The organism is Streptomyces alfalfae (genome assembly GCF_004127445.1).
In the GTDB taxonomy this organism is placed as follows: domain Bacteria; phylum Actinomycetota; class Actinomycetes; order Streptomycetales; family Streptomycetaceae; genus Streptomyces; species Streptomyces alfalfae.
Genome location: NZ_QEXM01000022.1, coordinates 57,672 through 115,146 on the forward strand (window position 1 = coordinate 57,672; position 57,475 = coordinate 115,146).

48 protein-coding genes, 2 tRNA genes and 1 riboswitch (2 of these 51 only partly in view) are annotated in these 57,475 nt (G+C 72.2%); of the genes, 19 read left to right on the forward strand and 31 right to left on the reverse strand.

The window, feature by feature from the left end; translation table 11 throughout:
• A protein-coding gene (locus DCW30_RS08615; protein ID WP_062774293.1) for a Bax inhibitor-1/YccA family protein crosses the window boundary here: on the reverse strand, positions 1-662 show its 5' portion. The gene continues 268 nt to the left of window position 1, outside the view; the window shows 662 of its 930 coding nt (coding positions 1-662); its start codon is at positions 660-662; the stop codon falls past the left edge of the window.
• 284 nt (positions 663-946) lie between these two features.
• Positions 947-1,029, reverse strand: a tRNA-Leu gene (locus DCW30_RS08620).
• A gap of 384 nt (positions 1,030-1,413) precedes the next feature.
• On the opposite strand from DCW30_RS08620, the gene DCW30_RS08625 reads away from it, so the two are divergent.
• Together DCW30_RS08625 and DCW30_RS08630 are read left to right on the forward strand one after the other, a co-directional pair.
• Entirely contained in the window at positions 1,414-2,184 is a 771-nt protein-coding gene (locus DCW30_RS08625) for an ABC transporter ATP-binding protein (RefSeq protein ID WP_076685768.1), read from the forward strand.
• A 176-nt stretch (positions 2,185-2,360) separates the two neighbouring features.
• Entirely contained in the window at positions 2,361-4,892 is a 2,532-nt protein-coding gene (locus tag DCW30_RS08630; RefSeq protein ID WP_076685767.1) for an ABC transporter permease, read from the forward strand.
• Positions 4,893-4,979: 87 nt separating this feature from the next.
• Here the strand turns inward: DCW30_RS08630 and DCW30_RS08635 are convergent, their stop codons facing one another.
• Positions 4,980-6,278, reverse strand: a complete 1,299-nt coding sequence (locus DCW30_RS08635; protein ID WP_076685766.1) for an SAM-dependent methyltransferase — start codon at positions 6,276-6,278, stop codon at positions 4,980-4,982.
• A gap of 224 nt (positions 6,279-6,502) precedes the next feature.
• On the reverse strand, positions 6,503-7,906 hold the full coding sequence (locus tag DCW30_RS08640; RefSeq protein WP_076685765.1) for an NAD(P)/FAD-dependent oxidoreductase: 1,404 nt from the start codon (positions 7,904-7,906) through the stop codon (positions 6,503-6,505).
• A 568-nt stretch (positions 7,907-8,474) separates the two neighbouring features.
• Here DCW30_RS08640 and DCW30_RS08645 point away from each other — a divergent pair.
• Positions 8,475-8,747: a type II toxin-antitoxin system Phd/YefM family antitoxin gene (locus DCW30_RS08645; protein WP_076685764.1), complete on the forward strand. Its 273-nt coding sequence runs from the start codon at positions 8,475-8,477 to the stop codon at positions 8,745-8,747.
• Complete coding sequence (locus DCW30_RS08650) at positions 8,744-9,013, forward strand: type II toxin-antitoxin system RelE family toxin (protein WP_076685763.1); 270 nt, start codon at positions 8,744-8,746, stop codon at positions 9,011-9,013. The genes DCW30_RS08645 and DCW30_RS08650 overlap by 4 nt, the downstream gene beginning before the upstream one ends.
• A gap of 25 nt (positions 9,014-9,038) precedes the next feature.
• Here the strand turns inward: DCW30_RS08650 and DCW30_RS08655 are convergent, their stop codons facing one another.
• The 12 genes from DCW30_RS08655 to DCW30_RS08710 all read right to left on the reverse strand — a co-directional run bounded on the left by DCW30_RS08655 (position 9,039) and on the right by DCW30_RS08710 (position 22,733).
• Positions 9,039-9,992, reverse strand: a complete 954-nt coding sequence (locus DCW30_RS08655) for a Ppx/GppA phosphatase family protein (protein ID WP_076685762.1) — start codon at positions 9,990-9,992, stop codon at positions 9,039-9,041.
• The gene (locus DCW30_RS08660; protein WP_076685761.1) at positions 9,989-10,537 is read right to left on the reverse strand and encodes a DUF501 domain-containing protein; all 549 of its coding nucleotides are present in this window, start codon (positions 10,535-10,537) and stop codon (positions 9,989-9,991) included. Before DCW30_RS08660 ends, DCW30_RS08655 begins: the two co-directional genes overlap by 4 nt.
• Positions 10,538-10,621: 84 nt before the next feature.
• Entirely contained in the window at positions 10,622-11,101 is a 480-nt protein-coding gene (locus tag DCW30_RS08665) for an FtsB family cell division protein (protein WP_062774284.1), read from the reverse strand.
• 107 nt (positions 11,102-11,208) lie between these two features.
• Positions 11,209-12,489, reverse strand: a complete 1,281-nt coding sequence (gene eno / locus DCW30_RS08670) for a phosphopyruvate hydratase (RefSeq protein WP_103557637.1) — start codon at positions 12,487-12,489, stop codon at positions 11,209-11,211.
• Positions 12,490-12,796: 307 nt separating this feature from the next.
• Positions 12,797-13,534, reverse strand: coding sequence for a LysM peptidoglycan-binding domain-containing protein (locus DCW30_RS08675; protein ID WP_062774282.1), 738 nt, complete (start codon positions 13,532-13,534; stop codon positions 12,797-12,799).
• A 4-nt stretch (positions 13,535-13,538) separates the two neighbouring features.
• A riboswitch (cyclic di-AMP (ydaO/yuaA leader) is annotated at positions 13,539-13,688 on the reverse strand.
• 194 nt (positions 13,689-13,882) lie between these two features.
• Positions 13,883-14,956 (reverse strand): LysM peptidoglycan-binding domain-containing protein, encoded by a 1,074-nt coding sequence (locus DCW30_RS08680; RefSeq protein ID WP_076685760.1) that lies wholly within the window; start codon positions 14,954-14,956, stop codon positions 13,883-13,885.
• 118 nt (positions 14,957-15,074) lie between these two features.
• Positions 15,075-16,382, reverse strand: a complete 1,308-nt coding sequence (locus tag DCW30_RS08685) for a cytochrome P450 family protein (RefSeq protein WP_076685759.1) — start codon at positions 16,380-16,382, stop codon at positions 15,075-15,077.
• Entirely contained in the window at positions 16,379-17,368 is a 990-nt protein-coding gene (locus DCW30_RS08690; protein WP_076685758.1) for a nucleoside triphosphate pyrophosphohydrolase, read from the reverse strand. Before DCW30_RS08690 ends, DCW30_RS08685 begins: the two co-directional genes overlap by 4 nt.
• Before the next feature lie 60 nt (positions 17,369-17,428).
• Positions 17,429-18,103: a SurA N-terminal domain-containing protein gene (locus DCW30_RS08695; protein WP_076685757.1), complete on the reverse strand. Its 675-nt coding sequence runs from the start codon at positions 18,101-18,103 to the stop codon at positions 17,429-17,431.
• A 196-nt stretch (positions 18,104-18,299) separates the two neighbouring features.
• Positions 18,300-19,823 (reverse strand): serine/threonine-protein kinase, encoded by a 1,524-nt coding sequence (locus tag DCW30_RS08700; protein ID WP_076689225.1) that lies wholly within the window; start codon positions 19,821-19,823, stop codon positions 18,300-18,302.
• Between the two features lie 44 nt (positions 19,824-19,867).
• Positions 19,868-20,470, reverse strand: coding sequence for a hypothetical protein (locus DCW30_RS08705; protein ID WP_076685756.1), 603 nt, complete (start codon positions 20,468-20,470; stop codon positions 19,868-19,870).
• A 151-nt stretch (positions 20,471-20,621) separates the two neighbouring features.
• Positions 20,622-22,733: an N-6 DNA methylase gene (locus DCW30_RS08710; RefSeq protein WP_076685755.1), complete on the reverse strand. Its 2,112-nt coding sequence runs from the start codon at positions 22,731-22,733 to the stop codon at positions 20,622-20,624.
• 159 nt (positions 22,734-22,892) lie between these two features.
• Here DCW30_RS08710 and DCW30_RS08715 point away from each other — a divergent pair, with 159 nt between their 5' ends.
• Entirely contained in the window at positions 22,893-23,684 is a 792-nt protein-coding gene (locus DCW30_RS08715; protein ID WP_309028843.1) for a hypothetical protein, read from the forward strand.
• A 46-nt stretch (positions 23,685-23,730) separates the two neighbouring features.
• On the opposite strand, the gene DCW30_RS08720 is transcribed toward DCW30_RS08715, so the two are convergent.
• From DCW30_RS08720 to DCW30_RS08730, 3 genes are all read right to left on the reverse strand, one after another.
• Positions 23,731-24,480, reverse strand: a complete 750-nt coding sequence (locus DCW30_RS08720) for a GNAT family N-acetyltransferase (RefSeq protein WP_062774257.1) — start codon at positions 24,478-24,480, stop codon at positions 23,731-23,733.
• A gap of 66 nt (positions 24,481-24,546) precedes the next feature.
• Positions 24,547-25,266, reverse strand: coding sequence for an HNH endonuclease family protein (locus DCW30_RS08725; protein WP_076685754.1), 720 nt, complete (start codon positions 25,264-25,266; stop codon positions 24,547-24,549).
• Complete coding sequence (locus DCW30_RS08730; RefSeq protein ID WP_079250104.1) at positions 25,263-25,967, reverse strand: MOSC domain-containing protein; 705 nt, start codon at positions 25,965-25,967, stop codon at positions 25,263-25,265. Before DCW30_RS08730 ends, DCW30_RS08725 begins: the two co-directional genes overlap by 4 nt.
• A 144-nt stretch (positions 25,968-26,111) precedes the next feature.
• Here DCW30_RS08730 and DCW30_RS08735 point away from each other — a divergent pair, with 144 nt between their 5' ends.
• On the forward strand, positions 26,112-26,534 hold the full coding sequence (locus DCW30_RS08735) for a nuclear transport factor 2 family protein (protein ID WP_076685753.1): 423 nt from the start codon (positions 26,112-26,114) through the stop codon (positions 26,532-26,534).
• A 22-nt stretch (positions 26,535-26,556) separates the two neighbouring features.
• Here the strand turns inward: DCW30_RS08735 and mfd are convergent, their stop codons facing one another.
• Positions 26,557-30,111: a transcription-repair coupling factor gene (gene mfd, locus DCW30_RS08740; protein WP_076685752.1), complete on the reverse strand. Its 3,555-nt coding sequence runs from the start codon at positions 30,109-30,111 to the stop codon at positions 26,557-26,559.
• Positions 30,112-30,398: 287 nt separating this feature from the next.
• Here mfd and DCW30_RS08745 point away from each other — a divergent pair, with 287 nt between their 5' ends.
• Positions 30,399-31,853: a DUF2079 domain-containing protein gene (locus DCW30_RS08745; protein WP_076685751.1), complete on the forward strand. Its 1,455-nt coding sequence runs from the start codon at positions 30,399-30,401 to the stop codon at positions 31,851-31,853.
• An 80-nt stretch (positions 31,854-31,933) separates the two neighbouring features.
• Here the strand turns inward: DCW30_RS08745 and DCW30_RS08750 are convergent, their stop codons facing one another.
• On the reverse strand, positions 31,934-34,513 hold the full coding sequence (locus DCW30_RS08750) for an ABC transporter permease (protein ID WP_076685750.1): 2,580 nt from the start codon (positions 34,511-34,513) through the stop codon (positions 31,934-31,936).
• Positions 34,510-35,298, reverse strand: coding sequence for an ABC transporter ATP-binding protein (locus DCW30_RS08755; protein WP_062774238.1), 789 nt, complete (start codon positions 35,296-35,298; stop codon positions 34,510-34,512). The genes DCW30_RS08750 and DCW30_RS08755 overlap by 4 nt, the downstream gene beginning before the upstream one ends.
• A 366-nt stretch (positions 35,299-35,664) precedes the next feature.
• Here DCW30_RS08755 and DCW30_RS08760 point away from each other — a divergent pair, with 366 nt between their 5' ends.
• Entirely contained in the window at positions 35,665-37,221 is a 1,557-nt protein-coding gene (locus DCW30_RS08760) for an MDR family MFS transporter (RefSeq protein ID WP_076685749.1), read from the forward strand.
• A 24-nt stretch (positions 37,222-37,245) separates the two neighbouring features.
• Here the strand turns inward: DCW30_RS08760 and DCW30_RS08765 are convergent, their stop codons facing one another.
• The 4 genes from DCW30_RS08765 to DCW30_RS08775 form a co-directional block, all read right to left on the reverse strand.
• Complete coding sequence (locus DCW30_RS08765) at positions 37,246-38,139, reverse strand: cellulose-binding protein (protein ID WP_076685748.1); 894 nt, start codon at positions 38,137-38,139, stop codon at positions 37,246-37,248.
• Positions 38,140-38,387: 248 nt separating this feature from the next.
• A complete protein-coding gene (locus tag DCW30_RS38210; protein ID WP_422125971.1) occupies positions 38,388-39,290 on the reverse strand; it encodes an SUKH-4 family immunity protein in 903 nt (300 codons plus the stop codon).
• Positions 39,291-39,296: 6 nt separating this feature from the next.
• Positions 39,297-41,291 (reverse strand): hypothetical protein, encoded by a 1,995-nt coding sequence (locus DCW30_RS37015; RefSeq protein WP_422125969.1) that lies wholly within the window; start codon positions 41,289-41,291, stop codon positions 39,297-39,299.
• 7 nt (positions 41,292-41,298) lie between these two features.
• On the reverse strand, positions 41,299-42,285 hold the full coding sequence (locus DCW30_RS08775) for an SMI1/KNR4 family protein (protein WP_076685746.1): 987 nt from the start codon (positions 42,283-42,285) through the stop codon (positions 41,299-41,301).
• Between the two features lie 353 nt (positions 42,286-42,638).
• On the opposite strand from DCW30_RS08775, the gene DCW30_RS08780 reads away from it, so the two are divergent.
• Together DCW30_RS08780 and DCW30_RS08785 are read left to right on the forward strand one after the other, a co-directional pair.
• On the forward strand, positions 42,639-43,286 hold the full coding sequence (locus DCW30_RS08780; protein ID WP_237283422.1) for a YwqJ-related putative deaminase: 648 nt from the start codon (positions 42,639-42,641) through the stop codon (positions 43,284-43,286).
• A gap of 86 nt (positions 43,287-43,372) precedes the next feature.
• Positions 43,373-43,900, forward strand: coding sequence for an SUKH-3 domain-containing protein (locus DCW30_RS08785; RefSeq protein ID WP_076685745.1), 528 nt, complete (start codon positions 43,373-43,375; stop codon positions 43,898-43,900).
• 70 nt (positions 43,901-43,970) lie between these two features.
• Here the strand turns inward: DCW30_RS08785 and DCW30_RS08790 are convergent, their stop codons facing one another.
• Positions 43,971-45,311, reverse strand: coding sequence for a sensor histidine kinase (locus tag DCW30_RS08790; RefSeq protein ID WP_076685744.1), 1,341 nt, complete (start codon positions 45,309-45,311; stop codon positions 43,971-43,973).
• A 167-nt stretch (positions 45,312-45,478) separates the two neighbouring features.
• Between DCW30_RS08790 and DCW30_RS08795 the strand changes: the two genes are divergently transcribed.
• The 6 genes from DCW30_RS08795 to pth all read left to right on the forward strand — a co-directional run bounded on the left by DCW30_RS08795 (position 45,479) and on the right by pth (position 50,563).
• A complete protein-coding gene (locus DCW30_RS08795) occupies positions 45,479-46,339 on the forward strand; it encodes a terminase gpP N-terminus-related DNA-binding protein (protein WP_076685743.1) in 861 nt (286 codons plus the stop codon).
• 22 nt (positions 46,340-46,361) lie between these two features.
• Positions 46,362-46,433 (forward strand) — tRNA-Gln (locus DCW30_RS08800).
• Between the two features lie 130 nt (positions 46,434-46,563).
• Positions 46,564-48,012, forward strand: a complete 1,449-nt coding sequence (glmU, locus tag DCW30_RS08805; protein ID WP_076685742.1) for a bifunctional UDP-N-acetylglucosamine diphosphorylase/glucosamine-1-phosphate N-acetyltransferase GlmU — start codon at positions 46,564-46,566, stop codon at positions 48,010-48,012.
• 116 nt (positions 48,013-48,128) lie between these two features.
• Positions 48,129-49,103 carry a ribose-phosphate diphosphokinase gene (locus tag DCW30_RS08810; RefSeq protein ID WP_062781571.1) on the forward strand — a complete coding sequence of 325 codons (975 nt, stop codon included), beginning with the start codon at positions 48,129-48,131 and terminating at the stop codon, positions 49,101-49,103.
• Positions 49,104-49,294: 191 nt separating this feature from the next.
• Entirely contained in the window at positions 49,295-49,888 is a 594-nt protein-coding gene (locus DCW30_RS08815) for a 50S ribosomal protein L25/general stress protein Ctc (protein ID WP_062781569.1), read from the forward strand.
• A gap of 72 nt (positions 49,889-49,960) precedes the next feature.
• Positions 49,961-50,563, forward strand: coding sequence for an aminoacyl-tRNA hydrolase (gene pth, locus DCW30_RS08820; RefSeq protein ID WP_076685741.1), 603 nt, complete (start codon positions 49,961-49,963; stop codon positions 50,561-50,563).
• Positions 50,564-50,632: 69 nt separating this feature from the next.
• Here the strand turns inward: pth and ppc are convergent, their stop codons facing one another.
• A complete protein-coding gene (gene ppc, locus DCW30_RS08825) occupies positions 50,633-53,377 on the reverse strand; it encodes a phosphoenolpyruvate carboxylase (protein ID WP_062781565.1) in 2,745 nt (914 codons plus the stop codon).
• Between the two features lie 303 nt (positions 53,378-53,680).
• Between ppc and DCW30_RS08830 the strand changes: the two genes are divergently transcribed.
• Together DCW30_RS08830 and DCW30_RS08835 are read left to right on the forward strand one after the other, a co-directional pair.
• Entirely contained in the window at positions 53,681-54,712 is a 1,032-nt protein-coding gene (locus tag DCW30_RS08830) for an acyl-CoA desaturase (RefSeq protein ID WP_076685740.1), read from the forward strand.
• Positions 54,709-55,395 carry a TetR/AcrR family transcriptional regulator gene (locus DCW30_RS08835; RefSeq protein ID WP_076685739.1) on the forward strand — a complete coding sequence of 229 codons (687 nt, stop codon included), beginning with the start codon at positions 54,709-54,711 and terminating at the stop codon, positions 55,393-55,395. The genes DCW30_RS08830 and DCW30_RS08835 overlap by 4 nt, the downstream gene beginning before the upstream one ends.
• Before the next feature lie 4 nt (positions 55,396-55,399).
• On the opposite strand, the gene DCW30_RS08840 is transcribed toward DCW30_RS08835, so the two are convergent.
• Together DCW30_RS08840 and DCW30_RS08845 are read right to left on the reverse strand one after the other, a co-directional pair.
• On the reverse strand, positions 55,400-55,759 hold the full coding sequence (locus DCW30_RS08840) for a VOC family protein (RefSeq protein WP_076685738.1): 360 nt from the start codon (positions 55,757-55,759) through the stop codon (positions 55,400-55,402).
• Positions 55,753-56,583 (reverse strand): trans-aconitate 2-methyltransferase, encoded by an 831-nt coding sequence (locus DCW30_RS08845; RefSeq protein ID WP_076685737.1) that lies wholly within the window; start codon positions 56,581-56,583, stop codon positions 55,753-55,755. Before DCW30_RS08845 ends, DCW30_RS08840 begins: the two co-directional genes overlap by 7 nt.
• Before the next feature lie 102 nt (positions 56,584-56,685).
• Here DCW30_RS08845 and tamR point away from each other — a divergent pair, with 102 nt between their 5' ends.
• The gene (gene tamR / locus DCW30_RS08850) at positions 56,686-57,183 is read left to right on the forward strand and encodes a MarR family transcriptional regulator TamR (RefSeq protein ID WP_062781554.1); all 498 of its coding nucleotides are present in this window, start codon (positions 56,686-56,688) and stop codon (positions 57,181-57,183) included.
• Here tamR and DCW30_RS08855 read toward each other — a convergent pair.
• Positions 57,142-57,475 carry the 3' end of a response regulator transcription factor gene (locus DCW30_RS08855; protein WP_076685736.1) on the reverse strand. The gene runs 479 nt beyond the window's last position, so the window shows 334 of its 813 coding nt (coding positions 480-813); its start codon lies beyond the right edge, outside the window — the gene reads right to left on this strand; its stop codon occupies positions 57,142-57,144. The genes tamR and DCW30_RS08855 overlap by 42 nt on opposite strands.

Sequence of the window (57,475 nt, forward strand, 5' to 3'; positions counted from 1 at the left end):
AGCAGGAGGAAGCCCATCGCCGCGGCCATCACGAAGCCGTAGAAGCGGCGGTTGACGCGGATCCAGCCCGCCTTGTACGCCACGAGGACGCCGATGAAGACGGCCATCGTGCCGAGGACGGCCTGCATGGCCGCGCCGCTCGCGATGCGGTTGTCGACGACGCTGGAGACGACGCCGAGGAAGACGCCCTCCAGGGCGGCGTACGTCAGGATCAGCGCGGGCGAGGCCTTGCGCTTGAAGGCCTGGACGAGGCCGAGGACCATCGCGATCAGACCGGCGCCGATGGCGATGCCGTACGACTTGCTGATGTTGGCGTCGTCCACCGGCAGGAGCGCCCAGGCGAGCGCGGCCGTGACGACGAGCGTGCCGAGCGTGGTCGCCGTACGCAGGACGACGTCGTCCATCGTCATGCGGCCGGCGGACGTCATCGGCGCGGGGGCACCGTGCTGGACGTCCTGCTGGGCATACGGGTTCGTGGCGTAGGGGTTGCCCGCGGGGGCCTGCTGGCCCGCGTACGGGTTGCCCTGCGCGTACGGGTTGCCCTGCTGGGCGGTCTGGGTCGCGGCTGCGGGTCCCCCGGCCTGCGGCTGCGCGCCGAAGCCGGCGTAGCCGTTGTCGCGGCTGAACCCCCGTCGCGAGAAGACCGGGTTACTGCTCCTCATTTCACTCCTCCATGGCCACCGAGTGTGGCTTTGCCTCAAGAGTAATGCGTAGGCAAAGGGATGACCCTAGTGCTTGGGGAGGATCTTTCCCTCTCTGAGACCGAGAACGCGCGGGACGGCCCGTACTGTTCCCGGATCGGAACCGTTGCCCCGAACGAGTGGCGGACGAGCAGGGCCGAGGGAGTGTCCGGGAGCGCCCGGGATCGTCACGAGGCGCTCACGGAGCGTGCGCGGGGGCCGGAGGGTGGCTCGCGCCCGGGGCGCGTGGCCGGTCGTCGCGGAGGTGCCCGGAGCCGGACTCGAACCGGCACGCCCCCGAGGGGCAGCGAGGTTTAAGCTCGCCGTGTCTGCATTCCACCATCCGGGCAGGCCGTAGGCCCCGCATCAAGGCTTCGACCCTATCGGGAGGCGTCCCCCGAACAGCGGAAGAAGAGCCCGATGTTGTCTTATTTTATTGACGTCTGAGGGTGCATCAGCCGCGGGCACGGCCCATCGGTACATGCCGGAGGCGTTTCCGCGGTCTCGGCCGGTCTCATGGGCCTCTGCACGGAATGACGGAATTTCACCCTCCTGCCGTTCCCGCTCCCGGCGGCGGACTCAGGGACCTCTCTCATCCCCAGGTATGACACGCCGCGCTCAAGTCCGACTGGAGAGGGTTCCCGGAACCGGAACAGCGGCTGACTACACGGCGCTGATCGGACAGGACGATGGAGTACGTCCCCACTCGTCGTCCCGACAGGAGCACCGCCCCGTGACCACCACCCCCTTCGCCGCCCGCGCCACCGCCGTGGCCGCGCGCGCCACGGATCTCTCCAAGGTGTACGGACAGGGTGAGACCCAGGTGGTCGCCCTGGACCACGTCTCCGTCGACTTCGGGCAGGGCGAGTTCACCGCGATCATGGGCCCCTCGGGCTCCGGCAAGTCCACCCTGATGCACTGCGTGGCGGGCCTGGACAGCTTCAGCTCCGGCTCGGTGCGGCTCGGCGAGACCGAGCTCTCCATGCTCAAGGACAAGCAGCTCACCAAGCTCCGCCGGGACAAGATCGGCTTCATCTTCCAGGCCTTCAACCTGCTGCCGACCCTGACGGCCCTGGAGAACATCACGCTCCCCATGGACATCGCGGGCCGCAAGCCCGACAAGCAGTGGCTGGAGCAGGTCATCGACATGGTCGGGCTCTCCGGCCGGCTCGGTCACCGGCCCACGGAGCTCTCCGGCGGTCAGCAGCAGCGGGTCGCCGTGGCGCGGGCCCTCGCCTCGCAGCCGGAGATCATCTTCGGTGACGAGCCGACCGGCAACCTCGACTCCCGCTCGGGCGCCGAGGTCCTCGGCTTCCTCCGCAACTCGGTGCGGGACCTCGGGCAGACCGTCGTCATGGTCACGCACGACCCCGTGGCGGCCTCCTACGCGGACCGCGTGATCTTCCTCGCGGACGGGCGGATCGTGGACGAGATGCTCAAGCCGACCGCCGACGGCGTGCTCGACCGGATGAAGCACTTCGACGCCAAGGGCCGCACGAGCTAGCGCCCCCTGGCCCCGCGCGGCCCTTCCCGGCCGCCGTCGCGTCCGGACCTCGCTCCGGGCCCCGGGCCCGCCGTGACTCGTCGCGCAGTTCCCCGCGCCCCTGAAGCTCCCCTCCGCGGGCGTCCTCGGGGCGCCCCTCCGCTCGCTCCGCCCCCCCCTCACCAGGACTGACTCCCATGTTCCGTACCGCCCTGCGCAATGTGCTCGCGCACAAGGCCAGGCTGCTGATGACCGTGCTCGCCGTCATGCTCGGCGTCGCCTTCGTCTCCGGCACCCTGGTCTTCACCGACACCTTCGGCAACGCCTACAAGAACAAGTCGGCGAAGAGCTTCGACCACGTCTCCGTCGCCGTCCAGGGCGAGGGCTCCTCCTCGTACGACGGCGGGGGCGACGACGGCGAGGCCAAGAGGCCGCCACGGCTGACCGACGCCTTCCTGGAGAAGGCGCGGGACCTGCCCGGCGCCGAGTCCGCCATCGGGTCCGTCTCCGGCTTCACCGCGGTCGCCGACAAGGACGGCAAGCTCGTCGGCGGCGAGTGGGGCACCACCGGGTCCAACTTCTACCCCGCCGAGAACGGCAAGGACCCCCGGTACGACTTCACCGAGGGCGCGGCCCCGAAGTCCGCGGCCGACATCGCGCTGGACTCCCGCACCGCCGACCGCACCGGCTACGAGGTCGGCGACACCGTCCGCTACTCCACCGACGGCCCCGTGCGGACCGCGAAGGTCAGCGGCGTCTTCGACACCGAGGACGGCAGCGTCCTCGCGGGCGGCAGCCTCGTGGTGTTCGACAACGACACCGCGCGGAAGGTCCTCGGCAAGACCGAGTACGACGAGATCGACCTGAAGGCCGCCGCGGGCACCTCCGAGACGGCGCTGAAGAGCGCGGTCGAGAAGATCCTGCCGAAGAGCACGGACGCCGTCACCGGCACCCAGCTCTCCGACGACCAGGCCGACATGATCGAGGAGTCGACCAGCTCGATGAGCCAGGTCCTGCTGATCTTCGCGGGCATCGCGCTCTTCGTCGGCATCTTCATCATCGCCAACACCTTCACCATGCTGGTCGCCCAGCGCACCAAGGAGCTGGCCCTCATGCGGGCCGTCGGCGCCTCGCGGCGCCAGGTGACGCGCTCGGTGCTCATCGAGGCGTTCCTGGTCGGCCTGGTGGCCGCCGTGACCGGCTTCGTGCTCGGCATCGGCGTGGCCGTGGGCCTGGAGTCCCTGATGAACTCCGCGGGCGCCTCCCTGCCCGACGGGCCCCTCGTCGTCGCCCCGACCACGATCGTCGTCGCCCTGCTGATCGGCGTGGTCGTGACCATGCTCGCCGCCTGGCTGCCGGGCCGCCGCGCCGCGAAGATCCCCCCGGTCGCCGCGATGAACAGCGTCCACGCGACGCCGACCACGCGTGGCCTCGTCGTGCGCAACACCATCGGTTCGATCATCGTCGCCCTCGGCGTGGTCCTGCTCCTCAACGACGACAACTACGTGATGGCCGGCGGCGCCGCGGTGATCCTCGTCGGCGTCATCATCCTCACGCCGCTGCTCTCGCGGCCGTTCATCGCCGCCTCGGCCCCGCTCCTGAAGCCGTTCGGCGTCACGGGCAAGCTGGCCCGCCTCAACTCGGTGCGCAACCCGCGCCGTACGGCATCCACCGCGGCGGCCCTGATGATCGGCCTGACCCTCATCACCGCGATGACCGTGGTCGCCACCTCCATGAGCGAGGCCATCAACAAGATGGCCGCGGGCTCCCTGAAGGCCGACTACACCGTCTCCATGGCCAACTACCAGCCGCTGGCCCCCGAGATCGGCGAGAAGCTCGACAAGCTCCCCGAGGTCGCGGCGAGCAGCCCGCTGCGCACCGCCTACGGCGAGGTCGACGGCTCGTACAGCCAGATCTCCGGCGTCGACGCGGAGGCCTTCGGCGAGCTGGTGAGCCTGGACTTCACCAGCGGCTCGCTGGCCGGTCTCCAGGGCGACTCCGTCCTCGTGGACCGCCACACCGCCGACGAGCAGCACCTGAAGACGGGCGACACCGTCGCGGTGCGGTTCGAGGAGGACGACAAGACGGCGAAGCTGCGGATCGCCGGCGTCTACGAGCAGAACGAGATGATCACCGGGCTGTTCACGCCGCTCTCCGTCGTGGACCCGCACCTGTCCAAGATCACCGACGAGCAGGTCCTGGTGAAGATGGAGGACGGCACCTCCGCCAAGGCCGAGGACGCCATCGTCAAGGCCCTCGGCGACAACCCGGCCATCAAGATCCAGGACAAGGACGCCATCAGCAACGAGATCGGCGGTGCGATCAACATGATGCTGAACATGCTCTACGGCCTCCTGGCGATGGCCATCCTGATCGCGGTGCTCGGCGTCGTCAACACCCTGGCCATGTCGGTCTTCGAGCGGAAGCACGAGATCGGCATGCTGCGGGCCATCGGCCTCGACCGCGCGAAGGTCAAGCAGATGGTGCGCCTGGAGTCGATCGTGATCTCCCTGTTCGGCGCGGTGCTCGGCGTCGGCCTCGGCGTCTTCATGGGCTGGGCCGTCGGCAACAGCGTCGCCGACTCGGTGGCCACGTACACGATGGAGGTCCCGGTCGGCCGGATCGCGCTCTTCCTGGCCATCGCGGCCCTGGTCGGCGTCCTCGCGGCCGTGTGGCCGGCCCGCAGCGCGGCCCGGCTCAACCCGCTGATGGCCATCAAGGCCGAGTAGCCGCGAGGGGGACGGCGGGACGAGAAAGGGGCCCCGGGCGGACGATCACGCGATCGCCGCCCGGGGCCCCTTCCGTGTACGCCCGCGCTACGCGCGCCAGTCGCGGGTCCGCAGCGGCGTCCCCGAGGCGCCGCTCGGCGGGGTCCGCACCGCGAGGACCTGGTTGACCCCGATGCGGTTGCGCTCGAAGGCGAGGGCGGAGGCCGCCATGTAGAGCCGCCAGACGCGGGCCCGCCCCGGCGAGGTCAGCCGCCGGCCCTCGGCCCACCTCGCCTCCAGGTTGCCGACCCAGGCGCGCAGGGTGAGGGCGTAGTGCTCGCGGATGGCCTCCACGTCGCGCACCTCGAACCCGGCGTCCTCCAGGAGCCCGACGGTGGTCCCGATGGGCGCCAGCTCCCCGCCGGGGAAGACGTAGGCGTCGATGAACTCGTCCACGGAGTACGCCGACTCGTCGGCCCGCGGGCGGCGCGCGATCTGGTGGTTGAGCAGCCGGCCGCCCGGTTCGAGCAGGGCGTGCAGGTTCCGCGCGTACTCCAGGTAGCGCACGGAGCCGACGTGTTCGGCCATGCCGATGGAGGAGATCGCGTCGTAGGGGCCGTCGCGCACGTCGCGGTAGTCCTGGACGCGGATCTCGACGCGGTCCATGAGGCCCTCCTCGGCGATCCGCTTCCTGGCGTACACGGCCTGCTCCTGGGAGAGCGTGACGCCGACGACGCTGACGCCGTGCTCGCGGGCCGCGTGGATCGCCATGGAGCCCCAGCCGCAGCCGACGTCGAGCAGGCGCATGCCGGGCTTCAGGCCGAGCTTGGCGCAGACGAGTTCCAGCTTGTCGCGCTGGGCGTCCTCCAGGGTGGACCGCGGCGACTCCCAGTAGGCGCACGAGTAGACCATCGAGGGGCCGAGGACCAGCTCGTAGAAGTCGTTGCCGACGTCGTAGTGGTGGCTGATGGCCTTCCGGTCGCTGCCCTTGGTGTGCAGGTGCAGCCTGCCGTGTCCGCGCATCTCCTCCGGGGGCGGCGCGGGCGGCAGGAAGGGCGCGGAGAGGGCGAACAGCGAGCGGACCGCGGACCGGACGGCGGGGTCGCGCAGGGACTGGCGCAGGTTCCTCGCGCCCTCGCCGCGCTCCCAGATGAACTCGGCCATCCGGTCAAGGACGGTGTAGAGGTCGCCGTCGACGTCGAGGTCACCGGCCACCCAGGCGCGGGCGAGGCCGAGTTCGCCCGGTTTCCACAGCAGGTGGCGCAGGGCGCGGCGGTTGCGCACGACGAGGACGGGGGCGCCCGGCGGGCCCGCCTCCGATCCGTCCCAGGCGCGGATACGCACCGGCAGCGGGGCTCCCATGAGCTGCTCGGCGAGGTTCTTCAGCCGCAGCGCGGCGTCCTGCATGGCGCACACCTCCGTGGAAAGGGCGTCCCTCGCGGGGACGTATCCCGGAACGGTCCAACACCACGTAAACACCGAAGGGCACGGTACGCAGTCCCGCGTTCGCGTCATGGAACGGCAAAAAAGATGCCCAGGGCACCTATCTTTCGGGGCGGGGCACGCCGAAGGGGGCCGCCCGCACCACGGATGGCGGACGGCCCCCTTCGGGGTGGATCAGTGACGCCGGGTCAGGACGCCTTGGCCTTCTCCTCGGCCTTGGCCGCCGGGGCGGGCTCGGCCGCGGCCTGCGGCTTCGGGGCCGGCTTGGCGGCCTCGTAGAACTCCTCGCGCGGGGCTTCCAGAGCACCGAGGGAGACGACCTCGCGCTTGAGGAACATACCGAGCGTCCAGTCCGCGAAGACGCGGATCTTGCGGTTGAACGTCGGCATCGCCATGCCGTGGTACGCGCGGTGCATGTACCAGGCGAGACGGCCCTTGAGCTTGATCTTCATCTTGCCCATGACGATCATCGCGACGCCCTTGTGCAGGCCGAGACCGGCGACCGCACCCTTGTTGGCGTGGCTGTACTCCTTCTGCGGGAAGCCCCGCATGCCGGAGATGACGTTGTCGCCGAGGACCTTCGCCTGACGCAGCGCGTGCTGGGCGTTGGGCGGGCACCAGGCGTTCTCGTTGCCCGCCTTGCGGCCGACCACGTCCGGGACCTGGGCGTTGTCGCCCGCGGCCCAGATGTAGTCGGTGCCCTGCACCTGGAGCGTGGTCTGGGTGTCCACGTGGCCGCGGGGGCCGAGCGGCAGACCGAAGCGGGTGAGCGCCGGGTTCGGCTTGACGCCGGCGGTCCACACGATGGTGCTGGAGTCGACCTCCAGGCCGTTCTTCAGGACCACGTGGCCGTCGACGCAGGAGTCCATGGACGTCGAGAGGTAGACCTCGACACCGCGGCTCTCCAGGTGCTCCTTGCCGTACTGGCCGAGCTTCGGGCCCACCTCGGGGAGGATCTTGTCGGCGGCGTCGACCAGCACGAAGCGCATGTCCTCGCGCTTCACGTTGTTGTAGTACTTGGCCGCGTCGCGGGCCATGTCCTCGACCTCGCCGATGGTCTCCGCGCCCGCGAAGCCACCGCCGACGAAGACGAAGGTCAGCGCCTTGCGGCGGACCTCCTCGTCGGTCGTGGAGTCAGCCTTGTCGAGCTGCTCGAGGACGTGGTTGCGCAGGCCGATGGCCTCCTCGATGCCCTTCATGCCGATGCCCTGCTCGGCGAGGCCGGGGATCGGGAAGGTGCGGGAGACCGCGCCCATCGCGATGACCAGGTAGTCGAAAGGCAGCTCGTACGCCTCGCCGACGAGCGGCGCGATCGTGGCGACCTTGCGGTCCTGGTCGATGGTGGTGACCCGGCCGGTGAGTACCTCGGCCTTGGGCAGCACGCGTCGCAGTGGGACGACGACGTGCCGCGGCGAGATGCTGCCGGCGGCGGCTTCGGGGAGGAAGGGCTGGTAGGTCATGTACGACCGGGGGTCGACGACCGTGACGGTCGCCTCTCCGTAGCGCATCTTCTTGAGGATGCGCCGAGCTGCGTACAGGCCTACGTACCCACCGCCTACTACGAGGATCCTGGGACGCTCCGTGGTGCTCATGCCATCGAGTATCCACCTGTCACAGGGGGGTCGCTCGTGCGCCCCTTCACAAGCATGGGGAGGGGCTCTGCTACACTTCGCCGCCCACGTGACCGAGGTCATGACGCCCGAAGGGAACCACGGCGCCACGCGAGTCGTTGCCCACCCCCCGTGAGCTGCCCATCCACCGCCGGGCCCGAGCCGGACCACCGAGCGGCGCGCCCTTCCGGGTGACCCTTCGACCCTCTGGACCGAAGGCCGTGAAGGCCTTTGATCGTCCCTTTCGGGGGCCCGGAGCCGAGAAACCTGGCCCATCGGCGCCCAATCTCTTGTGAAGAACTTCACGAAGTTTCCCGACGAACTGTCGTCGGACCCCCTCCGAACCCCTTCCCGCCCCGCTCAGACGCCATGCGACGCGCTCAGGCGATCGCCCGGCCGATGCCGTCGAGCGCCGCGGCCGTGGTTCCGATCCCGGACGTCGAAGATGCGCCTCGCTCGCCGCGTAGTGGGCGATGCCGTCGAGGATCGCGCACGAACGCGCTTCCCTCTACGGATGCACCGTGTACACGCCGATGCGTACACTGATTTCATGACTGGAAACACCGTGACCGTACGGGAAGCCCGCGCGCACCTCGCCGATCACATCAACCGGGCCGAGGAAGGTGTTCCGACCGTCATCACGCGCAACGGCGCGCCGGTGGCAGCCGTGGTCCCGATCTCGGACTTCGAAGCGTTGGAGGAAGCCGCCGACGTGATGTTGGCGCGCGACGCCGAAGCTGTGCTGGCCGAAGGCGGCACCACCGTGACGATGGCGGAACTGCTGGCGGATCTGTTCACCGAGCAGGACGGCGAAACGGCGTGAAGTACGCCTTCCGGTTCACCGCGGCGGCGCAGCGTCAGCTTCGAGCCATCAGCCGACCCGACGCCATGCGCATCCTGACCGCGTTGACCGCACTCGGTGACGACCCGTACCGGCAGGACGCCGACGTCAAGAAGCTCACCGGCCCGTCGGGCCTCTACCGGCTCAGGGTCGGTAGCTACCGGATCGCCTACCAGATCAACGACGGTGAACTCGTCGTCCTCGTGGTCAAGGTGGGTGACCGGCGGGACGTCTACCGCAACCCGTGACGCCCCGCCCGGCACCGGCACCGCCTCAGCGAGCCTCGGCGGCGCAGCTGTGGGCGATGCCGTCGAGGATGTCGTGCTCGCTCACCACGACCTCCTCCGCGCCGGTCCTTTCCATGATCGACAAAAGGACCAGGGCGCCCGAGGCGATCACGTCGACGCGACCCGGGTGCATCGCGGGGATCGCGGCGCGTTCGGCGTGGGTGGCCCTCGTCAGGCGGTGCGTGATGGCGCGCACCTGCTCGTGGGAGAGGCGCGCGTGGTGGATCGCCGCGCTGTCGTACTCGTCGAGGCCGAGCGCGATCGCGGCGACCGTCGTCACCGAGCCCGCGAGGCCGACCAGCGTGCGGGCCTCCTTGAGCGGCACCGTCCGCTCGGCGAGGTCGAGGGCCGCCTCGATGTCCGCGCGGACCGCGTCGAACTGCTCGGGGGACGGCGGGTCGGCGACCACCCCGTCGTGCACGAGGTGCCGCTCGGTCATGCGGACGCAGCCGACGTCGACCGAGCGGGCCGCGCGGACGGAGTCGGCGCCGACGACGAACTCCGTCGAACCGCCGCCGATGTCCACCACCAGGTAGGGCATGGCGAGGTCGGCGCGGCCCGCCAGCTCCTTGGTGGCGCCGGCGAAGGAGAACTCCGCCTCCTGGTCGCCGCTGATGACCTCGGGATCGACGCCGAGGATGTCCCGCACGCCCCGTACGAAGTCGTCGCGGTTCTCGGCGTCGCGGGACGCGGAGGTCGCCACGAAGCGGAGGCGTTCGACGCCGTGCTCCGCGATGACCGCGGCGTACTCGCGGCAGGCCGCGAAGGTGCGCTCCAGGGCCTCCGGCGCGAGGCGGCCGGTCCTGTCCACGCCCTGGCCGAGGCGGACGATGGTCATCCGGCGGTCCAGGTCGACCAGCCGCCCGGTGGCCGGGTCGGCGTCGGCGACGAGCAGCCGGATGGAGTTGGTGCCGCAGTCGATGGCGGCGACGCGGGTCACGCGGCGCCCCCGCCGGCGGCGTCCTCGGTGGCGCACGGCGTGACGCACGGGCCCTTGGCCCACCACTCGGGCAGCATCGCGAGCGCCTCGTCGCCCAGCGGGTTCACTCCCGGCCCTGCCGCGAGGGAGTGGCCGACCAGGACGTGCAGGCACTTCACGCGGTCCGGCATGCCGCCCGCGCTGGGGAAGCCCTCGAGGACCTCGATGGCGTCGCGGCGCGCGATGTAGTCCTCGTGCGCGGCGCGGTACGCGGCGGCGAGCTCGGGGTCCGTCTTGAGCCGCTCCGACATCTCCTTCATGACGCCGTTGGCCTCCAGCGTGCCGATCGCGGACGCGGCCCGCGGGCAGGTGAGGTAGTACGTCGTCGGGAACGGCGTGCCGTCCGGGAGGCGCGGCGCCGTCTCGACGACGTCCGGCTGACCGCAGGGACAGCGGTGCGCGATGGCCCGCAGCCCGCGGGGCGGGCGGCCGAGCTGCTCCTTGAAGGCCTCGACGTCGGCGTCGGTGGGCTCGGTGCGCGGGGTGGTCGGCGGGGGCGTGTGCATGCCTGTCTTTCCATCAGTGGTTCGATCGGCGGCGCGATCGAGGGGTCGGTCGTCGGGGCGGTCGACGGGCGTCGGCGGCCGACGTCAGCCTTCGGGGCGGTCGGCCTTGTCGACGCCTTCCCAGACGTTGGAGTACCAGGGGCGGGCAGCCGCTCCCTGGTCCGCGCGCCGGCTCTTGGCCGCCGCCGGGTCGATCACCGTGAAGCCGGTCTCGCCCGGCATCACGTAGTGCAGGCGGTCCCGGATGCGCTGCTCGGCGTACGCGTCGTCCTCCCAGCGGGCCTTCTCGTCGCGGAGCTTCTCCACGTCGGCCCGCTGCTCGCTCTGCTGCCTGCGCAGGTCGTCGATCTCGGCGCGCTGCGAGACGTACTGCCTCATCGGGTACGCGAGCACCACGACCAGCGAGCAGAGGACCAGCGCGAGGAGCGCGGCCCGGCCGGTGAGCCGGGAGCGGCGGGCCTGGCGCCTGGTCTGGGAGCGGTAGACGCGCTCGGCGGTCTGCTCGCCGAGCAGCCGTAGCCGGGTAGCCGTGGAGAACCGGTCCTTGGTCCCGGCCTTGGCCATGGGTTCCGCCTCCCCGAAGCAGCGCGTGCACGTGACTACGTCCCCGCACACGGTACGGGACCGTGTGCGGGGACGTAGGTAACCGGGCTTCACGCCAGGTGCACGGGTCAGCCCTTGTAGCGCGGGAAGGCGCTGCGGCCCGCGTACACGGCGGCGTCGTCGAGGATCTCCTCGATACGCAGGAGCTGGTTGTACTTGGCGACGCGCTCGGAGCGGGCCGGGGCGCCGGTCTTGATCTGGCCGCAGTTGGTGGCGACGGCCAGGTCGGCGATGGTGACGTCCTCGGTCTCGCCGGAGCGGTGGGACATCATGCACTTGAAGCCGTTGCGCTGGGCCATCTCGACGGCGTCCAGGGTCTCGGTCAGCGAACCGATCTGGTTGACCTTGACGAGGAGGGCGTTGGCCGAGTTCTCCTCGATGCCGCGGGCCAGGCGCTCGGGGTTGGTGACGAACAGGTCGTCACCGACGAGCTGCACCTTGTCGCCGAGCTTCTCGGTGATGGTGGCCCAGCCGGCCCAGTCGTCCTCGAACAGCGGGTCCTCGATGGAGACCAGCGGGTAGGAGGCGACGAGCTCGGCGTAGTACTCGGTCATCTCGGCGGCCGAGCGGCTCTTGCCCTCGAACGCGTAGGAGCCGTCCTTGTAGAACTCCGACGCGGCGACGTCGAGGGCGAGCGCGATCTGCTCGCCGGGGACGTAGCCGGCCTCCTTGATGGCCTCCAGGATGAGGTCGAGGGCGGCGCGGTTGGAGTCGAGGTTCGGCGCGAAGCCGCCCTCGTCGCCGAGGCCGGTGGCCAGGCCCTTGCTCTTCAGGACCTTCTTGAGCGTGTGGTAGACCTCGGTGCCCCAGCGCAGCGCCTCGGAGAAGGACTCCGCGCCGATCGGGGCGATCATGAATTCCTGGATGTCGACGTTGGAGTCGGCGTGCGACCCGCCGTTCAGGATGTTCATCATCGGGACGGGCAGCAGGTGCGCGTTCGGACCGCCGAGGTAGCGGAACAGCGGCAGGTCGCTGGCCTCGGACGCGGCGTGCGCGACGGCGAGCGAGACGCCGAGGATGGCGTTGGCGCCGAGCGAGCCCTTGTTGTCGGTGGCGTCCAGGTCGAACATGGCCTGGTCGATCAGGCGCTGCTCGGTGGCGTCGTAGCCGACGAGCTCCGGGCCGATCTGCTCGATGACGGCGAGGACGGCCTTCTCCACGCCCTTGCCCTGGTAACGGTTGGGGTCACCGTCACGGAGTTCGATGGCCTCGAAGGCTCCGGTGGAGGCACCGGACGGGACGGCTGCACGACCCGTGCTGCCGTCGTCGAGGCCGACCTCGACCTCGACCGTGGGGTTGCCTCGGGAGTCCAGGATTTCCCGGGCTACGACGACGTCGATGGACGGCACGAGCATCTCCTTCTGGGATGTGACGCGTTTACGCGGGGCCGCTTCGGCCCTGCGTCTCCTGAGCCTAACCGGCCCGGGGCCTTCGGCCAGCCGACCGCCCGCCCCGTGGGACGTACAAGCGCCCAGATACCAGGGAAACGGGACGGAAGCCCGCGATTCTACTGACCGGTAGCTCGCTGAAGGCGAACACGGCGGTACGGACATGGCCCCGCCCCGGTGCGTACGGGGGATACGCGCACCGGGGCGGGGGGCCCGTGGGGACGGGGGGCGGCCGTGCTTCCGCCGAAGCACGGCCGTGCCGGCCGGGTCAGCTCAGGTGCAGCTGCTGGCCCGGGTAGATGAAGTCGGCGTTGTCGATGATGTCGCCGTTGAGCTTGTAGACCTTCTGCCAGCCGCCCTTGACGTCGTGCGACTGGGCGATCTTCGACAGGGTGTCGCCCGTCTTGACCTTGTACTCGCCGTCGCCCTTCTCGACCTTCTTGCCGGTCGGGGTCTCGACGGTCTTCTCGGTCTGGGTCCGCGGGGCCGGCTGCGGCTTGGGCGCGGCCTGCTGCTGCGGGGCGGCCTGCTGCTGCGTCTGCTGCGGCTGCGGCTTGCTCTGCTGCTGCGGCTTGCTCTGCTGCTGGGGTGCCTGCTGCTGCGGGGCCTGCTGCTGGGCGCCGCCGCCGTTGGAGGCGCTGGAGAGACCGACGCCACAGCTCGGCCAGGCGCCCTTGCCCTGGCCCGCGAGGACCTTCTCGGCGATCTCGATCTGCTGGGCCTTGGAGGCCTTGTCGGCGGTGGCCGCGTACTTCGTGCCGCCGTACGCCGCCCAGGTGGACGGCGAGAACTGCAGACCGCCCTGGTAGCCGTTGCCGGTGTTGATGGACCAGTTGCCGCCCGACTCGCACTGGGCGACGGCGTCCCACTCGGCGTTGGTGGCGGCCGAGGCCGAACCGGCGGCCATCAGCGGGGCGGCCACGGCGGCGCCGGTGACACCGGCGAGCGTGACGACACGGGTGGCCTTGGACGGACGGCGGTGCTTGCCCTTGCTGGAAAACAGCATGAGTTGATCCCCTCACCGACGCCTGCGAGGTGAGCTGTCGGGTTCGGGCCAGTGAAGTTGCCCGGCCGCACTCTCCCGAGTGCGGCTCCACCCCTAGCCGCGTGACGCGGCACTTACCTGGTTCCCCCGCTCCTGCCCACGGCGCTCGAAGCGACGACTGTTCCCGTCCGGCCGTTGGCAGGATTCGGCGTACCGACCGGCGGGGCCCACCAGTGGCGAGCGGTCACGACCGTAGGCAGGAGACCACCGGAATTTCAAAGACGATCAGGGCTTCTGAGACCCATCTCTCACTCGCGCCAAAAGGTGCATACAGCACGAACCGCCCTGTCGACGCATCGTCAACTATCCCTACTTTTCGCCCAAATCGAGGCTCTGACCGGGGAGAATGAGGTCCGGGTCGTCCCCGACGGTCTTCTTGTTCTCGGTGTAGAGCGTGGACCAACCGCCGTCGACGCCGTGGTCGTCGGCGATCGCCGAGAGGTTGTCCCCGGAGCGCACCGTGTACGTGCCGTCGGCCGGTTTGCCGGTCCGCTCGCCGCCGCGCGAGGCGTGCCGCCCCGAACGGTCGCCGGAGGCCTCGTCGGTGGCGCCCGCGGCGTCCTCGTCGGCGCTGTCGCCGCGGTGGCGGCCGGTGGAGCCCGCGGACTCCTCGTCGCGGCCCGCGGGCGAAGTCGCCTCGTCGTCGGCGGACTTGCCGGAGCCGTCCGACGTGCCCTTCCCGGACCCGTCGCCCTTCTCCGCCTCCGCGTCCTCCCCGGCCTTCTCGCCCTTCCCGTCCCGCTCGGCCTTCTCGGCCGCCCCGTCCTTCGCGCCGGACCCGTCGTCGCCCTTCTCCCGGCCGGCGTCGGACCCCGGCGTGCCGCTCGCGCCGTCGGAGGGCCTGTCGCTGTCCGACGCGTCGCCGGAGGACTTGTCCTTGCCCTCTGACGCCTCCTCGGACGGCTCGTCCTTCTTCCCGGAGCCTTCCGGCCCGGACTCGCCGGAGCCGGCCGGACCGGACCGCTCGGGGACGATCGGGTCGCCCGGGTCCACGTCGGCCGCGGGGGCGTCGTCGGTGAGGCCCGCGATCGGGGCGCAGCTCGGCCAGGCGTCGGGGCCCTGGGCTCCGAGGATGCGCTCGGCCACGGCTATCTGCTGGGACTTGGAGGCCTCGTCGGCGCTGGGCGCGTACGTGAGGCCGCCGTTGGCCTCCCAGGTCTCCTGGGAGAGCTGGAGACCTCCGTAGTAACCATTGCCGGGGTCGGCGCTCCACGCGCCGCCGCTCTCGCACTCGGCGAGCTTGTCCCACGTCGCCGTGGGGGCGGCGCTCGCGCTGGTCGCCCCGAGGAGCGGGATGGCGATGGCGGATCCGGTGACTCCTGCCGCGACGATGAGGGCCGGGGCCTGGCGGGGGCGTCGGTGACGACCATTGCCGGAGAGCATGCGGTTGCCTTTCAGGAGACTTGTGCGGCGACCGGGGCAGCGGGGTGCCCGAGTCGACGTGAACGTAGCCGCAGTCGAACGCTTGTCACAAGTCGATGCAGCGGAGATCACGCGAAAGTCACAATGCTGACCTCCCGTCAGTTCGGGTCGCGTCCTGTGCGGATGTGAACTCCACCGGCAGCGTCCGCAGACCGCGCATGATCAGCCCGCCACGCCACCGCAAATCCGCCGGATCGGCGGCCAGTCGCAGGTCCGGCAGGCGTCGGAGCAGCGTCGCGAGGGCCGTTCTGCCCTCCAGGCGGGCGAGCGGCGCGCCGAGGCAGTAGTGGATGCCGTGGCCGTAGCCGAGGTGCTGGTTGTCGCGGCGCGACAGGTCCAGGGTGTCGGGGTGCTCGAACCGCTCGGGGTCGCGGTCGGCCGCCGCGAGGACGACGAGGACGGGGTCGCCGGCGGCGATCCGCTGACCGCCGAGTGCCATCTCCTCGGTGGCGAACCGCCAGGTGGCGAGTTCCACGGGCCCGTCGAAGCGCAGGAGTTCCTCGACGCCGGTCTCCAGGAGCCCGGTGTCGCCCTGTGCCAGCGCCCTCTGCAGGCGTTCGCGCTGCTCGGGGTGGGTCAGCAGCGCGTACACGCCGTTGCCGATGAGGTTGACGGTCGTCTCGAAACCGGCGAACAGCAGGATGAAGGCCATGGCGGCGGCCTCGTTCTCCGTGAGGTGCTCGCCGTGGTCGGAGGCGCGGATCAGGCCGGAGATGAGGTCGTCGCCGGGGTCGAGGCGCTTGCGGTGGATCAGCTCGGCGAGATAGCCCCGCATCTTCTTCACCGACCGGGCCACGCCGCCGCGCGGACCGCCCCCGTGGCGGATCATCATGCCCGCCCAGTCACGGAAGTCGTCCTGGTCCTCGCGCGGGACGCCGAGCAGGTCGCAGATGGCGTAGATGGGCAGCGGGAAGGCGAAGTCGTGGATGAGGTCGGCGCTGCCCTGGTGGGCGAACCGGTCGATGAGCCGGTCCGTCAGCTCCTGCACCCGTGGCGCGAACTCCGCCACGCGGCGCGGCGTGAACACCTTCGCGACGAGCCTGCGCAGGCGGGTGTGGTCCGGCGGGTCGATGTTGAGCAGATGCGTCATCAGCTCGGCCTTGCGCTCGCCCGGAATGCCGGTCTTGCCCTTGGCGTGCGCGGGCTCGTCGTGATGGGCGGGGTTCTTGCTGAGCCGCTGGTCGGCGAGGGCCTGCCGGGCGTCGGCGTACCGCGTCACGAGCCATGCCTCGACCCCGCTGGGCAGCGTGGTCCTGTGCACGGGCGAGTTCTCCCGCAGCCAGGCGTAGGCGGGGTAGGGGTCGGTGGCGAACTCCCAGGTGAACAGCTCCGGCCCCCCGGAGCCCCGCGCGGTCTCCGCGGCGTCCGCCGCGCCGGGCCGGGTCACCGCTGCCCCTCGGCGGCGCGCACCGCGTCCCGGTAGGCGCGCGCCGCGGCCCGCAGCGCCGACTCCGGGTCCACGCCCTCGGCCTCCGCGCGCAGGGCCAGCGCGAGGAGTTCGTGGCCGATGCCCTCCTGACGGGGAACCTCGACCCGCAGCCCCGCCGTGCGCGCCCGCGCGGCCAGCTTCGCCACCAGGGACAGGCTCGGCTGGCCCAGCGGCACGCCCTCCGTGACCGACGTGCGCCGCTTTTCCTCGGCCTTGGTCCGCCGCCAGTGCTCCTTGACCTCTTCCGGGGTCCGCGCGGAGTCGTCGCCGAAGACGTGCGGGTGGCGGTGGATCAGCTTCTCCACGATGGCGCCCGCGACGTCGTCGACGGAGAAGGGGCTCTCCGGGTCCTCCTCGGCGATACGGGCGTGGAAGACCACCTGGAGCAGTACGTCGCCCAGCTCCTCGCGCAGTTCCTCCCTGTCGCCCTCCTCGATCGCCTCCACCAGTTCGTACGCCTCTTCGAGCGCGTACTTCACCAGGCCCTTGTGGGTCTGCCGCGACGACCAGGGGCACTCCTCGCGGATGCGGTCCATGACCTGCACCAGGTCGAGCAGGCGCGCGCCCGGCAGGTCGTACGAGGCGGGCAGCAGCTCCAGGTCCGGCATGGCGAAGCGGCCCGACCCGGCGAGGCGGGCCAGGCCGTCGGTGAGGGCGCGGTCGCCCTCGGCGGTGGCCACGACCAGGACCGTACGGCCGCCCGCGCAGGCCTCGACCAGCTCCTCGGCGGTCGGCGACGCCCGCGTGACGCTCACGCCCGCCTCCCGCAGATACGGGAGCTGCGGGTGCTCCGCGTCGGCGCACAGCACCGCGTCGGCGCCGTGCAGGGCCTGCCAGGCGGGCCAGGACAGCAGGCCGGGCGCGACGCGGTGGCTGGTGGTCAGGAGGACGACGCGGCCTGCGGAGGCGGCGTCCGCCGGGGGCGGGGTCTCGGTCTCGTTCACCCGTCGAACGTAACCCGCCCGCCCGGCGGGGCGGACGCCGCCGCCCTGCCGGGACCCGTGCTAGGCCTGCCGGTCGGCGCTTGCGGCGCTCGCGTCGGTCACCTGGCGCACCCACGGCGTCTTGGCGTCGGTGCGCTTGTTCTTCTCGACGTCCCACGTGCCGTACCGCGGGTTGAGGTCGATGTCGAGCTTCTTGGAGGCCGCGGTCAGCGACTTCCAGAACAGCTCCTGCCCCTCGGGCGCGTTCATGTCCGCGCCCAGCTCCCTCGCGAGCTTCTGCGCCTCGATCTCCGTGCGCAGGCTGTCGTCGAGGTGGGCCGGCGCCACGCTGTACTGCTGGAGCCAGCCCTCCTCCAGCGCCTTGCGGCCGCCGGCCTGCTCCTCCAGGCCCGCCCGCATGGTCTGGATGTCGCGGCGCGTGACGCTCACCCCGGCGTCGGCCGCCGCGCGGTGCAGCACCTTGCCGAGGACCATCGTGTGCAGCGTGGAGCGCGTCAGGCCGCCGGACTTGGCGATGGCCTGGGAGTACCGCGCGTCGTCGGGGATGGCGGCCCGCTGCGCGTCGCGCACCTCGTTCACCCGGCTCTCCAGCTGGGCGACCGTGATGCGGTCGCCTCCGACGACGGCGGCGGCGCCCGGGTGCGCCTCGTTGCCGCAGGCGGTCAGGAGGGGGGCCGCGGCGAGCGCGGCGGTGGAGAGGGCGAGCGCGGTGCGGCGGCTGTTGCGGCGGTGCAAGGTGGGCCTCCCTGCTGAGTGTTTGTGCGGAATCCAGTGGCGCGTTCGCGCCTCCGTCTGGGGTGGTGGCCGGGCGACGGGTGGGCGCACAAAGTCCGGCAGTGATCGATGGTAGGCAGTGGCCGTCGTCTCGGCCAGCCATTCGACCAACGATTCGCCGGGCGTCCGGGCACCCTGCCCGCTCCCCCGGCCGGTGCTAGCCGCGCACCTGTCCGAGCCACTGGAGCGTCCGCCGGATCTCCTGCGGGAAGGGGTGGCCGGGGCCGTGCAGCATCTCCGCGTCGTGCAGCAGCCGCGCCAGGGTGTCGTGGGCGGCGGGCCGGTCGCCGAGGGCGAGCAGCAGATGGCCGACCCGGCGGCGGATCTCCAGGGACTGGCGGCGGTCGTCGGTGGCGTACTGGTTCTCGTAGTAGGGGAGCAGCGCGCGGTACTCGGCGAGTGCGGCGGCCGGTTCGCCGAGCTGTTCGAGGCACTGGGCCGCCTCGTAGCGGAACTGCAGGGAGTGCGGGTCGGCCTGTCCCGACTCGGCGGCCCGCTCGTCGGCGAGGCGCCGCAGCTCGGGCAGGGCGCGGCGGTACTGGCCGTCGTCCATGAGCGTGGCCGCGTACTGCTTGCGCAGGGTGCGGACGACGGGAGAGTGCTCGCCGTGCTTCGCGGCTGCGGCGGGCAGGATCGCGCCGAGGATGTCCACGGCCTGGGTGATGCGGCCCTCGCCGAGGAGCCGCTTGACGTCCTCCACGGCGCGGGCGACGTCCTGCTGCGGCGGCGCCCCCGGCGGCCGCGCGGGCATGTCGGGCGTGGCGGCGGGTGTCGCGGCCCGGTCGGGCCACGGGGCGTGCGGGCGCAGGAAGGGCCGCGTCGGGTCGAGCGGCCGGCCCGAGGGGGTGCCGCGCGCGGGCAGCAGCGGTTCGAGGTCGGCGTAGACCTCCTGGGCGCTGGCGTGGCGGTGCTGGGGGTCCTTGGCGAGCAGGCGCAGGACGAGCGCCTCCAGGGCCTGCGGGACCTCGGGGCGCAGGCGGCGGACGGGCAGCGGCGGCTCGTAGAGGTGGCGGTGCAGCACGCCGAGGGCGGTGGCGCCGGAGAACGGCACGTCCCCGCTGAGCAGTTCGTGCAGCAGCACGCCGAGCGCGTACAGGTCGGTGTACGGGCCGACCGCGCCGCCCATCGCCTGTTCCGGCGCCATGTACGCGGGGCTGCCGATCGGTGAGCCGGTGTGGGTGAGGCGGGTGGTGTCGGTGTCCATCACCGAGGCGATGCCGAGGTCGAGGATGGAGACGGTGCCGTCCTGCTTGACCATCACATTCCGCGGCTTGAGGTCGCGGTGCACGATCGGCACGGCGTGCACCGCGGAGAGGACGGCGCAGAGCTGCGCGGCGACGGCGACGGCCCACTGCCAGGGGTAGGGGTCGTGCTCGGCGAGGTGGTCGCCGAGGTCCGCGCCGTCGACGTACTGCATGACGAGGAAGAGGGCCCCGTCCTCGGAGGGCTCGCTGCCCGCGTCGTGCACGGTGACCAGGCCGGGGTGGTCGACCTGCGCGGTGACGCGGCACTCGCGCACGAAGCGGCGGCGCAGCTCCTCGGCCTCGGCGCCCGCGACGCGGTCGGGGCGCAGCAGCTTGACGGCGACGCGGCGGTCGAGGCGGTTGTCGTACGCCGTCCAGACCTGGCCCATGCCGCCCTGGCCGATGAGGGTGGACAGTTCATAGCGCCCGGCGACCACGCGGCCGCCCGCCGCCGCGCCCGGCGGCGTCCCCGCTGCCACGGTCAGTTGCCGCCTTCCTGCTTGCGCAGATAGTCGCTGAGTTCGTCGAGTTCGGCCCTGACCTGGTTGATGCGGGCGGGCGCGGGGCGCGAGGGCGGCTGGACGGTCCCGTCCGGCTGCGGGTAGGCGGGCGGCGGTGTCGGCGTGGGGGCGGGCGTCGGCGTGTGGTGGTGCGTGGGCGCCGGGGCGGGCACGGGGGTGTGCGGGGCGGGGTAGCCGTAGGCGGGCTGCTGCGGCGCGTAGCCCGTGAACGGCGGCTGCCGGTGCCGGCCGACGTGGCGGATGTCCGCGAAGAGGTAGTAGGCGACGGCGGCCGTCATCGTGCAGAGCATCACCACCATGCCCGCGTTGCCGGGCCTTTGGAACTCGTCCTCGCCGGGGTCCACCCCGATCAGGATGAACGCCGTGACGTCGAGCACGGTCACCACGGCGAACAGCACCCAGTCGTGGGACTTGCGCGTCACGGTCGCGATCCGCAGCATCGGCGCCCACGCGAGCAGCCCGCAGGACATCACCGCGAGCACCACGAAGACCACGCGCAGCGTCACCGGGTTGCCGCCGGAGTGCGGCGGCTGGACTGGCGGCGCGAAGCCGGGGCCGTGCATGGCTGCTCCTGGTACCTCAAGGACGAACGGATGCGGATTCGAGCGTATAGGCCGACGCGGTGAACCGGTCCCGTGATGTACCGAACCGTTGTCGTACTGGTCACGCCGCCGCACCGCGGTCCGGTTCCGCCCCGTCGGCCCGCGCCGTTCCTCACTCCGGCAAAAGCGTGCCCTCCGTCAGTCCGTCGTGCATGCCGCGCACCAGCCGCTCGCCGAGCCCGGCCGCTTGGCGCAGGGCGTCCTCGAATGCGGCCAGTTCGCGGAACCGCTCGCTGTAGCCGCGCTGTCCCGCGAGGGGCAGCCGGGGCAGTTCGAGGCGCCGGACGTCGAGGCGCGCGGAGGTGGAGGCGTAGCTGCTGGCCCTGCGGTGGTTGGCGGTGCCGCGCAGGAAGCCCGCGAGGAACCACGGGTCGAGGGCGGCGGGGTCGGGGCGCAGCAGGGTGAGGCCGCGGCCGAGCGCCGCGCCCGCGGTGGCCTCGTCGATGACGCGGGCCGCCGCGCCGCCGCCGAAAACGGGGACGACGACGTCGCCGGGTTCGGTGCGGACGACGGTGCCGTCCGCCGCGGCCGCGTCGGGGGCCGTTCCGGAAGCGGCAGTTCCTGATGGGGACGTTCCGGAGAGGGCCGTCCCGGGCGGAGTGGTTCCGGAGGGGGCGGCGCCGGTCAGGACGTCGTGGTCGGTGAGGACGGGGACGCCGCCGCCCCCCGCGCCGGTGCCGTTGTGCAGGGTCAGGGCCCCCGCGCGGGCCAGTTCGCCGACGGTGGTCAGGGACGGGCACGGCGCCGGCGCCTGGGCCGGCGGCGGCAGGGCGGGGCTGAGGTCGGCGGCCCGGCGCAGCGCCTCGCCGAGGCCCTCGCGCACGGCCGCGAGATCGGGGGTGGCGCCGTCCGCCGCCGGGGGCGGGAGGCGGCGCGCGGGGGCCAGGTCGACCTCGTCGTCGAGGAGTTCGAGGACCGGTACGGAACGGGCGAGCCCCGGGCGTTCGGCCGTGCCGTGCTTGTCGAAGTGGCGCCAGACGTCGAGCACGGCGTCCTGCACGGCGGGCCAGTGCTGGTCGCGGCCCTCGGCGGCCAAGGCCCCGGCCGCCTCCACCAGCAGCAGTTCGGGCGCGGGCGGCACGGCGGGCCCCGGCCTGCGCAGCACCCAGACGTGCAGCGGCAGGTTGTACGGCGGCGCGGCGCCCGCGGGCAGGGCGATGACCGCGCGGAGCGCTCCCCGGCGCAGCAGATCGGCGCGGATGCGGCGGCCGGAGCGGCGGGACGCGGCGGCGGGCGGCATCAGGAGCACGGCCGCGCCGCCGTCGACGAGGCGGGCCAGGGCGTGCTGGACCCAGGCGAGTTCGGACTCGGCGCGGGCCGGGAAGCCGTACGTCCAGCGGGGGTCGTAGGCCAGTTCGTCGTGGCCCCAGTTGCGCTCGTTGAACGGCGGGTGGCAGAGCACGGCGTCGGCCCTGCGGTCGTCGTAGGCGTCGGCGCGCAGGGTGTCGGCGGCCATGGTGCGCACGGTCGCGTCCGAGTGCAGGGCCAGGCGGAGCGCGGTGAGGGCGGCCAGTTCGGGCGCGCTGTCCTGGCCGTACAGGTGCTGGTCGGGGCGGGCGGGGACGGCGCGCAGCAGGGCGCCGGTGCCGCAGGCGGGGTCGAGGACGGTGCGTGCGGGGCCCGCGAGGTGCGCCATCAGGGCGGCGGGGCCCTCGGGCGTGAGGGTGTACTGGCGGGGGTTGGCGTCGAGCTGCCTGCCGAGCAGGAACTCGTACGTCCGGTGGGCGCCGAGTTCCGCCGCGAGGTCGGCGGCGCCGCGCAACAGCGGGACCGAGGGCAGGAGTTCGGCGGGCGCGGGGACGCGGACGGCCCGGCTGCGGCGGACGCCGAACCGGGTGGTCACGACCGCGTCCAGCTCGCCGGGGAGCAGTGCGGCGAGCCGCTCGTCGGAGACCGCGCTCAGCGCGAGCCAGGCGGGGGGCCTGTCCCGGAGCAGCAGCAGGGCGAGGCCGGTGTGCGCGAGGGCGGTGGAGGGGCCCGCGGGGTGCCCGGCGAGCTGCTGCCAGACGCGTTCCCGCAGGGGCACCTCGACGAGTTTGCCCTGGGCGCGCAGCCACCGCTCGACCTCGGCGAGGGCGAAGGCGGGGCTGGTGTCGGTGCCGCCGACCGGTTTGGGGAAGTCACCGTGCCTGCGGCGCCAGTTGCTGACGGCGGCCCGCCCCACCCCGGCGAGCCGGGCGATACCGGCGGCGGTGACCTCGGTCGACTTGTCCGGCGGCGTCATGGTGGAGCTCCCCTCGTCGCGGCGTCGAGCATACCCAGCCGCCGTCCGCACGCGAGGTTTAACGACCGTGAACCTGCCGTTCACACACCACCGTGTTGACTCGGTTCACAGTCCTCTGCTGTGATGTCCCCACGAACGACATCTCTGGGGGGACTTTCCATGCGTCAGCACACCCGTCACACCCGCCTGCGCCGCACCGCCGTGTCCGCCGCCTGCCTCGCCGTCGCGGCGACCGTCGGACTCACCGCCTGCGGCGCCGACACCGGCGGGACCGGGTCGGCGAAGCGGGCAGCGGAGAAGAAGGGCCCCTTCGCCGGGATGTCCGGCGGCGAGATCGCCGACAAGGCGCTCAAGGCGACGTCCGGCGCCACGTCGCTCCGGATCAAGGGCGAGGTCATGGACGAGGACGCGGGCCTGATCTCGATGGACCTGGCCATGGACACCAACGGCGAGTGCGCGGGCTCGATCGGCCTCGGCGGCCAGGGGAAGATGGAGATGATCATCCCGGGCGGGACCGTCTACCTGAAGTACGACGAGAAGTTCCTGCGCGCGCAGAGCAAGGGCGAGCCCGCGGCGGACGTGCAGAGCGCGGTGGACATGCTCGCCGGCCGCTGGGCGAAGACGAAGGCGACGAGCGACGGCGCCAAGGAGACCGCCGCCTTCTGCGACCTCGACATGGTGCTCGCCGACTTCAAGGGCGTCCACTCCGCGGCCCGCAGGGGCGGCACGACCACGGTCGACGGCACCCCGGCGATCAGGCTCACCGAGAGCGACGGCAAGGAGAAGTACGAGCTGTACGTCGCCACGGAGGGCAAGCCGTACCTGCTGCGGGTCGACACGGTCGGCAAGGGCGGCACGTCGGAGCCCCTGACCTTCGGCGACTACGACAAGCCCGTGAAGACGACCCCGCCCACCGGCGACGTCCTGGACCTCGACAAGCTCACGGGCTGACCCGCACGCGGGAGAGCCGGCCCGCGTGCGGAAGGGCGCGGCCCGCTCACAGCGTGTGCCGCACCCACACGTTCGGCTCGACGTACACCGCGTAGCCCCGCAGCGCCTCGCAGTGCACCGGCACCAGCGCCCCCGGCACCTCGACGGGGCCGTCCGTGTCGAAGGGCAGCCCCGTCCACCGCCGCCACTGCGCGGTCGACCCGGACACCGTCATGGAGGCGTGCGCGACCTTCTCGATGACGCCGCCCGCGCGGACGTGCACCCGCAGCCACGGGTCCCGCGGCAGACCGTCCTCACGGGTGCGGTACGCGTACTCGTCGATCCGCGCGGCCGGTTCGAGGTGCTTGGCGTTGGGCCGCACCGGGGCGACGAGCTCGCCGAAGCCGCGCGCCCGCGCGTTCTCCCGCATCGCCGCGAGCAGCCGCCCGGAGACGCCCTTGCCCCGGGCCGTGCGGTCGACGGTTATCTCGATGGCGCTCACCGTGTCGGGGTCCTTGCCGTGCCGCAGGTCGGAGAAGGCCCACAGCATGACCTGGTCCCAGCCGCCGTCGGGCAGTCCGTCCTCGTCGCGGGCGCGCAGCGCGAGCGGCACGCTGAAGGCGCGGGCCACGACCTTGTCCTCGGCGTCGGCGTCGGTGGCGACCAGGACGTACTCGGGGAACTCCTTGACCAGGCGTCCGATCAGCGACCAGCCGACCGGGTCGTACAGGATGAACTCCGGCCAGTCCTCGGCCATGTTCCACAGAGGGCCGGCGAGCTCGGGCCGCTCGGCAAGCGTCGTGATCTTGAGGTCCATACGGCGCACGCTAACGGGCGGTCCCCGCACCGGCATCCCGTTTTCCGTCGCCGGCGCCCTCCCGCGTCACCGCGCGTGGAAGCGTCCGGGAGCGGTGGTCGGCGCGCCGCCCTCGGGCAGCTTCTCCTCGGGGCAGGCCGAGAGCACCTTCCGCATGGCGTCGCGCTCGGCGCCGGTCACCCACACCCCGTACTTCTTCTTCACCGCGACCTGCCCGGCCACGTACGCACAGCGGTAGCCCTTGTTCGGCGGCAGCCAGGTCGCGGTGTCGCCGTCGCCCTTGCCGCGGTTGGCCCCGGCGTCGACGGCGAGGAGGTTGAGCGCGTCGTTGGCGAAGGCGATCCGCTTGGCCGGCTCCCACCGGGCGGCGCCCTTCTGCCAGGCGTCGGAGAGGGCGACGAGATGGTCTATGTCGACCTGGCTGCGCCCGCGCCGGAACGTCACGTCCTTGCCGGTGTACGGGTCGGGGGCGAGCCTCCCGGCGGTGACCCGGCAGTCCCCGCCCCGGTAGGTGACGTCCTTCAGGTCCCGCTTGAGGATGTCATCCCTGGTCGGGCAGTGGTTGGAGTCCGTGTCGGCCCAGGCGGCGCCGAACCGGGCCCGGTCGTAACCGGTCTTCGGGGCGCGGCCCTTGACGGTGAGCGTGTCCACGGCGGCGAGCGCGGAGCCCGCCTTCGCGTCGCGCCCCGCGGCGCCGCCCTCCGCCGTGCCGCCGGTCTCACAGCCGGTCAGCAGCGCGGGCACGGCGACCAGCGCGAGCAGGGCCGACGTGGTGCGCCGGCTCATCGGACGGTCACCGTGTCGCCCAGAGCCACCGGGCCGGGCGTCACGACGTCCGTGTGGACGCCGACGCACATGCCGCGGGCGGCGGTCAGGGCCTTCAGGACGCGGTTGTCCACGGGCAGGCCCGGCTGGGCCTGCGTCACCATCACGCAGCGCACGACGCGCCGGGTGACCCGCAGCCGCAGCGGTTCCGCCTCCCCGCCGGCGCCGATGGTGATCTCGCGTCCCACCCAGTCCTCCTCGATCCACGGTTCGTCGGTCTCCACGACGATGTTCTTGCGCAGCCGCCGTACGTCGACGGGGTCGGCGTCACCGAGCAGGTCGCCGAGCGCGCGGAGCGAGGCCGTGCCGACGACCGAGACAGCCGAGACGTCCTTGTGGCTGTCCTCGCCCTCGCGGACCAGCTCGACGCCCTCACCGAAGCGTTCGGGGACCCGGGGGTCGCCGGGGCGCAGTGTCGCGCCGTCCGGGGCGGTGATGACGGGCGTCCCTTCCCCGTCGTAGGTCACGCGGTGCTCCAGCATGCCCGGGGTGCGGCGGAAACGCTGGTGGTTCTTGCCGCTGGCGAGCTTGCCGTCCGGGTGGCGCAGCGCCCACAGGCGGTCGCCGACGACACCGCGCGCGTCGCACTCCAGCCGGTCGTGCTCCTCGCCGAGCATCGACTTCACCGGAAACCGGCGCAGACCCACGACCTTGAGCGACACCGCGCTCTCCCTCCCCTGGGCGGACTCTCCCGCCCCACGGTAACGGCAGCCCGGCACATGACCTCCGGGGTAATCGACCACGCGGGCCCGCGTCGGCAGGATCGGTCACGTCAACGCGACGGAACCCACGCCGAGGAGAGCACGATGACCGCCCAGCGCCCCGCCCCCGAAGCCACCCGAGCCGTCGTGCAGGACTTCCTCCGGGCCCGGCTCGCCGGCGACACCGCGCGCATGGTGGAGCTGTTCGCCGACGAGGTCGACTGGCTGCTCGCCGACAACCCGGGCGTGCCCTGGATACGCCCGCGCTCCACCGGCGCCGAATGCGCCGCCCAGTCCGCGGAACTGGCCGCGCACACCGTCGCCGAGGACGCCCGCGCCACCCTCGACACCTTCCTCGTGGACGGCGCCGACGCGGTCCTGTTCGGCCACCTCGCGGGCACCGTCCGCGCCACCGGCAAGTCCTTCGAGGGGCCCTTCGCGCTGCGGCTCACCGTCGAGGAGGGGCGGATCACCCGCCACCACCTCTACGAGAACAGCCTGTCGATCGCCGAGGCGTGCGCGCCCTGACGGCCGGCCCGCGGCCCGGCCGCTACGACCCCAGGATCGACGTCAGGAACTCCCCGACCCAGCCCAGCAGTTCCCGCCCGACCAGCGGCTTGCCGCCGACCTTCGCGGTCTTGGGGCGCGGCACCAGGATCTGGTGGGCGTTGCCCTTGATGAGCGTTCCCGGGTAGAGGCGCTTGAGGCGCAGCTCCTGCGACTCCCGCAGCTCCACCGGGGCGAAGCGGATGTTGTTGCCCTGGAGGACGATCTCGCCGACCTCGCAGGCGCGCGCGAGCATCCGCAGGCCCGCGACCAGGAGCAGGTTCTCCACCGGCTCCGGCAGCTTGCCGTACCGGTCGGTCAGCTCCTCGCGCACCGCCCTGACGTCCTCCTCCGTGGTGGCGGAGGCGATGGCGCGGTACGCCTGGAGGCGCAGCCGCTCCCCGGGGGCGTAGTCGTGCGGGACGTGCGCGTCGACCGGCAGCTCGATCTTGACCTCAAGCGGCGGTTCCTCCTCGACGCCGCCCTCCAGCGAGGCGCGGTAGTCGGCCACCGCCTCGCCGACCATGCGGACGTACAGGTCGAATCCGACGCCCGCGATGTGGCCGGACTGCTCGCCGCCGAGGAGGTTGCCCGCGCCGCGGATCTCCAGGTCCTTCATCGCCACGTACATGCCGGCGCCCATCTCGGTGTGCTGGGCGATCGTCGCCAGGCGCTCGTGGGCGGTCTCCGTGAGCGGCTTCTCCGGCGGGTAGAGGAAGTAGGCGTAGCCGCGCTCGCGGCCACGGCCGACGCGGCCCCTGAGCTGGTGCAGCTGGGAGAGGCCGAAGTTGTCGCCGCGCTCGACGATGAGGGTGTTGGCGTTGGAGATGTCGATGCCGGACTCGACGATCGTCGTCGAGACGAGCACGTCGAACTTCTTCTCCCAGAAGTCGACGACCACCTGTTCCAGGGCCTGTTCCGACATCTGGCCGTGGGCCGTGGCGATCCGGGCCTCGGGCACGATGTCCCGCAGGCGGGCCGCCGCCCGGTCGATGGACTCCACCCGGTTGTGGATGTAGAAGACCTGGCCCTCGCGCAGCAGTTCGCGGCGGACCGCGGCGCCGATCTGCTTCTCCTCGTACGGCCCGACGAACGTCAGGACCGGGTGCCGCTCCTCGGGCGGGGTGGTGATCGTCGACATCTCGCGGATGCCAGTGACCGCCATTTCGAGCGTACGGGGAATGGGGGTGGCGGACATCGTCAGGACGTCGACGTTGGCGCGGAGCTTCTTCAGCTGCTCCTTGTGCTCGACGCCGAAGCGCTGCTCCTCGTCGACGATGACCAGGCCCAGGTCCTTGAACCTGGTCTCGGAGGAGAACAGGCGGTGCGTGCCGATGACGATGTCCACCGAACCGTCCCGCAGCCCTTCGAGGGTGGCCTTGGACTCGGTCTCCGTCTGGAAGCGGCTGAGCGCCCGCACGTTGACCGGGAACTGCGAGTACCGCTCGGAGAACGTGCCGAAGTGCTGCTGCACCAGGAGCGTCGTGGGCACGAGGACGGCGACCTGCTTGCCGTCCTGCACGGCCTTGAAGGCGGCGCGGACCGCGATCTCCGTCTTGCCGTAGCCGACGTCGCCGCAGATCAGGCGGTCCATCGGGACCGTCTTCTCCATGTCCTCCTTGACCTCGGCGATCGTGGTGAGCTGGTCGGGCGTCTCCACGTACGGGAAGGCGTCCTCCAGTTCGCGCTGCCAGGGCGTGTCGGGGCCGAAGGAGTGGCCGGGGGCGGCCATCCGGGCGGAGTACAGCTTGATGAGGTCGGCGGCGATCTCCTTGACCGCCTTCTTCGCGCGCGCCTTCGTCTTCGTCCAGTCGGCGCCGCCGAGCCGGTGCAGGGTGGGGGCCTCGCCGCCCACGTACTTGGTGATCTGCTCCAGCTGGTCGGTGGGGATGTACAGGCGGTCGCCGGGCTGGCCGCGCTTGGCGGGGGCGTACTCCACCACCAGGTACTCGCGGGTGGCGCCCTGGACGGTGCGCTGCACCATCTCGATGTACCGGCCGACGCCGTGCTGTTCGTGGACGATGTAGTCGCCGGACTCCAGGGTCAGCGGGTCGATCGTCTTGCGGCGGCGCGCGGGCATGCGCTGCCCGTCCTTGCCGGCCGCCTTCTGGCCCGAGATGTCGGTCTCGGTGAGGACGGCGAGCTTGAGGGCGGGGTCGACGAAGCCGTAGTCGATCGAGCCGCAGGAGACGTGCACGAGCGAGGGCGTCAGCTCGCCGAGGTCGCCGTCGAGGCGGGCCGCGATGCCCTCGCCGCCAAGGACCTCGACCGTGCGGGCGGCGGGGCCGTGGCCCTCGGTGACATACACCGTGCGCCAGCCGTCGGCCAGCCAGCCCTTGGTGTCCGCGAGCGCCCTCGCGGTGTCGCCCCGGTAGGTCTCGGGCGCGTGCATGCCGAGCTTCAGGGTGTCGCCCGCCGCGTCAGCGGCAGATGTCGCGGTCAGCTCCGCGTCCGCGGCGAAGGGGCTGACCGACCACCACATCATGCCCAGCTCGCGGGCGCGGTCGCGGACGTCCGCGATGCCCCACAGGGACGCCGCGTCCACGTCGATCGGGGCCTCGCCGCCGCCCGCCGTCGCCGCCCAGCTCGCCTGGAGGAACTCCTGCGAGGTCGCCACCAGGTCGGCCGCGCGCGAACGCACCCGCTCCGGGTCGCAGACCACCGCCATGGAGCCCTTCGGCATGACGTCGATCAGCAGCTCCATCTCGTCCACCAGGACGGGCGCCAGCGACTCCATGCCCTCGACCGCGATGCCCTCGGCGATCTTGCCGAGCAGTTCGGCCAGCTCCGGGTGCTGCTCGGCGAGGGCGGCCGCCTTCTCCCGCACCTCGTCGGTGAGCAGCAGCTCACGGCAGGGCGGCGCCCACAGACCGTGCTCGGCGACCTCCAGGGAGCGCTGGTCGGCGACCTTGAAGTAACGGATCTCCTCGACGTCGTCGCCCCAGAACTCCACCCGCAGCGGGTGCTCCTCGGTCGGCGGGAAGACGTCGAGGATGCCGCCGCGCACCGCGAACTCGCCGCGCTTCTCGACCAGCTCCACCCGGGCGTACGCGGCCGCCGCCAGCGCCTCGACGATCTCGTTCAGGTCCGTCGTCTGTCCGGCGCGCAGCGCCACCGGCTCCAGCTCACCGAGGCCCTTGACCTGCGGCTGGAGGACCGAGCGGACCGGCGCGACGATGACGGAGACCGGGCCCGTCTCGGGGTCGTCCGCCCGGGGGTGCGCGAGGCGGCGCAGCACGGCCAGGCGGCGGCCGACGGTGTCGGAGCGCGGCGAGAGCCGCTCGTGCGGCAGCGTCTCCCAGGACGGGAAGTCCACCACGCCGTCCGGCGGGAGGATCGTGCGCAGCGCCGCGGCCAGGTCCTCCGCCTCTCGGCCCGTGGCCGTCACGGCGAGGACGGGACGGCCGGCGTCCCTGGCGAGCGCCGCCACCGCGAACGGGCGGGCCGCGGGCGGGCCGACCAGGTCGACGTGCATGCGGTGGCCGTCGCCCGCGGCCTCGACCGCTTCGGCGAGTGCGGCGTCCTTGACGACGGCGTCGAGCAGACCGTGCAGGCTCATGTGGGCTTTTTCCGTCCAGATACCAGATACCGGAGTGAGCGGAGCTCAGGTGGGCAACGCGAACCGCCCGGCACGTCGCACGGGCCGGGGGGTCTCCAGCGTACGACCTGGGACCGGCACGCGCGGCTCGGATCGGCGCGCGCCGCACCGCTCCGGCCCGCGGCGCGGCGTGCCCGCCTCGGGCGCCGCCCGGTCCTTCCCGCACAATGTCCCGAATACGCCGGTACGAAAACCTGGCCGCCCCGCGAAGCCCGTCGCACCACCGCCGTCGATCAGAAAGCCACGTCATGCCCGGAGCACAGACCGACGCCCCCGCCCTGGAGCGTGCCGACGAGCTGATACCCGGGCGGGACCGGGCCGCCGCCCCCGCCGCGGGGGCCCGCGGGCTCTGGGACCGCGCGCCGCTCCTCCTCGCCGCCGGTCTCTTCCTCGCGTACGCCATGGTGTCGATCGGGCGGTACCGGCAGATGGAGAGCCGCTCCTGGGACCTCGGGATATTCGAGCAGGCCGTGCGGGCCTACGCGCACCTCCAGGTGCCCGTCGCCGACCTCAAGGGGCCCGGCGCGAACATCCTCGGCGACCACTTCAGCCCCGTCACCGCCCTGCTCGCGCCCGCCTACCGCCTCTTCCCCTCGCCCCTGACGCTCCTCGTGGCGCAGGCCCTGCTCTTCGCCGTGTCCGCGATCCCCGTGACGCGCGCCGCGACCCGCCTCCTCGGGCGCGGCTCCGGGCTCGCGGTCGGCGTCGCCTACGGGCTCTCCTGGGGCGTCCAGCGCGCCGCCGACTTCGACTTCCACGAGATCTGCTTCGCCGTACCGCTGATCGCGTTCTCCCTGGAGGCCCTGCTGCGGCTGCGGTGGCGGGCCGCGCTGTGCTGGGCGCTGCCGCTGGTCCTCGTCAAGGAGGACCTGGGGGTGACGCTCGCCGCCATCGCCGTCGTCGTGGCGATCCGCTGCCGCCGCACCGACCCCAAGGCCCTGCCCTGCGCGCTCGGCGTCGCCGCCTTCGGGGCCCTCGCCACCGCCGCCACGCTCACGCTGGTCATCCCGGCCTTCAACTCCGTCGGCGCCTACGACTACTGGGACAAGGTCGGCGACGGCGGCGGGCTCCCCGTCCTCTTCGACGGCTTCTGGACCAAGGTCCGCACCCTCGGCTGGCTCCTGATCCCCACCACCGGGCTGCTCGCCCTGCGCTCGCCGCTGGTCCTGATCACGCTGCCCACCATCGGCTGGCGCTTCCTGTCCGCCGACGACCACTACTGGGGCACCGACTGGCACTACAGCGCCGTCCTGATGCCGGTGCTCCTGCTCGCCTTCGCCGACGCCGTCGCCGACGCCCGCCGCAGCGAGCGGCCGTGGCTGCGCCGGTACGCCGAGCTGCTCCCGGCCTGCGCCGCCGCCGCGGCCCTCGCCCTGACGACGTCGCTGCCCGTCGCCACGCTCACCGAGGCCCGTACGTACGAGAAGAGCGGGCAGGTCATCGACGTGGAGCGGATGCTCGACCGCATCCCCGACGGGGCCACCGTGGAGGCGAACATCGGGCCCATCAGCCGGCTGACGTCGCGCGCCCGCGTCTTCTGGGTCGGCGCGGCCCGCCCGGTCGTCCCGCGGTACGTGGCCCTGGACAACCGCTCGGGCTGGGCCAAGGACCCGGTCGCGTACGCCCAGCAGCTGCACCCGGGCACCCGGTACGTCCACGAGGCCGAGGCCCACGGGTACGTCCTGGTCCGCCGGGCCGGGTGACGGCGGGCGGCCCCCGCCGGACGCGTGACGCGTCCGGCGGGGGCCGTCTCCCCCGTTCCCCCGTTCCCCCGTCGCGGTGGCTATTCGGTGGCGATGGCGTTCAGGACGTTCATCCGGCCCGCCCGGAAGGCGGGGACGAGCGCGGCGAACAGGCCCACGAACGCCGACCCGACGAAGACCGCGATGATCGTCGGCCACGGGATCTCCAGGACCTTCAGGCCTTCCAGGGCGAGGAGCTTCTGGGCCGTGGCGCCCCAGCCCATGCCGAGGCCGAGGCCGAGCAGCGCGCCGAAGAGGGCGATGACCACGGACTCCATGCGGATCATGCGGCGCAGCTGGCGGCGCGAGAGGCCGATCGCCCGCATCAGGCCGATCTCCCTGGTGCGCTCGACCACCGAGAGGGCCAGGGTGTTCACCACTCCCAGGATCGCGACGATGATCGCGAGGCCGAGCAGGCCGTAGACCATGTTGAGGAGCTGGCCGACCTGGTCCTTCAGGGTCTCCTTGAAGTCGGTCTGGTCCATCACCTTGTACTGCGGGTACGCGGCCAGGGCGTCCTTCAGGGACTGGTAGGCGGCCTCCTCCTGGCCCTTGGCGGCCGTGGCGAACATGATCTCGTTCTGCGTGATCCGGTCCGCGGGGACGTACTTCTCCAGCGTGGAGATGCTCAGGTACATCGCGCCGTTGTCGAGGGCGCCGTCGTCCTTGGTGACGGCGGCGATCCGCAGGTCGGCGGTCCTGCCGTGCGCGAAGGCGACCTTCAGCTCGTCGCCGACCCCCAGGCCGTGCTTCTCCGCGAACTTGTCGCCGACCGACATGGCGTTCTTCCCGTACGCGGCCGACAGCTCCCCGGCGACCGTCTCGCGGCGCAGGTCCTTGGCGTACGTCGGGTCGGCGGCGCTCAGGGAGACCTCGTCCACGGTCTTGCCGCCGGGCGTGGTCATGTCGGCCTCGACGCCCTTGAGGCGGGTGATGTGGCCGATGTGCTCGGCCTTCTTCAGCGACGCGGCGGCCTTGGCGGTGATCGGGGCGCCCTTGTCGGACTGGACGATGAAGTCGGCGCCCACCGACTTGTCGAGCTCGTCCGTGGCCGAGGCGACCATGGAGGAGCCGACCACGGAGAGGCAGGCGACCAGGGCGAGGCCGATCATCAGGGCGGCGCCGGTCGCTCCGGTGCGGCGCGGGTTGCGCAGGGCGTTGCGCTCGGCCATCCGCCCGACGGGGCCGAAGGCGCGCAGCAGGACGGCGCTGAAGACGCGCACCACGCCGGAGGCGAGGACGGGGCCGACGACGACGAAGCCGACGAGGGTGAGGACGACGCCGCCGCCCAGGAAGAGCGAGCCCTCCGATGCCTTGTCGGCCTGCGAGGCGGTGTAGAGGCCGAAGGCGCCCGCGCCGGTCAGGACCAGGCCGATGACGGCGCGCAGGGTGCTCGCGCGGCCGTCGGCGGGGGTTCCGGCGTCGCGCAGCGCGGCCATCGGGGAGACCTTGCCGGCCCGGCGTGCGGGGAGGTAGGCGGCGAGGACGGTGACGACGACGCCGAGCACCATGCCGACCACGGGGGTCGTCCAGTTGACGGTGAGGTCGCCGGTGGACAGTTCCATGCCCACGCCCGACATCAGCTTCATCAGGCCGACCGCGAGCCCGATGCCCGCGCCGACGCCGAGGACGGAGCCGACCACGCCGAGGAGCACGGCCTCGGTCAGTACGGAGCGGTTGACCTGCTTGCGGCTCGATCCGATGGCGCGCATCAGGCCGATCTCGCGGGTGCGCTGGGCGACCAGCATCGAGAAGGTGTTGATGATGAGGAAGATGCCGACGAGGAAGGCGATCCCGGCGAAGCCGAGCATCGCGTACTTCATGACGTCCAGGAAGCTGCCCACGGATTTCCGGTTGTCGTCCGCGGTCTCCTTCTGCGTCTTGATGTCGTACGCGCCCTTGTCCAGGGCCGACGCGACGTTCGCCTTCAGCGCGGTGTCGCTGACGCCCGCGGCGGCGGTGAGGCTGACGTGGGTGAACCGGCCGGTGGCGCCGAGCAGTTCGCGCTGGGCGGTCTCCGTGTCGAAGTAGACGATGGTGGCGCCGGGGTTGGTCACCTTGAAGGCGGCTATGCCGGAGATCTTCGCGGTGTGGTCGCCGGTGGCGGCGATGGTGCGCAGCTCGTCGCCGATCTTCAGGTCGTGCTTGTCGGCGGTGTCGGCGTCGATCATCGCCTCGGTGGGGCCGCGCGGCGCGTGGCCCGAGGTGATGTCCATCGAACGCAGGTCGTTGTGCGTCCAGTTGCCCGCGATGGTCGGGCCGCCGCTGGTGGGTCCGACGTCCTTGTTCTCGCTGTTGACGACGGTCACGCTCTCGCTGCTGACCGCGCCCTCGGCGGTCTTGACGCCCTCCGCCTTCCTCGCCCGGCTCACGACGGAGGCGGGCATCGACTCGGGCTTGCCGCTGCTCGGGGCCTGGCCCGCGCCCTCGGCGGACTTGGGGGAGACCGTGACGTCGGCGGAGGTCGCCGCGAACAGCTTGTCGAAGGTGGTGCTCATGGTGTCGGAGAAGACGAGCGTGCCGCACACGAACGCCACCGACAGGATCACGGCCACGGCGGAGAGCGCCATGCGGCCCTTGTGCGCGAGGAAGTTGCGCATCGACGTCTTGAGGACGGTCATGACGTGCGCCCCCGCGCGTCGAAGGACTTCATGCGGTCCAGGACCTGGTCGGCGGTCGGGTGGTGCATCTCGTCGACGATCCGGCCGTCGGCGAGGTACAGCACCCGGTCCGCGTACGAGGCGGCGACCGGGTCGTGCGTGACCATCACGATGGTCTGGCCGAGCTCGGTCACCGAGCGCCGCAGGAAGCCGAGGACCTCCGCCCCGGCCCGGGAGTCGAGGTTGCCGGTCGGCTCGTCACCGAAGATGATCTCGGGCCGCGAGGCGAGCGCCCGCGCCACGGCCACGCGCTGCTGCTGGCCGCCGGAGAGCTCGGTCGGGCGGTGCTTGAGGCGTCCGGCGAGGCCGACGGTCTCCACCACCTGGTCGAGCCAGCCGCGGTCCGGCTTGCGTCCCGCGATGTCCATCGGGAGCGTGATGTTCTCGATGGCGTTGAGCGTCGGGAGCAGGTTGAAGGCCTGGAAGATGAAGCCGATCCGGTCCCTGCGGAGCTGCGTGAGCTTCTTGTCCTTCAGACCGGTGATCTCGGTCTCGTCCAGGTGGATCTGCCCGCTGCTGACGGTGTCGAGGCCCGCGAGGCAGTGCATCAGGGTGGACTTGCCGGAGCCGGAGGGGCCCATGATCGCGGTGAACTGACCGCGGGCGATGTCGACGTCGATGTGGTCGAGCGCGACGACGCGGGTCTCCCCGGAGCCGTACGCCTTCACGACCTGGCGCGCCCGTGCCGCCACGGCCGTACGCCCTCCCGTGCCCCCGTGCCTGGGTGTGGTCACAGCCGTTGTCACGGTAAGTCTCCTATGTCGGTCATGCGGTGCGTCGGCGGATCCGTCGCGCGCTCAAGTCTGGTGGGACGACCGGCCCCGGCGCGCTGGTGCTCAGCGCAGTCTTTTCGGGGGGAAAACCCCACCCCCGGGGTGTGGTTCGGCGCCCCCGGTGGTGCGGTACGTCGTCAAGACAATCTAAGGAGCGGCCACGGGCCCGCTCATCCTCCGGCGGTACGAACCCTCCCCGGTCCGCAGTACGGAGGATCCCCTAGGGGAAGTCCACCCGGTGGTGGACACCGACTCAGGGTCGACCACACCCCCTGCCCTCCACCCCCGCCCCGGTGAGAAGGTGGCCCGCAGCAACTGGTGCAAGGAGAAAGGACCTTCGTGGACGGGCGGGGCGGGCGAGGCGGGCAGGGCGGACAGGACGCGACACGGGACCGGAACCGGGGCGCGGTCGTCGCCGCGCTCATGCTGTCCATGGCGCTCGCCGCCATCGACTCCACCATCGTCTCCACCGCCGTCCCCCAGATCGTGGGCTCGCTCGGCGGCTTCTCGATCTTCTCCTGGCTCTTCTCCGGCTATCTGCTCGCCGCCACCGTCACCCTCCCCGTCTACGGCAAGCTCTCCGACACCTTCGGCCGCAAACCCGTCCTCATCGCGGGCTGCGTGCTCTTCCTCCTCGGTTCCGCGCTCTGCGCCCTCGCCTGGGACATGGAGTCGCTCATCGCCTTCCGCGTCGTCCAGGGCCTGGGCGGCGGCGCCATCCAGGGCACCGTGCAGACCCTCGCCGCCGACCTCTACCCGCTGAAGGAACGCCCCAAGATCCAGGCCAGGCTGTCCACCGTGTGGGCCACCTCGTCCGTCGCCGGGCCCGCGCTCGGCGGCCTCATCACCTCGTACACGGACTGGCGCTGGATCTTCCTCATCAACCTGCCCGTCGGAGCGGTCGCCCTCTGGCTCATCGCACGCCACCTGCACGAGCCGGAACGCCTGAGCGCGCCGCGCGGACGCGTCGACTGGCCCGGCGCGCTCGCCGTCTTCGCCTGCGGCGGCGTCCTGCTGACCGCGCTCGTGCAGGGCGGCGTCGCCTGGGCGTGGTTCTCCGCGCCCTCCCTCACCCTGTTCGCCGCCGGCCTCGCCCTCGTCGCCGTCGTCGTGCTCGTCGAACGCCGCGCCGAGGAGCCCATCATCCCCGGCTGGGTCTGGCGGCGGCGCACCATCGCCGCCGTCAACCTCGCCCTCGGCGCCCTCGGCCTCCTGATGGTCGCCCCCACCGTCTTCCTGCCGACCTACGCCCAGTCCGTCCTCGGCCTCGCCCCCGTCGCCGCCGGGTTCGTGCTCTCGGTGATGACCCTGAGCTGGCCGGTCTCCGCCGCCCTCAGCCAGCACGTCTACCGCAGGATCGGCTTCCGGAAGACCGCCGTCGTCGGCATCTCCGCGGCCTGCCTCGTCCTGCTGGCCTTCCCCCTGCTCCCCTACCCGGGCGCGGCCTGGCAGCCCGCCCTGATCATGCTGCTCCTCGGCGCGGCCCTCGGCCTCTTCCAGCTGCCGCTGATCGTGGGCGTCCAGTCCACCGTCGGCTGGGCCGAACGCGGCACGGCCACCGCCTCCATCCTCTTCTGCCGCCAGATCGGCCAGACCCTGGGCGCCGCCCTCTTCGGCGCGGTGGCCAACGGCGTCCTGAGCGCACGCCTCGGCGGCTCCGGCTCCCTCGACTCGGTGGCCCGCGTCCTCGACGACCCCGGCTCCGTCGCCGACCCCGAACGGCTGCGCCGCGCGGTGGACGCGGCCGTCGACGCCGTCTACACCGGCGCCGCCGTCGCCGCGGCCCTCGCCCTGCTCACCCTGCTGTTCCTGGCCCCGCGCCGCTTCCCCGTCCTGCGCGACGAACAGCAGGGCCCGCAGCCCGACGACCGGCCCTCACACCAGACGGCGGACTGACGGCCCCGTCACGGCCACCGGCTCCTACGACTCCACCGACGCCCGGCCCGTCAGCGCGGCGAGGCTGCTCCTCACATGGTCCATGTGGCCCCGCACCTCGTCCCACTCCTCGCCGTGCTCCCGCAGCACCCGCTCCGTCTCACGGCCGATCCGCTCCTCCTGGAGCCGCGCCTCCGCCAGGATCTCCGCCGCACGGGCCGACGCGTCCTCCTGGCCGTGCCGCGCGGCCTCCTCCGCGTCGGCGAAGGTCCGCTTCGCCTCGGAGAGACGCGCCTCGGCCGCCGCGATCCGCTCGGCGTCCACGGCGTCCGACGCCGCCATACGCTCCGCGATCTCCCGCTCAAGGGCCTCCCGCCGCTCCTCCTGCTCCTTCTCCTGCCCGGCGAGCAGCCCCTCGCACCGCTGCCGCACCTCCCGCAGCGCGGCCAGCGCCTCGCCGCGCACCTCCTTCGCCTCGCGCCGGGCACGCACCCGCGCCTCGTCCGCCTCGGCGCCGTCGGCGCGCTCCCGCCGCCCGACCCACTCGTCGGCCTCCGCGCCGACCGAGTCCGCGTACGCGCGAGCGGCCTCCCCCGTCTCACGGGCCTCCTCCGCCGCCGCCTCGGCGACGGCCCGCGCGTGAGCCCGCCCCGCCTCCAGGACCGCCTCGGCCTCCGCCTCGGCGAGCGCCAGCAGACGCTGCGCCCGCTCGCCCAGCTCCGCGTACGTCTGCGGGGCGAGCCGCGCGACCACGTCCCGCAGCCGCTCGGCCTCCGCCTCCATCTCCCTGGCGAGGACGGTCAGCCGCGCGGCACGCTCCCACGCCTCGTCCCGCTCCCGGGAGATCCCGTCGGCGTACGCCTCGGCCTGCTCGGGACGGTAGCCGCGCCCGCGCACGGTGGTGAAGCCGTGCGACGACGGCACACCGCTGCTGCTCATCCTGGACCCCTCTCCGACGTACCGCGTACGTGGCGCGCGATTGGCGCACATCTTGATGGATCAAACCGAAGCGCCCATAACGCGACACTCCGCCCAGTCCACCCTGCCCAAGGATGCGCCAATTCGTGCCCGAAGCAGCAATCGGCATGTCGTTTTTCGATGCCGCAACGCATGATCGGGGCGTTCGGCCCGCCACGCGGGTCGAACGCCCCGATCTCACACGTCCGGGCCAGGCCCCGGCTCCGCCGCTACAGCAACCCGTCCCACATCTGTTCGAGCAGGACCGACCACCAGCTCTCCGGCGAGCCCAGCGCCGCCGGGTCGAGAGCGGCGAGCTGGTTCTGGAAGTCGACGGTCCAGCGGCCCGCCTGCTCCTGGTTCAGGCCGAAGCGCAGCCGCCACATGCGGCCGAGCAGGGCCATGCAGCGCGCGAACTCCGGCAGGCCCGTGTTCACGAACTGCGGCGGCACGGGAGCGCCGCCGGGACCGGCCTCCACCGGCACGGCCACGATGTTCGCCGTGCCGTACTGGACGCAGAGCGCCCGGCCGAAGTCGCTGCCCATGACCAGGTACGAGCCCGCGTCCGACGCCGGCTGCACACCCCGCTCCTGCGCCAGCTCCGCCAGCGTCGGCACCGGACGCCCCGGCTGGGCCTGCGCCCAGAAGAACGGCCCGAAGTCGACGGGCAGCCCCGCCACCACCAGGGTGTGCGCCACGATGTCCGGCACGCCCTGGCGCGACACCGCCCGCTGGTCGAAGCGGAAGACGCCCGGCCCGAAGGCCCCGGCCAGCTCCTGCGCGACGCCCTCCGGCGGGATCGGCGGGGCGGGCGGCAGCTGCTGCAACGGGGCACGCACCGGCGCCGGGCGGGCCGGGCCGTCCGCGACCTGGTGCAGCTCGCCCTGGTGCGCGAGGAGCTGCTGCATGCCCTGCTGCCGGGACGCGTGGTCCCTGCCGTACGGGGCGATCGACGTGATCCGCGCCTGCGGCCAGGTCTCGCGGATCATCCGGGCGCAGTAGGCGCCCGGCAGCTCGCAGGACTCCAGCTCGGTGTGGAGCTCCAGCACCTGCTGCGGGGGCACGTTCATGCCGCGCAGCTCGTGCAGGATCTGCCACTCCGGGTGCGGGGTGCCGGGCGCCGAGCGGCGGATGAGCTGCTACTCGGAACCGTCGGCCGCGCGGTAGCGCAGCACGGCCTGGTAGCCGGGGCCGACGGTGGGCCGGCCGGCGGGCGGCTGCGGATAGCCGTACGGCTGACCGGGCGGGCCCTGCGGCACCGGACCGGGCGGGCCCGGCTGCCCCGGCGGCATCGGCCGGCCCGGCGCGGCCGGGGGCGGGGGCGGCATGCCGGGACCGCCGACCGCGGGGCCCGCCAGCATCGTCGCGGCGTGGTGCACAGAGCCACCGGGCGGCTGCGGAGCGCCGGGAGGCTGGGGCGCACCCGGGGGCTGGGGCGCGCTCGGCGGCTTGAGCCCGCCGCCGAGGCTCGGGTCGGCCAGCATCGTCGCGGCATGGTGCACACCACCGGCAGGCGTGCCCCCCGGAGCGCCGGGCGGACCGGGCGGCTGCGGCGGCCCCGGAGTGCCGGGCGGTCCCGGGGGCTGCGGGGCGCCGGGCGCACCCGGCGGCTTGATCCCGCCGCTGAGACTCGGGTCGGCCAGCATCGTCGCGGCATGGTGCACACCACCGGGAGGCGTGCCCCCCGGAGCGCCGGGCGGACCGGGCGGCTGCGGCGCGCCAGGAGCCGCGGGCGGGCGCGGCCCCTCGGGGCCGAGCGAGGAGACGAGCTGGGTCGGCACATAGCCCCCGGCGGGCGTACCGGGAGCCCCGGGCCCGGAGGCCTGCGGCGCACCACCGGGCGCACCCGCCGGGCTCGGAGGCGGCGGCGTGGCACTGCCTCCCCGCGCCCCGTGCGACGGCCCCTGCGCGTCGCCGCTGGCGGCATCGGCACCCGGCGCACCGGGAGGCGGCGTCGCGGAACCGGCGGGCGGCTGCGGGGCGTTGGCCACCGAAGCACCGGCGGGCGGCTGCGGAACGCCGGGACCCTGCGGATAGCCGTACGCGGCGGCACCGGGCGGCGGCGTCGCCGAACCCGCGGGCGGCTGCGGGGCGTTGGCCACCGGAACACCGGCAGGCGGCTGCGGAACGCCGGGACCCTGCGGATAGCCGTACGCGGCGGCACCGGGCGGCGGCGTCGCCGAACCCGCGGGCGGCCGCGGGGCGTTCGGCACCGGAGCACCGGCAGGCGGCCGCGGGACGTCGGGGACCCCCGGCTGCGGGGAGCCGGGAGTGTTCGGGTCGTCCACGGCCGGGGCGATCGCCGTCGCGGGGAGTTGGCTGCCGCCGTGCATCAGGGCCGTCTTGGCCTCCGGGGCGACGCCGGGCGGCGGAGTGCCGCCGTCCAGACCGGCGAGCGGCGGTGAGAACACCGTGGCGGGCAGCGGGACCGAGTGGTCCTCGCCCGCGTCGGCGTTGGTGTCCGTACCGGCCCACGGGGTCGCGCCCGTCGGCACGCCCGGCGACGTCACGGGCAGGCTGTCGTCGCGCTCGGGCGCGTCGTCGGCGTCGGAGCCACCGGCCGCGGGCCACGGCGTGCCGCCCCCCGGCACGGACGCCGCGGGAGCCGGCGCGTCGGCCGGCTCCGCGTCCGCCGGGACACCCTCGTCCGAGGCCGGGCCGGCAGCCGGGCCGGAAGCCGCGTCCGCACCCGCATCCGCACCCGCATCGGAAGCCGAGGCCGCCGCCGAAGACGACCCCTCCGACCGCCGATCCGGAATGCCCAGCTTGTCCGCCGCCTCCTGGAGCCACTCCGGAGGGCTCAACAAGAAGGACGTCTGGTTGAGGTCGACCCGCTCCGGCGGCGGCGGAACCGCGTCCTGCGGCGCCGAGGCCGGCAGGCCGTACTCCTCCTCGTACCGGCGGATCACCTCGCCCACGGCGAGCCCCGGCCACAGCGTGGCCTCGCCGCTGTCCCTGGCGATGACGAGCCGCTGGTCGCCGCCGTCGGAGACCGGACCGTTCTCCCGGTCCTCGGCCCAGACCACGAACCCCAGGTCGAACTCCCGGACCCGCACCTCACGGTGCTGGTAGCCCGGCACGTCGCCGTTGATCCACTCCTCGGCGCGCTCCTGCGCCTGCGCGAAGGTCACCATGCTTACGTCACTCCCCAGCCGAGGACACGGGAACGGCGCGCGCGAAGCCGCCGTCCACCATCAGGTTCGCCACGGTCTCCAGTTCCGGCGGATTGCCCGCGAGCCGCGACAGGAAGGCGTCGAAGTCGTCGCCGCACGGCAGCAGCAGCCGCCGCACCCGCTCCGCGGGCGGCCACGCGTCCTGATCCCGCACGTCGTCGTACGCGCAGAACCACACCGAACCGACCCGGTCACCCCTGACCTTCACGGCGAGCAGACCGCCCTGCACGAAACCGACCCCCAGGTAGTCCTTGGTGAGATGGTCGCGCAGGCACTTGTTGACGTACACCAGGTCATTGACCGCGGCCTGGTCCCGCACCGTGAAGAACGGCTGGTCGACCAGGAGACCCAGCTCGGCGTCGAGCGCCGCGCCCACCGGCGCGCACCCGCCCGCCGCCTTCAGGAAGGAACGGTAGGCGCCCGGCAGGCGGTAGCCGAGATCCTCCTCCACGCCCTGCACCTGCTGCTCGGTCACCGCGACCGCGGCCTTCGGCAGCCCGAAGTGCGCGGGCCGCGTCTCCTGCAACGGCCGCGTCCCCCGCTTCTCCTGGTCCACGGCCGTCGTCGCGATCCCGCCGTGGTGCCGCAGCAACGCCTTCACCTCGACCGGCACCAGTTCGAGCCGCCGGCCGCCCGGCACGTGATGCCACGTCCAGCCGTGCGGCGTCGCCACCGCGGGAATCGTGTCCCACAGCTCGTGGCCGTCCGCGGCCAGCGCCGCGTTCGCCGACACGTAATCCGTCAGGCGCAGCTCATCGACACCGAAACCCTCCGGGGGCTCGGCGATCTCCGCCGCGGCACGCGCGTACGAGGAGAAATCCGGATAACCGTGCTCGTCCACCCGCACACCTCTGGGATGGCGGGCGGCGCGGACCGGGTCCGGGAAGTGCACGACCTGCCCGGCGTACGCCGCGTTCGGCGGCGCGGACTGCTGCCCCAGCCGACCTGTCGTCATGGCGATTGCCCCCTGCGGCACTGTGGAAGGTTCTGGTTCTGCTGCTGATTCTGCATGTCTTCTGCATGTCGTGATCTGCGCGTTCCGGTCCGCGAGCGTTCGCTTTCCGCGGTTCCGGCACGGCGGATGTCGACACAGCCTATGCGTTGGGACGACACCGGTCACCGGCCCTCCGGTTCCATGACCAGCAGCCACCGGACGGTCACCGTGCGACGAAACCCGGCGGAAAGCCAGGCGTGTCGCAGAGCCCCAGCTTCCGCACCACCCGCCCCATTTGGCAGGCTGTCCCCCGCAACGCGGGGGCGTGGCACCCGCGGTGACGGCCGCGGAGCAGGGGGAGGGAACACAGCACCATGCACACGGCACCAAGCGACATGACCGCCCACACGCTGTCCACGACGGCGCCCGCCAAGGCGTCCGCGGCAGTGGCCGGCACGGGCCCGACGGCAGGACTCACCGTGGCCACCACAGCCGGATCCACCACAACGAGCGACTCCGCCCCCGCCCCGGCGGCCGGACCCCTCGGCGACCCGCGCGTCGGCTGGAGCAGCACCGCCGCCCACGCGCCCGTCCTGCGCCAACGCCGCGACGGCATCCTGCCCACCGTCGCCGCCGCCCTCTCCGTACGCGGCCAGACCACCCTCACCTGCACCCCGGGCCGCGGCGAGGAACCCCCCGCGCTCCACCCGCTCGTCCAGGACTTCCTCGACGCCCTCACCAGCGGCCAGCGCGAACGCTTCACCGGACGCTGCGCCGAGGCCATCCTCGTCTCCCGGCACATCGCCGCCGCCGACGCGGGACGCTCCAAGCGCGCCCAGCGCAAACCCATGACCAACGGCGAAGCCCGCAAAGCGCTCAAACACGCCAAACTGACCACCCGTCGCATCCGCGAGGACGGCGACCCCCTGCACGGCTCCTTCGCCCCGCCGTGCCGCTCCTGCACCGCCCTCACCGCGCACTTCGGCGTACGCGTCGTCGACCCGACGACCACCGAAGCCTGACAGCCACCGGAGCACACACAGGACCCCGGCCGGACCCGCACCGCCGTCCGCCCGCCCGTCCACCCGACCGAACAAGGGCCAACCCCATGCACGCCGACCACCCCGCCACCGCCGCGGCCACCCAGAGCCCCCGCGCGGCCGGCACCCCCCTGCCCGTCCCCGTCGACGCCGCCCTGCGCGCCGCCGGCTGGCGACCCGGACGCTGGGACATCAAACAGGCCGAGATCTGGGCCGACGCCCTGCGCCGCCACACCTCACCCGCAGGGCACCGGCACCGCGTCTTCCCCGCCGCCGTCGAGGCCTGGGCCGAATTCGGCGGACTCCACATCACCCCACAGGGGACAGGACGGGAAATAGCGCCCGCCACCGTCCACCTCGATCCCATGTACGGACTCCACCTCGCCCGCACCCTCGGCGACCTCGGCCGCGCCCTCGACACCGAACTCAGCCCCATCGGCGAGGAGACCGAGACCCAGGCACTCCTCGCCATCGACACCCAGGGCCGCGTCTACAGCCTCGACCACAGCGGCGACTGGTTCCTCGGCGCCCACATCGAACACGCCCTGACGACCCTCTTCACCGGCGCCAACCCCACCCGCCTCACGGCCGGCTGACCCCCGTACCCCTGCGCGAAGGGACCCCGCACCCCGCACGAAAGGCCCCCCGACACCACGGCAGGCGGCGCTAACCCACCGCGGGAACCGCCGCCGGAAGCACCGCCGACACACGGAAACCGCCGCCATCCGTCGGACCCGACACGAACACACCACCCAGCCCCGTGACGCGCTCCTTCATCCCCACCAGACCATTGCCACCACTCGGCAACCGCGCGTCCGCCGTGGAACCCGCCTCCGGCGGCGGCTCGTTCTCCACCTGCATCGCGATCTCCGCCCCCCGATGCGCGAGCCGCACATACGTCTTCGCGCCCGCCGCATGCTTGTGGACGTTCGTCAACGCCTCCTGCACCACCCGGTACGCGGTCTGCTCCACATCCGCCGCGTAATCCCGCGGCTCACCCTCCACCGACAGATCCACGGCCATCCCCGCCGCACGCGACTGCCCCACCAGCTCATCCAGCTCCGCCAGAGAAGGCCCGTCCTCGTCCACCGCACGCGAGGCCGCCGCCGCCGCGGCATGCCCCACCGCCGCCAGCGGCACCGGCTCCACCGGCCGCGCACCCCCCGAACCCTTCGCCCCGTCGTCACCCGCCCGCAGCACCCCGAGCATCTCCCGCAGCTCCGTCAACGCCTGCCGGCCCATGTCACCCACCAGCGCCGCGTTCTTCACGGCCTTCTCCGGGTCCTTGCGCGCCACCGCCTGCAACGCCGCCGCGTGCACCACCATCAGACTCACCCGGTGCGCCACCACGTCGTGCATCTCACGCGCGATCCGCGTCCGCTCCTCGTTCCGCGCCCACTCCGCACGCTCCTCCGCGCGCTCGGCCAGCAACTGCAGCTCCCGCTCCAGATCGTCCGCACGCTCGCGCAACGACTCCATCAACCGCCGCCGCGCCCCCACGTACAGACCGAGCAGCACCGGCGGCGCCGTCACCCCGATCGACCCCGCCACCGCGAAGAACGGCAGGAACTCACTCCCGATCGGCGGGTGCGTGCCGTCCCCGCCGAGATCCTGGCTGGCCCGCACCAGCGCCACGATGAGCGTCCCCGCCATCGACATGCCCGCGAGCGCGCCCGTGATACGCCGGGGCAGCTCCGAGGCCGCCAGCGTGTACAGGCCGACGATCGTCAGGAGCACACCCATCTGGGCGGGCGTGATCGCGATCGCGATCAGCACCACCGCGACCGGCCAGCGCCGCCGGATCAGCAGCGCGGAACCCGCCAGCACCCCGAACCCGACGCCCACCGGCGCCGGCAGTCCCGCGTCGCGGGCGAACGTCACCCCCTCGGCGCCGCACTCCGCCGCGGACAGCACCGCGAGCCCCGCGTCCAGCGCCGCCCCGCGCCACCGCTCCCACCACCACGGCCCGGTCATGGCCGTGGTGCGGTCGTCCCCCGTCGTGGTCATGCCTTCCAGCGTACGGGCGTTCCGCCGCGGTTTTCCGGCGAGTTTCCGGCTCGGTGATCCAGCACACGCGGCGTTCGAGCGGAAGCGAAACGTGCCGGTATCCCTCGAACTGTTGATCCGAGGCGCATTCCTGGCCGGAGGCCCGCATTCCGGACGACGGTCTCCACATGACGGAGATCACGAACAGACACGAGAACTTCGAGACGCTGCGCGAGCGGGCGGTGGCTCTGCGGCGGGAGGGGCTGAGCCTTCGGCAGATCGCGCGGGAGTTGGGGGTACGCAACAAGGAAACCCTCAGCCGACTGGTTCAGGGCGAGCCGCCCCCGGAGTGGACCAAGCGTCCGAGGGCGAAGGACGACGTGCGCCGCCGAGCGCGTGAACTGCGGAGCCAAGGGTGGACGTACAGCGAGATCCAGACGGAGCTGTCCTGCTCGAAGAGTTCGGTCTCCCTGTGGGTGCGCGATCTGCCCGCACCGGAGCCCCGGCGCACCCCCGAGGAACGAAGGGCGCGCATGAACGCGGGCCTGGCCGAACTGCGCGCCGCCCAGGAGCGCGAGCGGGAGGCCCAGAAGGAGGCCGCGACTCGGGCGGTGGGCCGCTTGTCGGAGCGTGAGCTCTTCCTTGCCGGAGTGGTCCTCTATTGGGCCGAGGGCACCAAGAGCAAGACGTACCGCCGCAGCGAAGCCCTGCAGTTCATCAACAGCGATCCCGATGTGATCCGTTTCCACCTGCGATGGCTCGCGTCGCTGGGCGTCACGAAGGACCGGCTGACCCTGCGTCTGAGCATCCACGAGAGCGCCGACGTGCCCGCCGCCGAGACGTTCTGGGCCGACGTCGCCGGGGTCGAGACCACGGCGCTCAGGAGGGCGACGCTGAAGAAGCACAACCCTCGTACCGTGCGGAAGAACACCGGGGAGGCCTACCACGGCTGTCTGATCGTTTATGTTCGCCAGAGCGCCGATCTGTACCGTCGCGTGGAAGGCGCCTGGTACGGCATAGTGTTGGGTGCCACTCGGCAGGCGGGCTGAATGTCCGTTTCAGCCGATATATTCCCCTGTGGTGTAATTGGCAGCACTGTGGCTTTTGGTGCCATCTGTCCGGGTTCGAGTCCTGGCAGGGGAGCTGCACTGTCCGGGTCTCGACCTCCAAGGTCGGGACCCGCCCCCGTTTCCACCCCCTTACGCCCCGGTATCCTGCGGATGTCCTCCCCCCGGAGGAACCCCGACCCATCCGAAGCCGAAGGGCATCCTCCGTGAGCGCAACTTGCCCGGCCGCCGTCGTCGTCCTCGCTGCGGGTGAGGGAACCCGTATGAAGTCGGACCTCCCCAAGGTCCTGCACGAGATCTGTGGCCGCTCCCTCATCGGCCACGTCCTTGAGGCCGCCTACGCGCTCTCGCCCGAGCAGCTCGTCACCGTCGTCGGCTTCCAGAGCGAGCAGGTCCGCGAGCACCTGTCCGCCGTCGCCCCCCAGGTCCGCACCGCCTACCAGGCGGAGCAGAACGGCACAGGACACGCCGTCCGCATCGGCCTGGAGGAGCTCGGCGGCTCCGTCGACGGCACGGTCGTCGTGGTCTGCGGCGACACCCCGCTGCTCACCGGCGCGACGCTGCGCAAGCTGGCCGAGACCCACAGCGGTGACGGCAACGCCGTGACGGTGCTCACCGCCGAGGTGCCGGACGCCACGGGCTACGGCCGCATCGTGCGCGACAGCGCCAACGGCGCGGTCACCGCGATCGTCGAGCACAAGGACGCCTCCGAGTCGCAGCGCGCGATCCGTGAGATCAACTCCGGGGTGTTCGCGTTCGACGGGCGGCTCCTCGCGGACGCGCTCGGCAAGGTGCGCACGGACAACAGCCAGGGCGAGGAGTACCTGACGGACGTCCTCGGCATCCTGCGCGAGGCGGGTCACCGGGTGGGCGCGGCGGTGGCCGACGACCACGAGGAGATCGCCGGCATCAACAACCGTGTGCAGCTGGCGCAGGCCCGCAGGACGCTGAACGACCGGCTGCTGACGGAGGCCATGCTGGCCGGTGTCACGGTGGTCGATCCGGCTTCGACGTGGGTGGACGCGACGGTCTCCTTCGAGCGTGACGCGGTCGTGCACCCGGGGACGCAGCTCCATGGTGCGACGAGCCTGGGCAGGGGCGCCGAGGTGGGGCCGAACACGCGGCTGACGGACACGAAGGTGGGCGCCGGGGCGCGCGTGGACAACAGCGTGGCGAACGACGCCGAGGTGGGCGAGGGCGCGCTCGTCGGGCCGTTCGCGTATCTGCGGCCGGGCACGCGGCTCGGTGTGAAGGCCAAGGCGGGCACGTTCGTCGAGATGAAGAACGCGTCGATCGGTGAGGGCTCGAAGGTGCCGCATCTGTCGTACGTGGGTGACGCGACGATCGGTGAGCAGTCCAACATCGGCGCGGCGAGCGTGTTCGTGAACTACGACGGTCAGGCGAAGCACCACACGACGGTGGGGTCGCACGTCCGTACCGGTTCGGACAACATGTTTGTGGCCCCTGTCACGGTCGGGGACGGCGCCTACACCGCCGCGGGCTCGGTGATCACGAAGGATGTGCCGGCGGGTTCGCTGGCCGTGGCGCGGGGCCAGCAGCGGAATATCGAGGGTTGGGTGGCCCGTAAGCGGCCGGGGAGCGCGGCCGCGAAGGCTGCGGAGGCGGCGTCGCGGGAGACGGACGGCACAAGCTGACCGGAAACGGGTGCGTCTGACACGGCGTACCGTGATAGGTGCACATATTCGGCCGGCTCGACGCACCGGGACGCGTGGGTACGGCAGCGGGAAGAACTCTCTGAGGAGACAGTGCTGTGACCGGGATCAAGACGACCGGCGAGAAGAAGTTGATGCTCTTCTCCGGCCGCGCCCACCCCGAGTTGGCCGAGGAGGTCGCACACAAGCTGGGTGTCGGCATCGTGCCGACGAAGGCCTTCGATTTCGCCAATGGTGAGATCTACGTCCGCTACCAGGAGTCGGCGCGTGGCGCGGACTGCTTCTTGATCCAGAGCCACACCGCTCCGATCAACAAGTGGATCATGGAGCAGTTGATCATGATCGACGCGCTGAAGCGCGCGTCGGCCCGCTCCATCACCGTCATCGTGCCGTTCTACGGTTACGCGCGGCAGGACAAGAAGCACCGTGGCCGTGAACCGATCTCGGCGCGTCTGATCGCCGACATGATGAAGACCGCGGGTGCGGACCGCATCCTCACGGTCGATCTGCACACGGACCAGATCCAGGGCTTCTTCGACGGCCCGGTGGACCACCTCTTCGCGCTGCCGATCCTGGCGGACTACGTGGGGGCGAAGGTCGACCGTTCGAAGCTGACCGTCGTGTCGCCGGACGCGGGCCGTGTCCGGGTCGCCGACCGTTGGTGCGACCGGCTGGGCGCCCCGCTGGCGATCGTGCACAAGCGCCGTGACAAGGACGTCGCCAACCAGGTCACCGTGCACGAGGTGGTCGGTGAGGTGAAGGGCCGCGTCTGCGTCCTGGTGGACGACATGATCGACACGGGTGGCACGATCTGCGCCGCCGCCGACGCGCTGTTCGCGCACGGTGCGGAGGACGTCATCGTGACGGCGACGCACGGTGTGCTGTCGGGTCCGGCCGCGGACCGTCTGAAGAACTCCAAGGTGAGCGAGTTCGTGTTCACGGACACGCTGCCGACCCCGGGCGAGCTGGAGCTGGACAAGATCACGGTCCTCTCGATCGCCCCGACCATCGCCAACGCGGTGCGCGAGGTCTTCGAGGACGGTTCGGTGACGAGCCTCTTCGAGGAGCAGTAGGACCCCTCGGGGCCCTGGCTCCGTGATGATCCTTTTGGGTGTGGCCTCCCGGCCGAGTAGACTCCTGGAGTTGCTCGGCGAGGGAGGCCGCACTGTTCTGGTGCGGCGGTCCGTTATCGACGCGCTCTTCGTAGCAGGCCAGTCGTATGGCCGGGTAACCCCATCCGACACCTGTTGTACGAGGAGTGCACATGTCCGAGGTCAAGATCTCCGCGGAGACCCGTACCGAGTTCGGCAAGGGCGCCGCCCGCCGCATCCGCCGTGAGGACAAGGTTCCCGGCGTTCTCTACGGTCACGGCGCCGACCCGGTCCACCTGGCGCTGCCGGGCCACGAGCTGCTGCTCGCCCTGCGTACGCCGAACGTCCTGATCTCCCTGGACGTGGACGGCAAGACCCAGCTCGCCATCCCGAAGGCCGTCCAGCGTGACGTCCTGCGTCAGGGCATCCTGACCCACGTCGACCTGCTGCTCGTGAACCGCGGCGAGAAGGTCACGGTCGAGATCCCGGTCCAGACCGAGGGTGAGCTGGCCCCGGGCTCCAACCTGCTGGAGCACGTCCTGAACACGCTTCCGGTCGAGGCCGAGGCCACCCACATCCCGACCGAGGTCACGGTCTCCATCGCGGGTCTGGAGGCCGGTGCGTCGGTCCTCGCCAAGGACATCCCGCTGCCGTCGGGCTCCACGCTGGCGATCGACGGCGACGCCGTGGTCCTTCAGGTCCTGGCCGCGCAGGCCGAGGAGGCCCCGGCCGAGTCCGCCGAGGGCGACGCGTCCGCCGAGGGCTGATCCTCGCGGCGTACATCCGGCACGGCAGCCGCCGCTCCCTCGGGGGCGGCGGCTGCCGCGTATGAAGGAGACATGCAGGTGACGACCGATGCCAGCGCGCCGTGGCTGATCGCGGGTCTGGGCAATCCGGGGCCCGAGTACGCGATGAACCGGCACAACGTGGGTTTCATGGTGGCCGATCTGCTCGCGCAGCGCATGGGCGGCACGTTCAAGCGGGCCGCGAAGGCGCAGGCCCAGGTGGTGGAGGGCCGGATCGGGCCGCTCGGTCCCGCGAGCCGTCGCGTCATCCTGGTGAAGCCGATGTCGTACATGAACGTCTCCGGGGGTCCGGTGACGTCTCTGCGCGACTTCTACAAGGTGCCGACCGAGAACATCGTGGCGGTCCATGACGAGCTGGACATCGACTACGGCGCGCTGCGGCTGAAGCTGGGCGGCGGCGACAACGGGCACAACGGCCTGAAGTCGATGACGAAGGCGATGGGCCCGGACTACCACCGGGTGCGGTTCGGCATCGGGCGTCCGCCGGGCCGTATGCAGGTGGCGGACTTCGTCCTGAAGGACTTCGCGTCCGCCGAGCGCAAGGAGCTGGACTACTTCGTGGACCGGGCGGCCGACGCGGTGGAGGCCCTGGTCGCCGAGGGCCTTGAGCGGGCGCAGAGCACGTACAACTCCTGAACCGCGCTTGACCCATGCGTGAGGGGCCGCCCCGGTCGGGGGCGGCCTCTCATGTGTGGGCGGGGCCGGTCAGCCGGTGTTGCGCAGTCCGGCCGCGACTCCGTTGACGGTGAGGAGCAGGGCGCGCCCCAGCAGCGGGTCGGGCTCGGCGCCGGCCTCCGCGGCGTCGCGCTGCCGCTTGAGCAGGGCGACCTGGAGGTAGGAGATCGGGTCCAGGTAGGCGTCGCGGATGGCGAAGGTCTGCTGGAGGACCGGGTTGGAGTCGAGCAGTTCCTGGCCGCCGGTGATCCGGAGGATCTCCCGTACGGTCAGCTCGTGCTCGGCCTCGATGGCGGAGAAGACGTGCTTGAGCTCGTCGGGGACGAGGGTGTCGACGTAGTGCCTGGCGATCCGCAGGTCCGTCTTGGCCAGCGTCATCTCGACGTTGGAGAGGAAGTTGCGGAAGAAGTGCCAGTGCTCGTGCATCTCGTCGAGCACGGTGTCGAGTCCGGCCTCGCGCAGCGCCTTGAGGCCGGAGCCGACGCCGAACCAGCCGGGGACGATCTGCCGTGACTGGGTCCAGCCGAAGACCCACGGGATGGCGCGGAGGCCGTCGAGCGAGACGCCCGAGCCGGGGCGGCGGGAGGGCCGGGAGCCGAGGTGCAGGTCGGCGAGCTGGTCCACGGGCGTCGACGCGAGGAAGTACGCGGGCAGGTGCGGGTCCTCGACGAGCTTGCGGTAGGCGGTGTGGGCCGCGTCGCTCACCACGTCCATGGCGGCGTCCCAGCGGGCGAGGGCCTCGTCGGACTGGCGGGGGGCGGTGTGCAGGGCGGAGGCCTGGAGCGTCGCCGCGACGGTCAGCTCCAGGTTCTCGCGCGCGAGTGAGGGCACGAGGTACTTGTCGGAGATGACCTCGCCCTGCTCGGTCACCTTGATCTCGCCCTCCAGGGTGCCCCAGGGCTGGGCGAGGATGGCGTCGTGCGAGGGGCCGCCGCCGCGGCCGACGGTGCCGCCGCGGCCGTGGAAGAGGCGCAGGCGCACGCCGTACCGGTGGGCGACGTCGCGGAGCCTGCGCTGGGCGCGGTGGATCTCCCACTGGGAGGTGGTGATGCCACCGAACTTGGAGGAGTCGGAGTAGCCGAGCATGACCTCCTGCACGTCGCCGCGGAGTGCGACGAGCCTGCGGTAGGAGGGGTCGGCGAGCATCTCGTCGAGGATGACGTCGGCGGCGCGCAGCTCGTCGGTGGTCTCCAGGAGCGGCACGATGCCGATCTTGGCCCAGCCGGCGTGCAGGTCGATGAGGCCGGCCTCGCGGGCGAGGACGGCGGCGGCGAAGACGTCGTCGGCGCCCTGGCACATGGAGATGATGTACGACTCGACGACCTCGGGTCCGAAGACCTCCAGGGCGCGCTTCACGGTGTGGAAGACACCGAGGGTCTTCTCGCCGGCGGCGTCGAGCGGTGCGGGGGAGGGTGCGAGGGGGCGCCGGGAGCGCAGTTCCTTGGCGAGCAGCTTCTGGCGGTACTCGCGGGGCATGTCCGCGTAGCGCCAGGACTCCTCGCCGAGGCGGTCGAAGAGCTGGCCGAGGGCGTGGTGGTGGGCGTCGGCGTGTTCGCGTACGTCCATGGTGGCGAGCTGGAGGCCGAAGGCGGCGAGGGTGCGGATGGTGCGGTTCATCCGGCCCTCGGCGAAGAGGCCGCCCTTGTGCTCGCGCAGGGAGGTCTGGATGAGCGTGAGGTCGGCCAGCAGTTCGGCGGTGCCGAGGTAGTCGCGGCCGGGCTCGTGGGTGGTGCCGTTGGCGAGGCGCTGCTTGGTGTTCTCCAGCTTCTGCCGGATGCAGGTCGCCTTGAGGCGGTAGGGCTCTTCGGCGTTGAGCCGCTTGTAGCGCGGGCTGATCTCGGGCAGGAGCTCCAGGTCGGCCTTGAGGGACGCCGTCAGCTCGTCGGTGGCTCCGGTGTAGCGGATGGAGTTGGAGAGGAAGCCGCGCAGCTCGTCGATCATGTCGAGCGCGTCGTTGATGCCGTGCTCGTGCTGGAGGATCAGGACGTCCCAGGTGACGGCGGGCGTCACGTTGGGGTTGCCGTCGCGGTCGCCGCCGATCCAGGTGCCGAAGCTGAGGGGCCGGGTGCCTTCGGGCAGTTCGACGCCGACGCGCTCCAGTTCGGAGGTGAGGTCTTCGAGGACGTCACCGACGGCGCCGGCGTGCAGTTCGTCGAGGTAGTAGATGGCGTTGCGGGCCTCGTCGGCGGGCTCGGGGCGGACGACGCGCAGTTCGTCGGTCTGCCAGACGAGGTCGATGTTCTCGGCCAGTCGGGTGTCGTGGCGGCGCCGGTCGGACTCGATGACGGGGGTTTCGAGGAGTTCGGCGACGCGGCGGAGCTTGTTGAGCACCGAGCGGCGGGCGGCCTCGGTGGGGTGTGCGGTGAAGACGGGCCGCACGTTGAGGTGGCGCACGGTCTGGCGCAGGTGCTCGGGGTCGGCGTCCTTGAGGCGGTCGGCGGTGCGGGCGAGGAGTCCGCCCTCGGCGGCGCGCCGGGCGCGCAGCTCGCGGCCGCGGTGGACCTGCTCGGTGACGTTCGCGAGGTGGAAGTAGGTGGAGAAGGCGCGGACCAGCTTGGCCGCGGTCTCCAGTTCGGTGCCGCCGAGGAGCTTGGCGGCGGCCTCGCCGTCCTCGCGCGTCAGACGGCGCACCTTCTCGACCAGTTCGAGGAGCTCGGGGCCCTCCTGGCGTACGAGGGTCTCGCCGAGCAGGTCGCCGAGGCGGCGGATGTCGGCGCGCAGCTCGGTGCTGGCTGTGCTGGTGGCCTGGCGGCCCTGGTCGTCGGCACTGCTCACAGGTGCGGCTCCTTGCAGTGTTGAAGCACGTCTGGGAGGGGACCCGGGTGTGGAGCCCGGGGATAAACAGAGCGGACCGCGCTGTCCGACCGTTTCTAAGGATAGGTGTCACTCCAGGGCACGGGCTCGCGGCCTCGTGCCGCGAGGCTCCGCGCTGCCATACTTACGTCGCCGTAGGTTACGGAACCGTAGGAAACGCAAGAACACAGCGGGAGTGTGCCGGACGGTGGCTCCCCGCGTACGGCGGAACCGTGCCCGAGCCCTCACTCCCACCTGAACCCTCGACCTCTCAGGGGACTGCCCATGACGACAACTTCCGATGCGCCCTCCGACTCCGATGTGATCGACGACGCTTCCGGGGCGGGGCGGGGCGGCGCCGCCGCGCCCTCCGCGACCCTGGGCGGCGAGCAGAAGCGTTCCCTCGAACAGATCACTCTGCTGCTGTTCATCGTCGTCCCGTTCCTGGCGCTGCTCGCGGCGGTGCCGCTGGTCTGGGGCTGGGGGGTGAGCTGGCTGGATCTCGGCCTGCTGGTGTTCATGTACTACCTGGGCTGCCACGGCATCACGATCGGTTTCCACCGGTACTTCACGCATGGCGCGTTCAAGGCGAAGCGGCCGTTGCGGATCGCGCTGGCGGTGGCGGGGTCGATGGCCGTGGAGGGGCCGCTGGTGCGCTGGGTGGCGGATCACCGCAAGCACCACAAGTTCTCCGACGCGGAGGGCGACCCGCATTCGCCGTGGCGCTTCGGCGAGTCGGTGCCGGCCCTGATGAAGGGCCTGTGGTGGGCGCACATCGGATGGATGTTCGACGAGGAGCAGACGTCGCAGGAGAAGTACGCGCCGGACCTGATCAAGGACCCGGCGATCCGTCGCGTCTCCCGGCAGTTCCTGCTCTGGACGATCGTCTCGCTCGGCATCCCGCCGCTGGTCGGCGGTCTGGTGACGATGTCGTGGTGGGGCGCGTTCACCGCCTTCTTCTGGGGTTCGCTGGTGCGCGTGGCGCTGCTGCACCACGTCACGTGGTCGATCAACTCCATCTGCCACGCGGTCGGCAAGCGCCCCTTCAAGTCCCGCGACCGTTCGGGCAACGTGTGGTGGCTCGCGGTGCTGTCCTGCGGTGAGTCCTGGCACAACCTGCACCATGCCGACCCGACGTCGGCGCGGCACGGCGTGATGCGCGGCCAGGTCGACTCCTCGGCGCGGATCATCCGCTGGTGCGAGCAGTTGGGCTGGGCGTACGACGTGCGGTGGCCGTCGAGGGCGCGCATCGAGGCCCGCCGTGCTCCGGCGGCGGCCGAGTCCCGCCGCGAGGCGCGCTCCGCCGACGCGGCATGATGGACGACGTGGCGACCGACTCCAGCAATGCAAGCCCTGCCGGCAAAGAGAAGCAGCCCCGGCGTACCCGGCGTACGCGGATGACGGGCGCCGAGCGCCGGGAGCAGTTGCTGGACATCGGCCGGACGCTGTTCGCGGCCAAGGGCTTCGAGGGCACCTCGGTGGAGGAGATCGCGGCGAAGGCCGGGGTCTCCAAGCCGGTGGTGTACGAGCACTTCGGCGGCAAGGAGGGGCTGTACGCGGTGGTGGTCGACCGCGAGATGCGCCAGCTCCTCGACATGGTGACGGGCGCGCTGACGGCCGGGCATCCGCGGGAGCTCCTGGAGCAGGCGGCGTTCGCCCTCCTGGACTACATCGAGACGTACACGGACGGCTTCCGCATCCTGGTCAGGGACTCCCCCGTGGCCCAGTCCACCGGCACCTTCGCCTCCCTGATCTCCGACATCGCCACGCAGGTCGAGGACATCCTCGGCCAGGAGTTCAAGGGCCGCGGCTTCGACCAGAAACTGGCCCCGCTGTACGCGCAGGCCCTGGTCGGCATGGTCGCCCTGACGGGTCAGTGGTGGCTGGACGTCCGCAAGCCGAAGAAGGCGGAGGTGGCCGCCCATCTGGTCAACCTGGCCTGGCACGGGCTGGACGGCCTGGAGCCGAAGCCGCGGCTGATAGGCCACAGGAAGAGCTGAGGGGTCAGGCCGGTTCGAGGAATTCGAGCCGGTTGCCGACCGGGTCGTGGACGTAGAAGCGCCGGTGGCCCGGCAGGCCGTCGTCCCAGGTGACGTCGGCGCCGTGGGAGGCCAGGCGTTCGGCGAAGGCCTGGATGCCGGTGACCCGCAGGCCGGGGTGGGCCTTGCGGGCGGGCCGGAAGCCGCTCTCGATGCCGAGGTGAAGGCGGACGCCGCCCGCCGCGAACCAGCAGCCGCCGCGCGCCGCGAGGGCCGGCGGCTTCGCCTCCTCCGTCATGCCGAGGACGTCGACGTAGTACGAGCGCAGGGCGGCCTCGCTGCCGGGCGGGGCGGCGAGCTGGACGTGGTCGATCGCCGTCAGCATCGGGCGCCGCCGTCCTTGCGGGCGACCGCGAAGACGCGGCGGAAGGGGAAGACGGTGCCGTGCTCCGTCGCGGGGTAGGCCTCGCGCAGCAGTTCCCCGTACTCCGCGAGGAAGCGCCCGGTCGCGTCCGCGTCGCCGGCCAGGGCCGTGAGAACGGGTCGCAGGCCGGTGCCCTTGACCCAGTCGAGGACGGGGTCGTCGCCGGTGAGGAGGTGCTGGTAGGTGGTCTCCCAGGCGTCGACGTCGCAGCCGAGCCCGGCGAGCCGCTCCAGGTACGCCCCCGGCGTCAGCACCGCGTCGGCGTGCCGCAGCCGCCCGCCGAGCCGGTCCCGCCAGCGGGGCGACTCGGCGAGTTCCCGCATCAGGACGTGGCTGGGGGCGTCGAAGTTGCCGGGCACCTGGAAGGCGAGCGTGCCGCCGGGGGTGAGCGCGTCGACCCAGACGGGGAAGGAGCCGGGGTGGCCGGGGACCCACTGGAGGGTGGCGTTGGAGAGGATCAGGTCGTACGTGCCGGGGGCGGGGGTCCAGTCCGCGGCGTCGGCGGCGGCGAAGTCGAGGCGCCCGCCCTCGCGCGTGGGGCCCGCGAACCGCTCGGCCTCGGCGAGCATCTGCGGGGAGTTGTCGTAGCCGGTGATGTGCGCGGCGGGCCACCGCTCGGCGAGGAGCCGGGTGACGGTGCCGGGGCCGCAGCCGAGGTCGGCGATGCGCGGGGCGGTCCGGGCGGGGAGGGTGGGCACGCGGGCGAGCAGGTCGGTGAAGGGCCTGGCCCGGTGGTCGGAGTGGCGCAGGTACTGGGACGGGTCCCAGGTGGCGGCGGTGGACACGGGGCCTCCTCGGCGTGCGGGGCGGGTCTGCCGACATGGTCGGACCCCGAGTATCTTGATGTCAAGAGACTTCATGTCGACAGACCCCCTACACTGATCGTCATGGAGGACGAGGTCGATCGGCTGGTCGCGGCGTGGCGCAGGGAGCGCCCGGACCTCGACGTGGAGCCGCTTGAGGTGCTAAGCCGCGTGAGCAGGCTCGCGCGGCACCTGGACCGCGCCCGCAGACTCGCCTTCTCCGAGCACAGCCTGGAGCCGTGGGAGTTCGACGTGCTCACCTCGCTGCGGCGCGCGGGCGCGCCCTACCAGCTCTCCCCCGGCCAGCTCCTCACGCAGACCCTCGTGACGTCCGGGACGATGACGAACCGCATCGACCGCCTGGCGAAGAAGGGCCTCGTCGAGCGCCTGCCCGACCCGAGCGACCGCCGCGGGGTCCTCGTGCGGCTCACCGCCGAGGGCCGGGACCGCGCGGACCAGGCCCTGGCCGGACTCCTGGAGCAGGAGCGGGCGATCCTCGCCGAGCTGTCGCGTGCCCAGCGCGGCGAACTGGCGGCGCTGCTACGCCAGTTGACCGCCCCGTTCGACAACATCCCCGGCTAGGTCGACCGGGCCCACGCCCGCGCGCCTGGCGAGCGCGACCGCCGCCAGCGTGGAGTGCACGCCCAGCTTTCCCAGCACGTTCTGCATGTGCGTGCGCACCGTGTGCGGGGAGAGGAACAGCCGCTCGGCCACCGCTTTCCTGCCGAGGCCCGCCACCATGCAGCGCAGGACCTCACGCTCGCGCGGGGTCAGCGACTCCACGAGGCGCTCGGACTCGGTGCGGTGCTTGCGGGCGGCGGTCAGCTCCCGCAGGACGCCGGTGAGCAGGGCGGGCGGCAGATGGGTCTCGTCG

Coding starts and splice junctions, on each gene's coding strand:
- DCW30_RS08735 (WP_076685753.1), top strand. CDS start 26,112: ATGACCGCCCAGCGCCCCGCCCCCGAAGCCACCCGAGCCGTCGTGCAG.
- DCW30_RS08745 (WP_076685751.1), top strand. CDS start 30,399: ATGCCCGGAGCACAGACCGACGCCCCCGCCCTGGAGCGTGCCGACGAG.
- DCW30_RS08720 (WP_062774257.1), bottom strand. CDS start 24,480: ATGGACCTCAAGATCACGACGCTTGCCGAGCGGCCCGAGCTCGCCGGC.
- DCW30_RS08675 (WP_062774282.1), bottom strand. CDS start 13,534: ATGCTGTTTTCCAGCAAGGGCAAGCACCGCCGTCCGTCCAAGGCCACC.
- DCW30_RS08830 (WP_076685740.1), top strand. CDS start 53,681: ATGACGACAACTTCCGATGCGCCCTCCGACTCCGATGTGATCGACGAC.
- DCW30_RS08765 (WP_076685748.1), bottom strand. CDS start 38,139: ATGAGCAGCAGCGGTGTGCCGTCGTCGCACGGCTTCACCACCGTGCGC.
- DCW30_RS08815 (WP_062781569.1), top strand. CDS start 49,295: ATGTCCGAGGTCAAGATCTCCGCGGAGACCCGTACCGAGTTCGGCAAG.
- DCW30_RS08835 (WP_076685739.1), top strand. CDS start 54,709: ATGATGGACGACGTGGCGACCGACTCCAGCAATGCAAGCCCTGCCGGC.
- DCW30_RS08660 (WP_076685761.1), bottom strand. CDS start 10,537: ATGCACACGCCCCCGCCGACCACCCCGCGCACCGAGCCCACCGACGCC.
- DCW30_RS37015 (WP_422125969.1), bottom strand. CDS start 41,291: ATGGTGACCTTCGCGCAGGCGCAGGAGCGCGCCGAGGAGTGGATCAAC.
- pth (WP_076685741.1), top strand. CDS start 49,961: ATGCAGGTGACGACCGATGCCAGCGCGCCGTGGCTGATCGCGGGTCTG.
- DCW30_RS08715 (WP_309028843.1), top strand. CDS start 22,893: ATGCGTCAGCACACCCGTCACACCCGCCTGCGCCGCACCGCCGTGTCC.
- DCW30_RS08665 (WP_062774284.1), bottom strand. CDS start 11,101: ATGGCCAAGGCCGGGACCAAGGACCGGTTCTCCACGGCTACCCGGCTA.
- DCW30_RS08705 (WP_076685756.1), bottom strand. CDS start 20,470: ATGCACGGCCCCGGCTTCGCGCCGCCAGTCCAGCCGCCGCACTCCGGC.
- DCW30_RS08775 (WP_076685746.1), bottom strand. CDS start 42,285: ATGACGACAGGTCGGCTGGGGCAGCAGTCCGCGCCGCCGAACGCGGCG.
- tamR (WP_062781554.1), top strand. CDS start 56,686: ATGGAGGACGAGGTCGATCGGCTGGTCGCGGCGTGGCGCAGGGAGCGC.
- DCW30_RS08790 (WP_076685744.1), bottom strand. CDS start 45,311: ATGACCACGACGGGGGACGACCGCACCACGGCCATGACCGGGCCGTGG.
- DCW30_RS08785 (WP_076685745.1), top strand. CDS start 43,373: ATGCACGCCGACCACCCCGCCACCGCCGCGGCCACCCAGAGCCCCCGC.
- DCW30_RS08630 (WP_076685767.1), top strand. CDS start 2,361: ATGTTCCGTACCGCCCTGCGCAATGTGCTCGCGCACAAGGCCAGGCTG.
- DCW30_RS08780 (WP_237283422.1), top strand. CDS start 42,639: ATGCACACGGCACCAAGCGACATGACCGCCCACACGCTGTCCACGACG.
- DCW30_RS08795 (WP_076685743.1), top strand. CDS start 45,479: ATGACGGAGATCACGAACAGACACGAGAACTTCGAGACGCTGCGCGAG.
- DCW30_RS08725 (WP_076685754.1), bottom strand. CDS start 25,266: ATGAGCCGGCGCACCACGTCGGCCCTGCTCGCGCTGGTCGCCGTGCCC.
- DCW30_RS08840 (WP_076685738.1), bottom strand. CDS start 55,759: ATGCTGACGGCGATCGACCACGTCCAGCTCGCCGCCCCGCCCGGCAGC.
- DCW30_RS08680 (WP_076685760.1), bottom strand. CDS start 14,956: ATGCTCTCCGGCAATGGTCGTCACCGACGCCCCCGCCAGGCCCCGGCC.
- mfd (WP_076685752.1), bottom strand. CDS start 30,111: ATGAGCCTGCACGGTCTGCTCGACGCCGTCGTCAAGGACGCCGCACTC.
- DCW30_RS08640 (WP_076685765.1), bottom strand. CDS start 7,906: ATGAGCACCACGGAGCGTCCCAGGATCCTCGTAGTAGGCGGTGGGTAC.
- DCW30_RS08750 (WP_076685750.1), bottom strand. CDS start 34,513: ATGACCGTCCTCAAGACGTCGATGCGCAACTTCCTCGCGCACAAGGGC.
- DCW30_RS08645 (WP_076685764.1), top strand. CDS start 8,475: ATGACTGGAAACACCGTGACCGTACGGGAAGCCCGCGCGCACCTCGCC.
- DCW30_RS08710 (WP_076685755.1), bottom strand. CDS start 22,733: ATGACGCCGCCGGACAAGTCGACCGAGGTCACCGCCGCCGGTATCGCC.
- DCW30_RS08635 (WP_076685766.1), bottom strand. CDS start 6,278: ATGCAGGACGCCGCGCTGCGGCTGAAGAACCTCGCCGAGCAGCTCATG.